The sequence below is a fragment of the Cyanobium sp. BA5m-10 genome (genome assembly GCF_024346255.1).
GTDB lineage: Bacteria > Cyanobacteriota > Cyanobacteriia > PCC-6307 > Cyanobiaceae > Cyanobium_A > Cyanobium_A usitatum.
On sequence record NZ_JAGQCP010000016.1, the window covers coordinates 1 to 50681 of the forward strand.

At 63.1% G+C, this 50681-nt stretch carries 48 protein-coding genes and 2 pseudogenes; 23 read left to right on the forward strand and 27 right to left on the reverse strand.

The window, feature by feature from the left end; translation table 11 throughout:
• The 4 genes from KBY85_RS07600 to rpoD all read right to left on the reverse strand — a co-directional run.
• Positions 1–1832 (reverse strand): chloride channel protein (locus tag KBY85_RS07600; protein ID WP_254960924.1); only part of this gene is annotated, 1832 nt, incomplete at its 3' end.
• Positions 1807–2757: a hydroxymethylbilane synthase gene (gene hemC / locus KBY85_RS07605; protein ID WP_254960925.1), complete on the reverse strand. Its 951-nt coding sequence runs from the start codon at positions 2755–2757 to the stop codon at positions 1807–1809. The genes KBY85_RS07600 and hemC, both read right to left, overlap by 26 nt.
• 25 nt (positions 2758–2782) lie before the next feature.
• Positions 2783–3181, reverse strand: coding sequence for a DUF1824 family protein (locus KBY85_RS07610; protein WP_254960927.1), 399 nt, complete (start codon positions 3179–3181; stop codon positions 2783–2785).
• Positions 3178–4575: an RNA polymerase sigma factor RpoD gene (gene rpoD / locus KBY85_RS07615; protein WP_254960928.1), complete on the reverse strand. Its 1398-nt coding sequence runs from the start codon at positions 4573–4575 to the stop codon at positions 3178–3180. The genes KBY85_RS07610 and rpoD overlap by 4 nt, the downstream gene beginning before the upstream one ends.
• 417 nt (positions 4576–4992) lie before the next feature.
• Here rpoD and priA point away from each other — a divergent pair, with 417 nt between their 5' ends.
• Positions 4993–7209, forward strand: coding sequence for a primosomal protein N' (gene priA / locus KBY85_RS07620; RefSeq protein WP_254960929.1), 2217 nt, complete (start codon positions 4993–4995; stop codon positions 7207–7209).
• Between the two features lie 9 nt (positions 7210–7218).
• Here the strand turns inward: priA and KBY85_RS07625 are convergent, their stop codons facing one another.
• From KBY85_RS07625 to KBY85_RS07635, 3 genes are read right to left on the reverse strand one after another with little or no spacing between them, the layout of a single operon-like run.
• Positions 7219–8337, reverse strand: a complete 1119-nt coding sequence (locus KBY85_RS07625; RefSeq protein WP_254960930.1) for a DUF3153 domain-containing protein — start codon at positions 8335–8337, stop codon at positions 7219–7221.
• Positions 8330–9208: an acetylglutamate kinase gene (argB, locus tag KBY85_RS07630; protein ID WP_254960958.1), complete on the reverse strand. Its 879-nt coding sequence runs from the start codon at positions 9206–9208 to the stop codon at positions 8330–8332. Before argB ends, KBY85_RS07625 begins: the two co-directional genes overlap by 8 nt.
• Before the next feature lie 41 nt (positions 9209–9249).
• Positions 9250–9798 (reverse strand): DUF2854 domain-containing protein, encoded by a 549-nt coding sequence (locus tag KBY85_RS07635; RefSeq protein WP_254960931.1) that lies wholly within the window; start codon positions 9796–9798, stop codon positions 9250–9252.
• A 22-nt stretch (positions 9799–9820) separates the two neighbouring features.
• Between KBY85_RS07635 and KBY85_RS07640 the strand changes: the two genes are divergently transcribed.
• Positions 9821–10024: a hypothetical protein gene (locus KBY85_RS07640; protein ID WP_254960932.1), complete on the forward strand. Its 204-nt coding sequence runs from the start codon at positions 9821–9823 to the stop codon at positions 10022–10024.
• A 23-nt stretch (positions 10025–10047) separates the two neighbouring features.
• Here KBY85_RS07640 and KBY85_RS07645 read toward each other — a convergent pair whose 3' ends face one another.
• A complete protein-coding gene (locus tag KBY85_RS07645) occupies positions 10048–10536 on the reverse strand; it encodes a single-stranded DNA-binding protein (protein ID WP_254960933.1) in 489 nt (162 codons plus the stop codon).
• 31 nt (positions 10537–10567) lie between these two features.
• Between KBY85_RS07645 and KBY85_RS07650 the strand changes: the two genes are divergently transcribed.
• A complete protein-coding gene (locus KBY85_RS07650; RefSeq protein WP_254960934.1) occupies positions 10568–11359 on the forward strand; it encodes a precorrin-6A/cobalt-precorrin-6A reductase in 792 nt (263 codons plus the stop codon).
• 3 nt (positions 11360–11362) lie between these two features.
• Here the strand turns inward: KBY85_RS07650 and KBY85_RS07655 are convergent, their stop codons facing one another.
• The 4 genes from KBY85_RS07655 to KBY85_RS07670 all read right to left on the reverse strand — a co-directional run bounded on the left by KBY85_RS07655 (position 11363) and on the right by KBY85_RS07670 (position 16077).
• Positions 11363–12361 (reverse strand): adenosine kinase, encoded by a 999-nt coding sequence (locus tag KBY85_RS07655; RefSeq protein WP_254960935.1) that lies wholly within the window; start codon positions 12359–12361, stop codon positions 11363–11365.
• Positions 12361–13680 carry an adenylosuccinate synthase gene (locus tag KBY85_RS07660; protein ID WP_193486180.1) on the reverse strand — a complete coding sequence of 440 codons (1320 nt, stop codon included), beginning with the start codon at positions 13678–13680 and terminating at the stop codon, positions 12361–12363. Before KBY85_RS07660 ends, KBY85_RS07655 begins: the two co-directional genes overlap by 1 nt.
• 88 nt (positions 13681–13768) lie before the next feature.
• A complete protein-coding gene (psb27, locus tag KBY85_RS07665) occupies positions 13769–14203 on the reverse strand; it encodes a photosystem II protein Psb27 (protein WP_106502435.1) in 435 nt (144 codons plus the stop codon).
• 47 nt (positions 14204–14250) lie between these two features.
• A complete protein-coding gene (locus KBY85_RS07670; RefSeq protein ID WP_254960936.1) occupies positions 14251–16077 on the reverse strand; it encodes a proline--tRNA ligase in 1827 nt (608 codons plus the stop codon).
• A 140-nt stretch (positions 16078–16217) separates the two neighbouring features.
• Here KBY85_RS07670 and KBY85_RS07675 point away from each other — a divergent pair, with 140 nt between their 5' ends.
• Positions 16218–16706 carry a hypothetical protein gene (locus tag KBY85_RS07675; protein WP_241518203.1) on the forward strand — a complete coding sequence of 163 codons (489 nt, stop codon included), beginning with the start codon at positions 16218–16220 and terminating at the stop codon, positions 16704–16706.
• Between the two features lie 399 nt (positions 16707–17105).
• On the opposite strand, the gene KBY85_RS07680 is transcribed toward KBY85_RS07675, so the two are convergent.
• Positions 17106–17804 carry a class I SAM-dependent methyltransferase gene (locus KBY85_RS07680; RefSeq protein ID WP_254960937.1) on the reverse strand — a complete coding sequence of 233 codons (699 nt, stop codon included), beginning with the start codon at positions 17802–17804 and terminating at the stop codon, positions 17106–17108.
• Between the two features lie 82 nt (positions 17805–17886).
• On the opposite strand from KBY85_RS07680, the gene KBY85_RS07685 reads away from it, so the two are divergent.
• Positions 17887–18249, forward strand: a complete 363-nt coding sequence (locus KBY85_RS07685) for a 2Fe-2S iron-sulfur cluster-binding protein (protein ID WP_106502554.1) — start codon at positions 17887–17889, stop codon at positions 18247–18249.
• A gap of 29 nt (positions 18250–18278) precedes the next feature.
• Complete coding sequence (locus KBY85_RS07690; RefSeq protein WP_254960938.1) at positions 18279–18623, forward strand: Spx/MgsR family RNA polymerase-binding regulatory protein; 345 nt, start codon at positions 18279–18281, stop codon at positions 18621–18623.
• On the opposite strand, the gene KBY85_RS07695 is transcribed toward KBY85_RS07690, so the two are convergent.
• Entirely contained in the window at positions 18589–20130 is a 1542-nt protein-coding gene (locus KBY85_RS07695; protein ID WP_254960939.1) for a hypothetical protein, read from the reverse strand. The genes KBY85_RS07690 and KBY85_RS07695 overlap by 35 nt on opposite strands.
• A gap of 77 nt (positions 20131–20207) precedes the next feature.
• Between KBY85_RS07695 and lepB the strand changes: the two genes are divergently transcribed.
• On the forward strand, positions 20208–20975 hold the full coding sequence (gene lepB, locus KBY85_RS07700; RefSeq protein WP_396121828.1) for a signal peptidase I: 768 nt from the start codon (positions 20208–20210) through the stop codon (positions 20973–20975).
• Here lepB and KBY85_RS07705 read toward each other — a convergent pair.
• On the reverse strand, positions 20938–22218 hold the full coding sequence (locus KBY85_RS07705; protein WP_254960940.1) for a dihydroorotase: 1281 nt from the start codon (positions 22216–22218) through the stop codon (positions 20938–20940). The genes lepB and KBY85_RS07705 overlap by 38 nt on opposite strands.
• A gap of 3 nt (positions 22219–22221) precedes the next feature.
• Positions 22222–23556, reverse strand: a complete 1335-nt coding sequence (locus KBY85_RS07710) for a histidine phosphatase family protein (RefSeq protein ID WP_254960941.1) — start codon at positions 23554–23556, stop codon at positions 22222–22224.
• A gap of 83 nt (positions 23557–23639) precedes the next feature.
• Between KBY85_RS07710 and KBY85_RS07715 the strand changes: the two genes are divergently transcribed.
• The 5 genes and pseudogenes from KBY85_RS07715 to KBY85_RS07735 all read left to right on the forward strand — a co-directional run bounded on the left by KBY85_RS07715 (position 23640) and on the right by KBY85_RS07735 (position 28981).
• Entirely contained in the window at positions 23640–25055 is a 1416-nt protein-coding gene (locus KBY85_RS07715) for a CPBP family intramembrane glutamic endopeptidase (protein ID WP_254960942.1), read from the forward strand.
• Positions 25056–25121: 66 nt separating this feature from the next.
• Entirely contained in the window at positions 25122–25595 is a 474-nt protein-coding gene (locus KBY85_RS07720; RefSeq protein WP_254960943.1) for a hypothetical protein, read from the forward strand.
• A gap of 13 nt (positions 25596–25608) precedes the next feature.
• The gene (locus KBY85_RS07725; RefSeq protein ID WP_254960944.1) at positions 25609–27426 is read left to right on the forward strand and encodes a penicillin-binding protein 2; all 1818 of its coding nucleotides are present in this window, start codon (positions 25609–25611) and stop codon (positions 27424–27426) included.
• A 116-nt stretch (positions 27427–27542) separates the two neighbouring features.
• Positions 27543–28529, forward strand: a pseudogene (locus KBY85_RS07730) (transaldolase); the annotation flags it as partial.
• 74 nt (positions 28530–28603) lie between these two features.
• A complete protein-coding gene (locus KBY85_RS07735) occupies positions 28604–28981 on the forward strand; it encodes a Crp/Fnr family transcriptional regulator (protein WP_254960945.1) in 378 nt (125 codons plus the stop codon).
• A gap of 8 nt (positions 28982–28989) precedes the next feature.
• Here KBY85_RS07735 and KBY85_RS07740 read toward each other — a convergent pair whose 3' ends face one another.
• The 5 genes from KBY85_RS07740 to KBY85_RS07760 form a co-directional block, all read right to left on the reverse strand.
• On the reverse strand, positions 28990–30156 hold the full coding sequence (locus KBY85_RS07740; RefSeq protein ID WP_254960946.1) for an NAD(P)/FAD-dependent oxidoreductase: 1167 nt from the start codon (positions 30154–30156) through the stop codon (positions 28990–28992).
• Positions 30153–30692 carry a ribosome recycling factor gene (gene frr, locus KBY85_RS07745; RefSeq protein WP_254960947.1) on the reverse strand — a complete coding sequence of 180 codons (540 nt, stop codon included), beginning with the start codon at positions 30690–30692 and terminating at the stop codon, positions 30153–30155. Before frr ends, KBY85_RS07740 begins: the two co-directional genes overlap by 4 nt.
• An 8-nt stretch (positions 30693–30700) precedes the next feature.
• Complete coding sequence (gene pyrH / locus KBY85_RS07750) at positions 30701–31408, reverse strand: UMP kinase (protein ID WP_106502448.1); 708 nt, start codon at positions 31406–31408, stop codon at positions 30701–30703.
• Positions 31409–31473: 65 nt separating this feature from the next.
• Entirely contained in the window at positions 31474–32157 is a 684-nt protein-coding gene (gene cobO, locus KBY85_RS07755) for a cob(I)yrinic acid a,c-diamide adenosyltransferase (RefSeq protein ID WP_254941151.1), read from the reverse strand.
• Positions 32154–33446, reverse strand: a complete 1293-nt coding sequence (locus tag KBY85_RS07760) for a site-specific integrase (protein ID WP_254960948.1) — start codon at positions 33444–33446, stop codon at positions 32154–32156. The genes cobO and KBY85_RS07760 overlap by 4 nt, the downstream gene beginning before the upstream one ends.
• A 122-nt stretch (positions 33447–33568) precedes the next feature.
• Here KBY85_RS07760 and hemH point away from each other — a divergent pair, with 122 nt between their 5' ends.
• From hemH to KBY85_RS07785, 5 genes are all read left to right on the forward strand, one after another.
• On the forward strand, positions 33569–34744 hold the full coding sequence (gene hemH, locus KBY85_RS07765; protein ID WP_254930964.1) for a ferrochelatase: 1176 nt from the start codon (positions 33569–33571) through the stop codon (positions 34742–34744).
• A gap of 10 nt (positions 34745–34754) precedes the next feature.
• Complete coding sequence (locus KBY85_RS07770) at positions 34755–35363, forward strand: M23 family metallopeptidase (RefSeq protein ID WP_254960949.1); 609 nt, start codon at positions 34755–34757, stop codon at positions 35361–35363.
• A gap of 142 nt (positions 35364–35505) precedes the next feature.
• Positions 35506–37278: a biosynthetic-type acetolactate synthase large subunit gene (ilvB, locus tag KBY85_RS07775; RefSeq protein ID WP_396121829.1), complete on the forward strand. Its 1773-nt coding sequence runs from the start codon at positions 35506–35508 to the stop codon at positions 37276–37278.
• A gap of 14 nt (positions 37279–37292) precedes the next feature.
• Complete coding sequence (locus KBY85_RS07780; RefSeq protein WP_254960951.1) at positions 37293–37664, forward strand: hypothetical protein; 372 nt, start codon at positions 37293–37295, stop codon at positions 37662–37664.
• A 20-nt stretch (positions 37665–37684) separates the two neighbouring features.
• Entirely contained in the window at positions 37685–37891 is a 207-nt protein-coding gene (locus KBY85_RS07785) for a GIVxVP protein (RefSeq protein WP_254930967.1), read from the forward strand.
• 23 nt (positions 37892–37914) lie between these two features.
• Here the strand turns inward: KBY85_RS07785 and KBY85_RS07790 are convergent, their stop codons facing one another.
• Positions 37915–38355: a hypothetical protein gene (locus KBY85_RS07790; protein WP_254930968.1), complete on the reverse strand. Its 441-nt coding sequence runs from the start codon at positions 38353–38355 to the stop codon at positions 37915–37917.
• Positions 38356–38502: 147 nt separating this feature from the next.
• Here KBY85_RS07790 and ppsA point away from each other — a divergent pair, with 147 nt between their 5' ends.
• Positions 38503–40923 (forward strand): phosphoenolpyruvate synthase, encoded by a 2421-nt coding sequence (gene ppsA, locus KBY85_RS07795; protein WP_254960952.1) that lies wholly within the window; start codon positions 38503–38505, stop codon positions 40921–40923.
• 17 nt (positions 40924–40940) lie between these two features.
• Here the strand turns inward: ppsA and KBY85_RS07800 are convergent, their stop codons facing one another.
• Positions 40941–42053, reverse strand: coding sequence for a metallophosphoesterase (locus KBY85_RS07800; RefSeq protein ID WP_254930970.1), 1113 nt, complete (start codon positions 42051–42053; stop codon positions 40941–40943).
• A gap of 244 nt (positions 42054–42297) precedes the next feature.
• On the opposite strand from KBY85_RS07800, the gene KBY85_RS07805 reads away from it, so the two are divergent.
• The gene (locus KBY85_RS07805; RefSeq protein WP_254960959.1) at positions 42298–44001 is read left to right on the forward strand and encodes an NAD(P)/FAD-dependent oxidoreductase; all 1704 of its coding nucleotides are present in this window, start codon (positions 42298–42300) and stop codon (positions 43999–44001) included.
• Here KBY85_RS07805 and KBY85_RS07810 read toward each other — a convergent pair.
• From KBY85_RS07810 to KBY85_RS07825, 4 genes are all read right to left on the reverse strand, one after another.
• A complete protein-coding gene (locus tag KBY85_RS07810) occupies positions 43940–44302 on the reverse strand; it encodes an AbrB family transcriptional regulator (RefSeq protein ID WP_254930971.1) in 363 nt (120 codons plus the stop codon). The two genes, KBY85_RS07805 and KBY85_RS07810, sit on opposite strands and share 62 nt — an antisense overlap.
• Positions 44303–44406: 104 nt before the next feature.
• Entirely contained in the window at positions 44407–45222 is an 816-nt protein-coding gene (gene pgeF / locus KBY85_RS07815) for a peptidoglycan editing factor PgeF (RefSeq protein ID WP_254960953.1), read from the reverse strand.
• Positions 45223–45231: 9 nt separating this feature from the next.
• The gene (locus KBY85_RS07820) at positions 45232–46116 is read right to left on the reverse strand and encodes a Tab2/Atab2 family RNA-binding protein (protein WP_254960954.1); all 885 of its coding nucleotides are present in this window, start codon (positions 46114–46116) and stop codon (positions 45232–45234) included.
• Positions 46113–47396: a S1 RNA-binding domain-containing protein gene (locus KBY85_RS07825; protein ID WP_254930974.1), complete on the reverse strand. Its 1284-nt coding sequence runs from the start codon at positions 47394–47396 to the stop codon at positions 46113–46115. The genes KBY85_RS07820 and KBY85_RS07825 overlap by 4 nt, the downstream gene beginning before the upstream one ends.
• A gap of 49 nt (positions 47397–47445) precedes the next feature.
• Between KBY85_RS07825 and KBY85_RS07830 the strand changes: the two genes are divergently transcribed.
• The 4 genes and pseudogenes from KBY85_RS07830 to KBY85_RS07845 all read left to right on the forward strand — a co-directional run.
• Positions 47446–48249 carry a creatininase family protein gene (locus KBY85_RS07830; protein WP_254960955.1) on the forward strand — a complete coding sequence of 268 codons (804 nt, stop codon included), beginning with the start codon at positions 47446–47448 and terminating at the stop codon, positions 48247–48249.
• A 44-nt stretch (positions 48250–48293) separates the two neighbouring features.
• Positions 48294–49037, forward strand: a complete 744-nt coding sequence (locus KBY85_RS07835; protein ID WP_254960956.1) for an aldehyde oxygenase (deformylating) — start codon at positions 48294–48296, stop codon at positions 49035–49037.
• Between the two features lie 61 nt (positions 49038–49098).
• The gene (locus KBY85_RS07840) at positions 49099–50151 is read left to right on the forward strand and encodes a long-chain acyl-[acyl-carrier-protein] reductase (RefSeq protein ID WP_254960957.1); all 1053 of its coding nucleotides are present in this window, start codon (positions 49099–49101) and stop codon (positions 50149–50151) included.
• Positions 50152–50181: 30 nt separating this feature from the next.
• A pseudogene (locus KBY85_RS07845) lies at positions 50182–50681 on the forward strand (acetyl-CoA carboxylase carboxyl transferase subunit alpha); the annotation flags it as partial.

A 50681-nucleotide genomic window follows, 5' to 3' on the forward strand; every position in this document is an offset into this window, starting at 1 on the left:
AGCTGGTCTTCCAGCTGAGCAAGCTGGGCAGACATCGGCAGCCACACCAAGTCACTGCGGCGACAGGAGAGCAAGGTGGGCACCGGTGAAGACCCGTCGTCATTGAACTCCCGCTCGGCACTTAGGGCCCGCTGCAGATCAGCCAGGGTGACCAGCCCCACCACCCAAGCCCCATCAGCCACCACCAGACAGTGGCCGTGGGCCTCCACCAGCTGAAGCAAGGCCTTTTTGGCTGGTAACTCAGCTGCCAGCACCAGGGGTGGCTCGGGCTCGAAAGCCTCAGCCACCTGCAGGGCGGCCAACTGGCGGCGGCGATGCTCCTCTTGGGGGTCAGGCCCAAGTAAGCCCGGATCAGCCAGGCCCTGCCAGCGCTCCACCAAGGCAGCACTGAGGCCGGCGGCGGCCATTAGCGGCAGCACAATTCGAATATCGCGGGTGAGCTCAAACAGCAGCAACAGGGCCGTAAGAGGAGCCCTGGCACTACCGGCCAGCACAGCTGCCATGCCCACCATGGCGTAAGCGGGTGGCTCAGCCACCGGCAGGTGCAGGCCACTATCACCAAGCAGCTGGCCGTAGCAGTTGCCGAGCACCGCTCCCAGGAACAGGGATGGGGCAAAACCACCGCCAACAAAGCCGGTGGCATTGCTGATACCAGTTGCTAATAGCTTGACGCCCAGCAATACCAGCAAGGTGAGCAGGGGCACGCCACCCTCGCTGCCAAGCAGGGCTTCAATCGTGTCGTAGCCGACACCAAGCACCTGGGGAAAACCCAGAGCCATCACACCCACAGAGGCACCCCCTAGGGCGGTGGGCAGGCCTGGCGGCAGCTGGCCCAGCCAGGCCTGAAGCCGCTCGCTGCGGCCTGCAGCCAGCAGGCTCACCAAGGCCCAGGACATCAAGCTTGCCACCAGGCCTAAGCCCAGATAAAGGGGCAACTCCAGCGGTGAGCGCACCTCATAAGCAGGCAAGCGCAAAATCGGTGTGTCCCCGAGCAGCAATTGGGTGACCAGCGAGGAAGCCACCGCCGCCACCAGCACCGCCCGCAAGCTGGGCCGGCCCTGAACGGCACTGAAGCTTCCTTCAAAAGCAAAAAACACCCCGGCGATGGGTGCCTTGAATCCCGCCGCCAGACCTGCGGCCACTCCCGCGGCCACCAGGGCTTTCTGACTCTGGGGAGAGAGCCCGCCGCGCAGGGCCACCCACAGACCGATATTGCCGCCACTCTCAACGCTGGGCCCCTCCGGGCCGAGGGAGGCACCACTGCCCAGGCTGAGGGATGCACCCAGCAGGCGCTGAAAGGGCAAGCGGGGCCGAGCGCTTACGGCGCCATCGGCCATCGCCATCAGGCTGGGTAGGCCAGGGCCCAGGTCACCGCCATAGCGGCGCAAAAGACCAACGGCCCAGCCCCCCAGGGTGGGCACCACAACCACCGGCCAAAGACTTATCCAATCGGGCAGGGAGGAAACCGGCAGGGGCAGCGGCTCAGGAACGGCCGGGGGCGGTGGCAGGAAGCCAAGCCCGCCGAGACCCACCTGGAGCAGGGCCCGCAGAGGTGTGCCCGTATCAGGAGCAGCCGCTAGCGGCAATTCGATTGCTAACTCCGGCGGCTGGCTACGACCAACCGTTAGAAGCCCCTCCACAAAAGGTCCAAACAGCCCGTTATTGATGAAGCCCAGCAATTCGTGGAAGGCCACCACTGCCAGTCCCGTGAGCACCCCAATCAGGGCAGCCCAGGCCAGCAGATTCCATTGATAGGGAAGGGCGCGTGCCTCGGCTTCAACGGGGCTGGCCGCCGCTGGCGCTGGTTCAGGCTTCGGGCCGGACAGTTGCAAAAATCTCCTCCAGGATCTCGCCTGCGCCCTGGGCCTTCAAAGCATGGGCAAGGGCGATCCCAATGGCCTCAGGGTCGCTCTGGGGACCGCAAGCCTGATCGCGAATCAGGCGCAGGCCGTCGATGCTTGCAACCATTCCTGTTAATACAAGCGTATCCCCGTCAAAGCGGCTGTTAACGCCGATGGGCACCTGACAGCCACCCTCCAGCTCACGCAAAAAGGCTCGCTCAGCCAGACAGCGACGGGCGGTGGGCTGGTGCTCCAACACCTTGATCTGCTCGAGTACGGCGGCATCGCCCTCTCGACACTCAATACCCAAGGCACCCTGGCCAACGGCGTGGAGGGAAATGGACGGGTCGATCAGTTCGTGGATGCGATCCCCCAAACCAAGCCGTCCCAAGCCAGCGGCCGCCAGGATCAGGCAGTCGTACTCACCAGCATCAAGTTTCTCCAAGCGGGTGATTACGTTGCCGCGCACATCCTTAAAGCTGAGGTGCGGGAAGTGGTGGCGCAGCTGGGCTAGACGGCGCAGGGAACTGGTGCCTACCACGGCGCCTGCGGGCAGGGTTGCCAGGCTCTTATCCCGGTGTTGTTCATGCACCACCAAGGCATCCGCGGGATCTTCCCGCTCGGTGATGCAGCCAAGCATCAGCCCCTCGGGCAGGTTGGTTGGCAGATCCTTGAGGCTATGGACGGCGATATCAGCCTTTCCAACAAGCATCTGAGCCTCTAACTCCTTGGTAAAAAGGCCTTTGTCGCCGATCTTGGCGAGGGCCACATCGAGAATCTTGTCCCCTTGGGTGGCCATCGCTTCAATCGTGATCTCCAGGCCGTTGTGGGCCTGGATCAGTTCATCGCGCACCCAGTTGGTTTGCACCATGGCCAGCTGGCTGCGGCGGGAGGCTATGCGCAGGGGGTTGGCCATCAGGGGCAGATAACAGCCACTCAGATTAAGGGCCGAAGAAATCAAGGGGCAATGGACCCCAGGTGTCTTCCGCAGCCGTATCTGCTGAACAGTGACCGCTGATCAATAGTCCCTCTCCTAGACCGGTTTCAGCGCGCACCTGAAAGCGACCGCTGTTCTGGTTGGCCTTGAGGAAGACCGGACCCTCGATCGAATCGAGGGCAACACCGGCGGGATCTAGCTGCAATTGCGACCAGCCCAGAGCCATCTCAACCTGACGCAGACAGGTCACCGCAGCCGCTGCAGAGGCTGCCATCACTCCCGCCGTGAACCAGTCGCAGCGAGCCAGCAGCGGCTCAAGCTCTGCCCGCAGCTCCGAGAGCGCTGCGGGGTCGAGCGACGGAGCAGTGCGCAGCCCCCGCAGGGATGCCAGGCCCTGACTCACTTGATGTACTCCTTGAGCACGCCGTTGCGGTTGGGGTGGCGCAGCTTGCGCAGGGCCTTGGCTTCAATTTGACGAATGCGCTCCCTGGTGACATCAAAAATCTGGCCGATCTCCTCAAGGGTCTTCATGCGGCCGTCATCTAGGCCGTAGCGCAGACGCAGCACGTCACGCTCCCTGGGGCTGAGGGTGGCCAGCACGCCCTCGAGGTCCTCTCGCAGCAGGTTCTTGGCCACATCCTGCTCAGGGTTTTCAATATCGGCCTCGATGAAGTCACCGAGCCGGGAATCCTCCTCTTTGCCGATCGGCGTCTCCAGGGAGATGGGCAGCTGGGCGCTTTTGGCGATGAAACGCAGCTTCTCGATGGTCATTTCCATCGATTCGGCAATTTCCTCTTCGGTGGGCTTGCGGCCGAATTCCTGGGAGAGGGTCTTAGTGGTCTTCTTGATCCGGGAAATGGTTTCGTATAGGTGCACCGGAAGGCGGATAGTGCGTGACTGATCAGCGATAGCGCGGGTGATCGCCTGACGAATCCACCAGGTGGCGTAGGTGGAAAATTTATATCCCTTTTCGTGGTCGAATTTTTCGGCAGCCCGGATCAAGCCGAGGGAACCCTCCTGAATCAGGTCCTGGAAGCTCAGGCCCCGGTTCATATATTTCTTTGCGATCGAAACCACCAGGCGCAGGTTTGACTGCACCATCTTTTCCTTGGCTCGGCGGCCAAGCATCAGGCGCCGGCGGAACTTGATGGAGGGCATCTCCACCAATGCCGCCCATTCCTTGTTGTCGGGCTGGCGGCCGTGATCGGCCTCAAACTGAGCGGCGATCTCCTCGAGCTGGAGCAGATCGGCGATCTTGCGGGCCAGCTCGATCTCCTCATCGGGCCGGAGTAGGCGGATACGGCCGATCTCCTGGAGGTAAACCCGAATGGAGTCTTCGGTGTAGACACCTTTAGGCCCCACCTTGATGCTGGCGAGGGCCTTGGCGGCCTTCTCGTCCTTCTCGGCAGAGCTGCCGGATGGGCCTAGATCATCGGAATCGTCTAGCTCAGCGGTATCGACTGGAGCCTCAGTTTTGGCCTTGGCCGCTGGGGGTTTAGGCGCTGAGGATTTGCTCGCGGCCGGCTTTGCCTTGGTAGCAGCCTTTGCCTTGGTAGCAGCAGTTGCTTTAGAAGCAGACGGGGCTTTGGTGGCAGTCTTTGCTTTGGGAGCAGCCGTTCCCTTGGAAGCAGCCGGGGTCTTGGCAGCAGCCGGGGCTTTGGCAGCGGCTTTTGCTTTTGGCGCAGCCTTTGACTTAGGTGCAGCCTTCTTGGGCGTTACTTGCACCTCTTCACCGGCCGCCGTGGCCACCATCAAGATTTCAGGGGATGCTTTCGGCTGGGCAGCAGCAGGGCTCATAGGTAACAAAAACGAAACAACAAAACAAATGGGCGGAAACGCATCGCCTGAAATCGGGTCTAGAGATCTTCTGCCTGCAATCGGCAGAAATTGTTTCAGCTACGCCGGGATTAGCCGTAGGAGCTGGTGCAAGACCACGAAAACGGGAACGAAACCTCTGAACGGTGGTAGTCGGCAAAGAAAGTCGAGCGACCCGGCAAAAAGCAAGGGGTCGGTGGCCGAGGCCTGGACAGGTTGGCCGAGGCCTGGACAGGGCTGACAGGGGTGGTCGCAGACCGGGAGGCCGAATGGTGGGAGGCTGGCTCCCGGGGTCTCACTTCAGGTCTTCCCGCTGGACGGAAATCTGCTTAGTTCCGACGGCAGTCCTTGAACTGCCCAACATCCACATCCTAAGAATGGGTTGTGACCTTTGCAAGCTTGTCGACCCCCTGGCTGCAGATCTGGCTCGAAGCCGGGCGCGAAGGCCAGGTATTCACCTACGCCAACTCGCCAGAAACCCCAGCCGGGATTGGGGATTTGGTGCGGGTGAGGCTGCAGGGACGCCCGCACACCGGCTTGGTGGTGGGCTGGCTTGATCAATTACCCGGCAGTCTCAGCAGCAAGCGAATACAGCCGATCCTGGAGATTTGGCAGCGGGCTGCCGTAGATCCCGATTGGCAAAACTTAATGACAAGCGTGGCGGCGGAGTGCCACACGAGCCTCTTCAAAACTCTGAAAAGTGCCCTGCCACCGGGCTGGCTTGGCCAGCGCAACCAGGGGCCAAGCAGGCCAAGCCGCGCAATCTGGCTGGTGGAGCGCTCCGATGCAGCACTCCTCAGCCAGCCCCTCACCGAGCGGCAGCAACAACTGCTTGAGCACCTTGGGCGCCATAGCGGGCCAGTGCCCCTGAGGGATCTTTGTGGTGAGGCTGGCTTCAGTCGCGCCGTCCTCAAGGGCCTGGAGGCTCGGGGCCTGGTGCAGCGCCTTCAGGCTCCCCCCGAGGGCAGTGGAGCTGGCCTGGCACCGGCTCACTGGCCTGCCCTGACGGAGGCCCAGGCCGCTGCAGTCGAGGCCCTTTCCGGTGCCCCAGCGGGCGCGGAATTTTTGCTCTGGGGTGTAACAGGCGCCGGCAAAACTGAGGTGTATCTGCGAGCGGCAGCTCAAGCTCTGGAGCTGGGGCAGGCCATCCTCTTACTCACCCCGGAGATTGGCCTAATTCCCCAGTTGCTCGACCGGGCACGGGAACGCTTCGGCTGCCGGGTGGTCGAGTTCCACAGCGGCCTTTCCGATGGAGCCCGGGTGGCGGCCTGGCGTCGCTGCCTGGAACCAGAAGCGGTGGTCGTGGTGGGTACCCGCTCAGCGATCTTTCTGCCCATGCCCAGGCTGGGCCTGATCGTGCTCGATGAGGAACACGACAGCTCCTACAAGCAGGACAGCCCGATGCCCTGCTACCACGCCCGCGACGTAGCCCGCCTAAGGGCCCGGCACAGCGGGGCGCGGCTGGTGCTCGGCAGTGCCACCCCCTCCCTCGAGAGTTGGCTGAGCTGTCAATCCCCCCAACCAGCCAGCCGCCTCCTACGACTGCCGGAGCGGATTGGTTCGCGGCCCCTGCCTGCCGTACGGGTGATCGACATGCGCCACGAGCTCGCGGACGGCCACCGTCGCTTGATCAGCCGGGCCCTGATGGGGCGCTTAGAGCAGCTGCAGGAGAAGGGCGAACAGGCAGTGGTGCTGGTGCCCCGACGGGGCTATCGAGCATTCCTGAGCTGTCGCAGCTGCGGCGAAGCGGTGCTCTGCCCCCACTGCGATGTATCCCTAACCGTGCACCGCTCCAAAGGGGGCCAGGAATGGCTGCGCTGCCACTGGTGCGACCACCGCGCCGAGATGGGCAATCGCTGCGGCCACTGTGGCTCCACGGCCTTCAAGCCCTTTGGCGCGGGCACCCAGCGGGTGATGGAACAGCTGGCAACCGAGCTTGAAGGGTTGCGCCTGCTGCGCTTTGACCGTGACACCACCCGGGGCCGCGACGGCCACCGCCGCCTGCTCGATCGCTTCGCCCAAGGGGAAGCCGACGTATTGGTAGGCACCCAGATGCTGGCCAAAGGCATGGACCTACCCCGGGTCACGCTCGCGGCGGTTTTGGCGGCAGACGGTCTGTTGCATCGCCCCGATCTGCGCTCCTCCGAGCAGTGCCTGCAATTGCTGTTGCAATTAGCGGGCCGGGCGGGACGCGGCGAAAAACCGGGCGAGGTGCTGGTGCAGACCTACAGCCCCGAACACCCGGTGATTCGCCACCTGGTGGATGGGCGCTACGAGCTGTTTTTGGCCGAGGAGAGCCAGTTGCGCCGCCAGGGTGGCCTGGTGCCCTTCAGCCGGGCCTGCCTCCTGCGTCTGAGCGGACCAAGCGCCAGCTGCACGGCAACCGCAGCCGCTGCCTTGGCCGAGAGAATCCGCAGCCAAGTGGCGGCAGCCGGCTGGCTGTTGATTGGTCCCGCCCCGGCCCCGGTAGCCCGGGTAGCGGGCAAGAGTCGCTGGCAGCTGTTGCTGCATGGTCCCGCCGCCCAGCCCCTGCCCTTGCCGACTGAAAGCCTGCTGCGGGAGGGGCTGCCTGCGGGGGTGGGTCTGGCGATCGACCCCGACCCCCTCTGCCTTTGAGCACCGCTCTCAAGCCGGTAGTTCCGGCAGGCCGAAGCCCAGCAGTCGCCGCAGGCGCTCCAGGGCCAGCACCAGCACTAGGGCAAGGGCAATCAGGGCGCCGCCAATACCAAGACCACTCCAGCGCCAGCAGCTGAGCTGCAGGGTGTTGCTGGCGCCAAATCGCAGGGGCCAGTGCAGGGCAGCTCGTCCAGAAATCGTCGCAGCGGGCTCGGGACTGGCCAGGCGGACAGCCGCAGGGGTCACAGGGGCCAGGTCGATGGCGGCGCTGAAACCCGGCAGAGCGGTGAGCCCACGCAGGTCCACAGTCAGTTCAAGGCTTTGGCGCACCCCCAGCAGCCAATTGCGCTCCCGCAGCTGGAAGTGGGGCGGCTGCAGGGCCACACCGGCCAGATCCGCTGCCGCGCTGAGGTTTGCTGCCAGCAGGGCAAGGGCCTCGGGCGCTGGCAGCACCGGGCTCTCCAGTCGCTGGTGAAAGCCGTCAGCGCCAGCAGATGGCTTGGGCTGCTTGGCCGGGTGAAATCCCTGGGTCAGCAGGGTGCGGCCAAACTGACGGGCCCAGGGCTCGGGTTGGGTGCCGGGGCTCGATAGGCCATGGGCGATCTGCAGCCGGCCCGGCCCCTTGAAGGTCAACTCGCTGCGCACCTCGGTGCAGCCGCCGAGCAGCAGCGTCAGCAGCAACAGCAAAACTGCCAGCACAGCGAAGCCCACTGGAGCCCTGGTTGGCCCCACCGGTGGCGGTGGCGGCGGTGGTGGTTTGTTGGAGCGGCGGCCGCGGGCAAGCTGCTGCATCTGGCCGCCCATGGCCTCTGCTGTGCCCAGATCGGGCAGGGTGATCGACCAATCGCGGGGGCGCTCGAGGGCCGGTGCCTCCAGCACGGTGAGTAGGTCTATGGCCTGAGCCCGCAGGCTGGCATCACGGCAGCGCTTGATCAGCCGGCAACACAGGATCGCCCGGCCGTTGTCGCCCCGCCCCATCCAGGCGGTGGCGAGCAGCAGCTGAATCTCAGCTCCGGTGGCGGTAGCAGCAGGATGCTCTCTGGTGAGGGGATCCAATAGGCGTACAACCTGGCCGTAATCGCCCCGCTCGAGGGCTGCACGGGCTGCAGCCAGCAGGTCTTCAGCCATGGCCGCCGCGCTGGCTGCCCACCACCATGGTGCCAATCCCCGAATCGGTGAAAACCTCCAGCAACAGGGCGTGGGGCACCCGGCCATCAACGATGTGGGCCGCCGCCACTCCCTGGGCCAGGGCCCGGATGCAGCATTCGGTCTTCGGGGTCATGCCGCCTGCCACCACACCCTCATGGATTAATTGGCGTGCGTCCGCCAGGGTCAGCTGACGAATTAGGGAGTCAGGATCGTGGCGATCCTTCAAAACCCCTGCCGTGTCTGTGAGCAGGATTAGTTTCTCGGCCTGTAAAGCCGCGGCCAGTTCACCGGCCACGGTATCGGCATTGATGTTGTGGGCCTGGCCCTCAGCGTCGGCGGCCACGCTTGAGATCACCGGGATGTAGCCGGCATCGAGCAGGGGAAAAAGCACTGCCGGATCTACTGCCGCCACCTCTCCCACCAGCCCATTAACCCCATCGGCGTAGGTGCGGGCTCGCACCAAGGAGCCATCACTGCCGCAAAGTCCCACGGCCCGGCCACCCACCTGATTGAGGCCGTTAACGATGTTTTTGTTGACCCGGCCCACCAGCACCATCTCCACAACGTCCATGGTTTCCGGAGTGGTGACCCGCAAACCGTCACGGAATTCGGGCTCTATTTGAAGGCGATTCAGCCAGTCATTGATCTCCGGACCGCCGCCATGAACCACCACTGGCTGCACCCCCACCGAGGCCAGCAGCACCACATCGCGGTAGACAGCGTCGCGAAGCTCCGCTTGCACCATCGCCGCGCCGCCGTACTTGACCACCACCCTGCGGCCCGCAAAGCGTTGGATGTATGGAAGGGCCTCACTTAGGACCGACACCCTCAGGGTGTCCTGGCTGCTGATCAAGGTTTCGCTTGCCGATGGGGCAGATGGATTAAGCGGTCTTAGCTAGCGCTGGGCTCGGGCACCAGAGCGAGGCTGAATTCATCGCGGCGCTCTGGCTTGATGTCGGCAATCAAACCGGTGCCAAAGAAGCGGCCAAGCCGATCAGCGCGGGCCTGCCAGCGATCTAGGGGCACCCCTTCGCAGCGAAAGCGCAGGCGCAAGCCATAGCGGCCATCGCAGTCGAGCTCCTCAACACTCAGCAGCTGGGGCGGAGCGTCCTCGTCCCAGAGCTTGAGCACCTCCAGAGAGCTCTCCAGATGGGCTTTCTGTCCGTAGCGCCAGCGATCTACATCGGCCAGCAGCTTGCGCAGGGGCTCGCTCTCCGGCAGGTCCCGCAATTGCTTGAAACGGGAGGCCGGCGTTAGTCGCTTAGGTGGAGGCAGCTCAGAGGATTTCAAGGCCAACCCACCCAACAGGATCGGAATGCCGTAGAAAATCGTGGGCAGGCTGAGATTGGGGATATCGGTGGCGTAGGCGATCGTGCCGATCACCGTGAGCACAGCCCCCGCGATGGTCACGAGGCTGCCTGGTGAGAGAAGTGCTTGCATACAGCCATCTTCCTTTATGCCCATGGCGGATGCGACCACCAGCCGGCCCAGCGAAACCGGCACCGCCGAACTGATCAGCAACCTCAAGAGCGACCGGCTTTGGTTATTGCGCCAAATTGATGCGGGTCGTTGGCCCCAATGGCGCCTGGATCTAGCAGCCTTGGAGCGGGAGCTGGGCCAGCTGCTCGATCAGTTGAGCGACTCCGATTCCAGCGCCGACGCCTAGCTCTAAACGGGATCAATCCCGCATCAAAAAGGGATGTCGTCGTCGTCAGGGAGATCAGGCACCAGCGGGGAGGTATTCCAGGTTGGGGGCTGGGCACCCGCCGGCGCGGCTGGAGCCGGGGTGGAAGGGGGAGCCGCTGTTGGGGCACGGCGCTGGGGCGCAGGCGCAGTAGCGGCAGCTGGATTGACAGCAGGACTGCTGGTGGCGCCAGGACCCATGCCGTGCAGCCGGGCCAGGGTGAATTCAGCGCGCTTTTCCTTGACGCCGTCCTGACGGGTGACGGTATTCATACGCAGCCGGCCCTCGAGCATCAGCCGCTGGCCAACCTGCACCCGGTTCTGGAGCTCTTGGGCCAAATTGCCCCAGCCGACCACCTTCAATTGACCCGGGGGATCATCAGGACGCAGGCCGTCTATCTGGACCGCCATCTCCGCCACCGGCGTCTGATTGTCCTGGGTGTATCGCACCTGGGGCGCTTCCAGCACCTCAACCTCGAGCAGACAGTGATTCACTCCCCGGCAACCATTGGTGGCCCCCATCCTGATGCACGGACCTGAGATTCAGCAGACCTCGCCCCGTCTGTGGCTGATCGGCGGCACCGGCGAAGGCCCCGTAGTGGCGGAGCGGCTGCTGCAGCGCGGCTGGCACCTAACCGTGAGCGTTGTTGGTGCAACAGCGGCCCTGGCCTATCGCCCCCATCCGGGGCTAACCCTGCGCGTCGGCGCCATCGATGGCGAGCAGGGGGTATGGGCAGAACTGGCCGCCGCCGAATCGGTGGGTTGGCCCTATGCGGTGGTGGTGGATGCCAGCCATCCCTTCGCCTGTCTGGTGAGTCGCCAGCTGGCCGCCGTGTGCAAGCAGCGCCGCCAACGGCTGATACGGCTGCTGCGCCCCACCCTGCCTGGAGCGGCAACGATCTTGCCGAGCCTGGAGACGCTGCGTAGTCGCTCGCTGCAGGGCCACCGCCTCCTATTGGCAATAGGTGCCCGCCAACTAAAACAGGCGCTGGCCTGCAGCCCCGGCGCCCGTCACTTCGCCCGGCTGCTGCCCAGCCCAAGGGCCCTACAGCTGGCCATGGCGGCTGGCTTGGCGGCCGATCAGGTCGCCTGCCTCCGCCCAGGCTCGGAGCTGGAGGTAGAGCGATCCCTGATTCGCCGCTGGCGCATCACCATGGTGTTGGCACGCCAGTCGGGCGGAGCTACCGAACAGCTCTGGAGGCAGCTCTGCGCTGGCCCCGGCCCCGAATTGTTGCTGATCGGCAGGCCAGCAGAGCCAGCCGGAGTAGAAGCCTTAAGCCAAACTTGCCTATTGGAGGCACTGGTGCTGCCGCAGTGAGGCTCAGCCCAGGTGCTCGGCTACTAGCTGCTTGAGCGAGCCCTGGGGCCGGGGCCCCAGCTGGGTCACGACCTGACCAGCGCAGAGGGAACCCAGCCGTCCACATTCGTCGACGGGCTGGCCCTGGGTGTAGGCGTGCAGGAAGCCAGCGGCGTAGAGATCACCCGCCCCTGTGGTGTCCAGCAAGGGACCGAGCTGGAAGGGGGCGACGCTGTGGGTGCCGGCGCCATTGAGGATTACCGATCCCTGCTCGCTGCGGGTGAGGGCTGCCAGCTTGCAGCGGCCCCGCACCTGGTCGGCAGCCTCTTCAAAACTATTGGCCTTGTAGAGGGCCGTGATCTCCATTTCGTTGGCAAACAGGATGTCGACGTGGCCGTCCACTAGCTCCTGGAAGCTTTCGCGGTGACGCTCGACGCAAAAAGCATCCGACAGGCTCAAAGCCACCTCGCCCCCATGGGCGCGGGCCACCTCGGCCGCAGTGATGAAAGCCGCCTTGGCCTCGTCGCTGTCCCAGAGGTAACCCTCTAGGTAGAGCACCTTGGCTTGGGCAACCATGTCAAGGTCGAGGTCGGCTGGATCCAGCCCCACCGAAGCGCCCAAGTATGTGCACATGGTGCGCTGGGCATCCGGAGTCACCAGGATCAGGCAACGGGCCGTGGAGGGCCCCTCCGTGGCCGCAGGGGTATCAAAGCGAGCACCAACCGAACGGATGTCGTGGGTAAAGATCCCCCCCAGCTGATCGTTGCGCACCCGACCGATAAAGCCCGCCCTGCCGCCCAGTTGGGCAACCCCGGCCAGGGTGTTGGCAGCGGAGCCACCAGAGGTTTCAAGGCCCGGTCCAACGCTGGCGTAGAGGCGCTCGGCTTGGGCTTCGTCCACTAGGGCCATGGTGCCCTTGGTGAGTTCGAAGTTGTCGATCAGGTCGTCGTTGGCTTGCACCAGCACGTCAACGATGGCGTTGCCAATGCCGACGACGTCGTAGGTCTTTTCCATGGGATCCATTAGGTACTCAGCAGGGCCCGCTTGGGACCGTGAATGGGGTCTTCCACAACGATCGTCTGATCGCGGTTAGCGCCAAGGGAAACTATGGCGATTGGTACCTCCATTAGATCGGCAAGAAAGCGCAAATAGCTCATCGCCGTTGGAGGTAATTCCTCCAGGCTGCGGCAATCTGCAGTAGAGGTTTGCCAACCCGGCAAGGTTTCAAAAATCGGCTGGCAGCGGGCGAAATCCTCAGAACTGCTGGGGAAATATTCGATGCGCTCGCCGTCGAGTTCGTAGGCAACACACACCTGGATTTCATCGAGCTCATCAAGCACATCGAGCTTGGTGATGGCCAGACAATCGAGGCCGTTCACCTCCACCGCATAGCGACCGATCACCCCGTCAAACCAACCGCAACGGCGGCGGCGGCCTGTGGTGGTACCAAACTCACCGCCCCGATCACAGAGGTGATCGTTGAGGCTGCCCTGGAGCTCGGTGGGGAAGGGACCCTCTCCTACCCGGGTCGTGTATGCCTTGGCTACCCCGATCACCCGATCGATCAAGGTGGGGCCCACCCCTGCTCCGATGCAGGCACCGCCACTTACCGGGTTTGAAGAGGTGACATAGGGATAGGTGCCGTGGTCAAGATCCAGCAGGGTGCCCTGGGCTCCCTCAAACAGGATGTTTTGGCGGGCCCGCGCAGCGCTGTGGATAGTGCGGGTGCAATCGACCACATGGGGCGCTAGCCGCTTGCCATAGCCGACGTATTCGGCCACAACCGTCTCGAAATCCAACGGCTCAAGGCCGTAGAGCTTCTCGAGGATTTCGTTCTTTTCGGCAAGGGGGCCCGCGAGGCGATCCCGTAACCGATCCCCGTCAAGAATGTCCAGGATTCGGATGCCATTGCGCTCCGATTTATCTGCGTAGGTGGGACCGATGCCCCGGCCAGTGGTGCCGATGCGGCGATCGCCGCGGCGCTGTTCCATCGCCTGATCCAACAGGCGGTGGTAAGGCATGGTGACGTGGGCCGTAGAAGCCAGCTTCAAGCCACTGATGTCGATGCTGTAGGTGGCGAGCATGTCGAGCTCCCCCAGCATCACCTTGGGGTCGACCACCGTGCCGGAGCCGATCAAGCAAATCGTGTCGGGGTAAAGGATCCCGGAGGGGATCAGGTGCAGTTTCAGCACCTTGTCGTCCACGACGATGGTGTGGCCGGCGTTCACCCCGCCTTGATACCGCACCACAACGTCGGCTGAGCGGCTGAGAAGATCCGTGATCTTGCCCTTCCCCTCGTCACCCCACTGCGCACCGATGACGACAACGTTGGCCAAGGACACAGCGGCCCGGAGCCGCTTCTGAGCACAATCCGAGAGCTTCTCAGATCGTGGGGTCTTTCGTCAAAGATGGTTGGCTTGGATCAGGGCCTTAGGCGCCGCGAGTCGCGTTGGTTTCAGCCTTCTTGAGTTCCTTGGCGATCCGCTCCTTAAGCGCCTCCGGCAGCGGGCGATTGGGATAATTGGTGTAGTGGCCAGCCATGGAGTTGATCGCCGTCTGCATGGTAGTGAAAGAGCCCAAGCCGTTCACCGAGCTGCGGGGGCGGTAGCGGGCCACGTAGCCATTGCTCAGGCTGCGAGCTTCGATCTCGGCCTCAGCGCGGGCAGGATCGTCGGCCCCTAGGGCGATGGTGCTCAGCAGGCTGTCGGCCACCGCCACAGTGTCCTCGATGTAATTACCAGAAAGACCGGTATTTGCAGAGCTACAGGCAGTTAGAGCAAGGCTGAGGCAGAGCACTAGGGCTACGGCCAAGCGTGAAAAAAGCTGCTTCAGCCGCTGGCGGAAGGAGGGAAGCACAGCGGCCATGGGAGAAATGCGAATCCCCCCATCCTAGAAGCCGCCTCAGGGGCCCTTTACGCAGGCAGGCCCATGCGCTGGCTTACCAAGCAGGGCAGCAGGGTCTCAAGCAGCTCAATGGCCGGCAGATCGCGCTTGCTGCAGCTGGAGCGCTCCACCAACTCCACCAGACCATCAGCCGCTCCGCGACCCACCACTACCCGCCAGGGAATACCAATCAGATCGGCATCCTTAAACTTCACTCCAGCCCGCTCACTGCGGTCATCCAGCAATACATCTACACCTGCTTCCTGGAGACGCAGATAGAGCTGCTCAGCCAAGCCGCTCTGCTTGGCTTCGGCCCAATTGGCCGCCACCACGATCACTTCGAAGGGCGCAATCGATACGGGCCAGCAGATGCCATTGCCATCGTGATGTTGCTCAACAGCCGCCTGGGCCAACCGGGAGACACCGATGCCGTAACAGCCCATCCACAGGGCTTCTTCCGAGCCAGCCTCATTGGTGAAACGGGCCTCAAGGGCCTCTGAATACTTGCGGCCCAGCTGGAAAATGTGTCCCACCTCAATGCCCCGACTGGCCTGGAGCTGCTGGGAGGGGTCGTGTTGGCAGCGATCACCTGGTTGGGCGGCCCGCAGATCAAGGCTCTCAGGGCAGGGGCAGAGGGAGCCCCAAGCCGCGCCTACTAGGTGGATATCGGTGCTGTTGGCACCACACACAAAGGAACTGAGCTCAGCAGCTGTTCTGTCAGCTAGTCGCAAGAAGTGCTTGCTCCAGTGACTGGAATTGCTCAGCAGCCCATCGGCTAAGTGGGGACCCATAAAGCCAAAGGGCAAGGGCAGCAGCCCTTCGCTGGCCGCGGCCTCCCTAGTAATTGGGGAAATGTCCAATAGCGCTCCATGCTCCGCTGAGCAGCGGGCCGTTACTGCATTGGCCAGCTTGACTTCGTTGAGTTGTTGATCGCCCCGCAGGCTCACCAGCAGGGGCTGGCCGCTTTGATCTTCAAAGCGGGCTAGCAACATCAACACCTTTACGGTCTGACAGGGCTCAATGCCATGGCCGGCGCAGAGATCTTCGATGCTGCTTTGTCCAGGGGTGGCAAAAGGTTCACCCTTACCGCCAGCCCGCGGTCCCCCCGGTAGGGAAATTGGGTCAGCGGCTAACGAAACAGCCCGCTCCTGGTTGGCGGCGTAGGCCCCATCGGAACTGGCCAAAATCAAATCCTCACCTGCCTCAGCCGTAACCATGAATTCCTGGCTGGCCGAGCCACCAATCGCACCGCTGTCTGCCTCCACCGCGACAGCTCGCAAACCACAACGGGCAAAGATGCGTCTGTAGGCGCCATCCATAGCGGCGTAGGTTTGCCGCAAGGACTCCTCATTGGCATGGAAGGAGTAAGCATCTTTCATGATGAATTCGCGACCACGCATTAAGCCGAAGCGGGGACGAATCTCATCGCGAAATTTGCTCTGTATCTGATATAAATTGACGGGCAACTGCCTGTAAGAACGCAACAGATCGGTGGCCAGATATGTGATCACCTCCTCATGGGTAGGCCCCAGCCCCAACTCACGCCCCTGGCGATCCTCCAGGTGGAACATGATTCCCTCCCCTGCGGTGTAGCCGGCCCAACGGCCGCTGCGCTGCCACAACTCCGCCGGCTGAAGTTGGGGCAACAGGGTTTCGAGGGCTCCGGTGCCGTCCATCTCCTCACGCACCACCCGGGAAACCTTCTGGAGCACCCGCCACATCAAGGGGAGATAGGCGTAGATGCCCGAGGCAACCCGGCGGATGTAGCCGGCGCGAAGCAGCAGCTTGTGAGAGGGAATCTCAGCCTCCGACGGATCGTCGCGGAGCGTCACCAGCATCAGGCGGGAGACGCGCATGGCAGGAGCTTTCGATGAGGGCGGAACCTATCACCGACACCCTGCCAGGGGAGCCGGTATGGGGGTGACCACCGCTGCTGATTACCTGCAAAACCCCTGCTATGGTCTCGATCTGATCCCGTTAGTCCAAAAGCCGTCTCATGCCACCCCAGCCCAGTTCTGCAAATGGATTGGGGGCAATCGGGCTACCTGCTGGACTTGTTGTCCAGGCCGAACCCGCAGATGCTGGATCCGCCGAGATCGCTGAAGGCCTAATCGGTATTGATGAGGTCCAAAGGGCTCTCAACCGTTCTCGGGCGTCTGTATACCGCTATACAAATACTGATCCCCGCAACCTCAATCCGCCTTTCAACCCGCGCAAGTTGAATCCGGAATACCGCAGCGATCAAAAGGATCCGCTGATGTTCCACCCCAACGAGGTGGCCCGTTTTGCCCGCGACGTGCTGCGGATCAAGGAAGTAACGGTTGAGGTACTCAACTCACCCTCCACTGCCACCCAACAATTGTTGGGTTCGATCCTCGAAGAACTGCGATCCATCCGATTGCGCTTAGACCATCTCGATGGTCGCCCTACAGACCTGAGTGCCCGCCGTGATCAACACGATCAAGGCTCCCGCCCTGCCGCCTAAAATATTTGCCTTACTAGTTGACCGGTCTTGCAAGTTGCACGGTTCAGTCTTGCTAGTTGCACGAGTCAATAATTGTTCAATCCCCAATTTCTGAGCCACAGTGCCAGAATTGAAGAAGTCCCTTTGATTTTCTGAGTGGAATCGGTGCCTTATGCGCCCTTTCCCATTGCTATGGATTCAGTTCCCCGAGATTCCCAACCCTCTTCCATCCCCTATCTAGCCGAAGCGACCGCGCCAGAACGCGATCTTGATGAGCAGGGTGAAGATCCATTCAGTACGGGCCCCCAAGCCCTTTCAGGCCTGCTGGGAAGCCTGATCGCCCTGGCCACGGCGGTGGTGCCGCTAGCCATGGTTGTCGCTGGAAGACCCTTCAGCTATTCGGCCCCGAGCTTCGAGGGCTCAGGGGCGGCGCTGCAGCAGAAAGCCCTCATAGCCGAGAGCCTGAAAAATCCTGGCCGGATCTCCAAAGCCAGCCGCGTTGACGAGAGCCGTTAGCCGCGCTTCCCCAATCGGGTGGAGGCCTTGGGTAAGAGGAGCGAGATCGTGAGGATCAGCGTTGAGGCCACTAGCCCGTTGGAAACCCATCCAGGCTGCCTCCACCTGGCTTTGCAGGGTTGATCGCTCCGGCGCCATCAAATCAACCAGCACGAGTTGGCCACCAGGCTCAAGGCTGCGGGCAAGGGCCGTAAGGAATGCAAGCTTGCTGCCATCGTCTGGCAAGGACTGCAAAACCAGCACGGAAAGGGCGCCAGCAAAACATCCGTCGGCGTTGAGGTCCTCGACCGTGGTTTGACGCCAGCTGATCGACTCGACACCCAGTCGCTGTTGGGAAGCGGCGAGCATCTCAGCGGAGGGATCGATTGCGGTGAGCTGCCAGTCCGGGCGCTGGGCCCTTGCCTCCACCAGCTCTGCTCCGGTGCCGCAGCCCGCCACCAACACAGCTGCACCAGAGCTGCTGGCCCGGGGCGAGGCAGCGAGCAAAGCAACCGCCAGGCGAGCCAGGCTGGCGTATCCCGGAATCAGCTGCTGGACTATCAGGTCATAACCAAGAGGCAGGTCATAACCAAGAGGCAGGTCGTAACCGAGGGGCGTTGACACAACTCGCTCGCGAAGGTTCCGATGCTAGGCATTGGGACGGGCGTGACCTAAGTTGGGCGGCGCCCATTCCCCCAGCCCGACCGTGCCCACCATCCGTTTTGAACAGGAAGGCCAGACGGTCGGTTGCATCGAAGGTGCCAACCTCCGCAAGGCAGCCCTGGATGCGGGCATCAACCCTTACAAAGGGCTCAACAACGTCAACAACTGCGGTGGCATAGGCCAGTGCGGCACCTGCGTTATGGAGGTGATCGAGGGCATGCAAAACCTTTCCCCCCGCAGCGATGTCGAGGAGGTTTACCTCTCTGATCGCCCAGCCAATTTCCGCCTCAGCTGCCGCACCAGCGTCAACGGCGACGTCACCGTGCGCACCAAACCGACCAACGCCGTTGGCCAGGGTTCAAATAGCCTGGTGGGCGCCCTCAAGTCCCTAATCGGCATCAAATAAGCGGCCGGTACCCCAATCCGTAGCTCCGGATGAAGCTTTATAGCTATCCCCGTTGCAGTACCTGCCGCAAGGCAATCGCCTGGCTGACAGCCCGTCACCTAGCTGCCGAAACGCTGGACATCACCGAGCAGCCGCCCAGCCTCGCCGAACTTGAGCAGGCCTTGGCCCAGCTTGGCAGGCAGCGCCTGTTCAATACCAGCGGGCAGAGCTACCGGGCCTTGGGAGCCGCTGCGGTCCAGGCCATGGACGATCAGGCGGCTCTAGCAGCGCTGGCCGCGGACGGCAAATTGATAAAGCGGCCTTTTCTGGTCGCAAACGACGGACGCATCCTCACCGGCTTCAAGGAGCCGGAGTGGCTGGATCTTCTTGGCTAGCGGGGCCAGGGGCGGTCATCAACTGGTCGAGCTCCTGGATCAGGGCTTCGATTCCGGCCCTGTTGATCTGGCTGAGATAGGTGCCCTTGGCACCGTCTATCAAGGTGCACAGCAGCTCCTGGGAGCGCTCCAGGGCCGAGCCGCTCTCGAGTGCCGCGGCCAGCTCCTCCCAGAACCTGTCGATGAACCGCTGCAGCAAATCGAGCTGAACGTCATCGCGGCGGGAAAGCTGGTTGCCAGTGCTGCGGGAAAGCTCAAGGAGGCTGTCGACCATGCCGCTAGCTAGTTGGCGACTGATGCCGGTCTCGACCTGGAGCAGCGGTTGCAACTGGCGTAGCGGTGCTGGCACCACGGTGCGCTCGAGGCTCTGACGCAGGCTGTATCCCAGCAAACCCTGCAGCTCCGGCGCAAGCTTCGGTGCCACCCGGCTCAGCAGCAGCGGCGCCCAGATCCTCACCAGCTCCACCAGCGCCCGCTCGTCGCTGCTGCTGGCCACGCTCTGATGGCTGCGCAGGGCTCGCAACCGCTGGGGCCAGCGCCGAGAACGAATCAAACCCTGGGTACCATCGAGGATCTGCAGCGACAGCACTTCAAACAGCTCCACCGCCAGTAGCGCCACCACCCCCCGGCTCACCACGGCCCGCAGCGGCTCAAAATTGACCAAGCCGGAGGTCTGCAGGCGCTCAAGCACCGGTACCAGCCGCAGCCAGCGCCAGAAGGGCAGCAGCAGGGGCAGGTCGCTCCAACGGCGCAACAGGGCATCACCCCAGCTGAGGCCCGGTAGCCGGCGCCGCAGCCGGATCAGCCGCAACAAGATGTCTAAAACAAAGACGCTCTGAAACAGCAGCAGGTCGATGCGCCAGAAGTGGTCTGTGGGTCGGCCGTTTTCATCGATCGATCGCCAGTAGTTGGTGGCCACCAGCGGCAGCACCTGGTCGTTCCAGAAGCGCCGCTCCTGGCTCCAGCCGCTGGTCCGTATCCGCTCTGGATTCAGCAACAGGCTGGAGGCCTGTCGAGCGGAATCCCGGTCTGCCCGCTGCCGCAAGCGATTTTTGATTTTCTCCAGGGTTCCCGAGGCCTCAGAAGCGAGAAATGGATTGCTATCGATCAGCTGGGCCGTGAGTTGGGCCTGACGATTCAGCAGGAGCACCTGGCGGGGCTGCGGTGCCTGGCCGGCCGGCAGGGTTAGCAGGGCCGCATCGAGTTGGCGAAATTGCTCCAGGTAGGCCTGGGTCTCCCGGTGGGGCTCAATCCCCTTGATCGGATCCACCAGGGGGGTGACATCCGGGATCACGGTGAGGGGCACCACTAGGGGCACCGAGGGGATCGGGTAGAGGTTGCGCTGCAGCCAGAAGGTGCGCAGCGGCACGTAGGTGATGTCGAACGCCACCCACAGCAGGTTGACGCTGGCCCACACCGCCACAAAGCGGTCCCAACCCAGCATCCAGCGGCCTACAGGCTCAGCCGCTGCCGACTTGGTGCGATCTTGCCAGCGAGGGGACGCCATGGGCTTTGGCGGGGTGGTTGTTGTGCCTAATCTGCCCTGTCTGGTTCGGTGAACCTGTACAAAGGAGATATGCTGTCTTGAGCCCTTCCAACAATCCAGAGAGTGGTCAGGTTGTCAATGAGGAGGGCGGCAGTCCCAGCCCCTCCCTGATCCAGCCCGAACAGGCACCCCAAGAGAGCCCCTGGGCCTTCTGGCGCAGCGTCCTGATCACCTTGGCTGTGGCTCTAGGTATTCGCCAGTTTCTGGTGGAAGCCCGCTACATCCCCTCGGGTTCGATGCTGCCAGGGCTGCAGCTTCAGGACCGCCTACTTGTGGAAAAGCTGAGCTATCGCCAGCGCTCGCCGCGGCGCGGTGAGATTGTCGTATTCCATTCGCCCCACCGCTTTGACCCGGTGCTGGCAGCTGGATCAAGCTCCAATCCCCTGCGTTGCCTGCTGGTGAATCTGCCGCTCCTGGGCAGCCTGCCCGGGGTTGCCAACCCTGCCTGCGACGCCTACATCAAGAGAGTTGTAGCCCTGCCCGGTGAGAGGGTTGTGGTGGATCCAAGGGGACACGTATTCATCGATGGCCAGCGGCTGGCCGAGCCCTACGTTCAAGGCGATTGCCCCGTAGATAGCCAGGGCATGGGTCCATGCCGAACCTTGAATGCCGTCGTTCCAGCTGGCCACGTGCTCACCCTGGGCGACAATCGGGCCAATAGCTGGGATGGCCGCTTCTGGCCTGGGGGAGCGTTCCTGCCCGAAAGCGAAATCATCGGTCGGGCCTTCTGGCGCTTTTACCCCTTCAACCAAACCGGTGCCCTTGGAGTCACAAGCTCCAGTGATCTGCCGGCTGCAGGCCAGTAGCCCGCACAGCTCCGCATACCGACTGGCCCAAGCGAGGCTGGTTGGCTGCCATCGACAAGGATTCACCCCGCTCCCAGCTCCAGGGGTGCTGGGGGTCAAACAGCAGCCAGCGGCGAGTTCCCTGGCTTAATTGCTCGGGGGGCAGTCCCAGCAACTCGGAGCCTCCCCAGCTCAGGGCCTGCCAGAGCAGCTCCACGCTCCAGCCGCGGCCCTCCACCAGCTCTTGCCACAAGAGCGGCAACACAAGCCCATGGCGGGCGCCATGGCCGGCCACTCCGGCCCGCCGTTGATCCAGGGGGAGCAGCTGCTCTTCCGCATCAAGCGGCAGATGGTGCACGGCCACGGCGGTAAGCAGTCGCTGCTCTAGGCCAGCGAGCAAGCCCAGGCGATCAGCGGGAGTTCCCAAACTGGGCCGCAGCCGCCAGCCCTCCTCGGTGGGGTGGAGATTGCCGCTATCAGCTAGTAGGTGCCACCAGCTGACGCTGGCCAGGGGCCGAGTGGGCGCCTGGGCCAATAGATCCACCCCAGCGGCTGTGGATAGGTTCATCAGCCGCATAGCCACAGGCGAACGAGCCTGAGCAAGGCTGAGCAGGCTCTGCAGCGGCAGGGTTTCGCTGAGCTCCGGATCAAGGGGCCAGCCCGCCCTCAGAGCATCAACCCCCTCGCGCACGAAGCCACCGCAGCTAAGGCCGGCATCGCGCGGGGCCACCAGCACGGGCCGGCTGCCCATCTCCCCCAGCAGCAGGCCCCGCTCCAGCAAAGCCAACGGTGGCTGCTGTTCAGCGCAGGCCAAACCAATGGCACCGGCAGCGATTTGATCGGCATGGGGGGCCAGCTCCTGATCGGCACCATCCAGGCTGAAACTGCCCCACAGCAGTAATTGCATCGGCTCAGCCCACCCCAGGCCAAGCCGCTCCGGTCGATCGCGCCAGGGAGTAGCCCAGGGCAGCAGGGCCACGGTGCCGTAGCCGCCAGCAGCAGCGGCGGCCGCCAAGCTGGCCAGATCTTCCGCTCGCCCGCCGCAAGGTTGCTCCAGCACGCTGTGGGGGTCAACCAGCACTGGGGCCAGTAGCCAGGAACGGGCGTCGGTGGGGCTGAGGCCAAGGGCCTGGGCCCGCTGGCTAGCGCCTTCGCCCCAGAGGAGCAGCTCGCCACCGCTATCGATCAGGGCATCTGAGCTAGTGATCGGCTGACCAGGACCGGTGAGTAGCTGAACCTGGTGAAGCCAGAGGGGGAGCGTCAAAACTCAGAGAGCACCGGCGGCGGTGCGATCCAACACGCCTCCAAGATGCGAGGTGAGGTTCATGGCGGCTACCACAGGACGGCCAGCTGGACCCTCGGGGTAATCAATCACCGTGACACCGCCATTGCCCTGCTTGATGGCCCAGATGTCGGCGGGTTGCAGGCCCAGCAGCCCGCACAGGATGGTCTTGTTGACCGCGTCGTGGGCCACCACAAGGGCCGTTTCATCGGTGCGGAGGCTGGCAGCTATGCGAGCCCAGGTCATTAAAGAGCGGTCCCAAACCTCCTGGAGAGTCTCCCCCTCAGGCATCTGAACTGTGTGTGGTGCCCGCTTCCAATCGGCCAGCAGCTCGGGCCAACCTGCGGCGATCTCCTGCTCCAAGCGGCCCTCCCAGAGGCCGTGGCCGATCTCCACCAGGCCAGTGCTGCTGGTGAGGGGCACACCAGGATGGCTAGAGAGGATTGCCTCGGCGGTCTGGCGCGGCCTGGCCATGCAGCTGGTGTAAGCGCGATCGATGCTCACCGGGGCGAGAAAGTTGCCAGCGGCCTCGGCCTGGGAGCGTCCGTTGGCATTGAGGGGAATGTCGATCTGGCCCTGAAAGCGACCCTCTCGGTTCCAGTCGGTTTCGCCGTGACGCACCAACAGCAGTCGGGCGCCTGAAGCTTTAGGGGGCAGGGGCTCACCAAGGTGGGCCACCCCATTGAGCGACTCCACCTGGACGCCGCCCTTGCTGACATTGAGCACAGAGATGGAACAGTTATCGACCCGCAGCCGGCGGAAGCCGCTGAGGGGCAGCTCCAGCAGGGCTAGTAATAGGCAACGCAAGATGGCGTTATGGGCCACCACGAGCACGGTCTGGGGAGGGGCCTGATCGTCAGCTAGCGCGGCGGCATGGCGATCAAACAGCAAATGGCGGAACTGCTGGGCCTGGGCCATCAGCTCCGGCAAAGGCAGGTAAGAGCTGCCATCAGGGCGCTGCAGCTCAAGCAACTCAGGGGCCTGGCGCCATTGTTGCTCCTGCTCGGGGTAGCGCTCCCGCAACTCCTCTCGCAGCAGACCGCTCCAGGGGGCCAGATCAATTTCCAGCAGCCCTTCCGCCTGTTCGGCAACCAGGTCCTGGCCCTGCTCGGCTAGGAGCAGACGGGCGGTTTCAGCGGCCCGCCGCAAAGGGGAGCAGTAGGCAGCGGCGCAGGTCAAATCACGCAGGGCCGCTCCTGTGGCACAGGCCTGGCTTTGGCCAGTTGCCGTCAGGCTCGACAGGTCGTCGCGGCCCTGGATCCGATGCTCCACATTGAAGCTGCTCAGCCCATGGCGCACCAGCACAATCCGAAGGGGCACGGGCTCGTCGCTGCTTAGATCCCATCGTATGGGAGGGGTGCGGTCCAGAATCCCGAAACCGGTGCGCCCTGGAGGGCCTGCGTTTGAACGCCAGTCCCCCCCCGCAACCCCGCCAGAACGCTGGATGGACCACTGGACTTGCCCTGCTGAGCCTGGTGCTCAGTGGCCTGCTTTGGATCACTGGCCTGGTGGACAGCCTGCAACGCCCATCTGTGGGCAATTCCCTGGAGCTGCGCCAACTGGAGCTGACCGCCCTGGCAGCACCAGCACTGCCGGCTGGCCTGCGCCAAGCCCTCACCGGCGCCAACCCCCTCGAGGCCCTGCGCCTTGATCTGCAGAAACAGTTGGATGGCAATCCCGTGCCGCCAGCACCGCAGCAAGAGCTGCAACTAGCCCTACTGGAGCTTCAGGCCGGCCAGGGAAGTGCGGCACGCCAGCGGTTGCAAGAGCTAAACCAGCAGGTGCCACCTGAGCAGCGCCTGCTGCTCAAGGCCTTGGTCGAACCAGCATCCAGAGCCGCCAGCCGCGACCCAGAGCAAGCGGTACAGGACCAACTACTTAAGGGCTGGGGCCTGTCTCCCCTAAGCAGCCAACTGGTGTGCCAAGCCCTAAGCGATCCCCAAGTTGCTTGTGGAGATCGCGCCGCCCAGCAGGTAGCAGTGCTGCGCCTCCTCGGAACCGCCGTGGTGCCGGTGCTGCTGCTGCTGCTGGGCTCAGCCCTGCTGCTGCGCGAGCTGTGGCTGCGCTGGCGCGGCAAGGCAGCCCCGCCCGCCCCCCTGGTAGGGCCACCCCTCACCCTGGCGGAGGTGACCCTGCTGATCGCTGGCGGGTTCGTGGTGCTGGGCGAGCTGGTGATGCCCCTTGTGCTGGCGCCGCTGCTGCAGGGGCTGCTCAAACCGTTGTCCAGCCAGCCGGCACTGCAACAGGGATTGCTGGTGTTGGGTCTCTATAGCGGCCTGATGGCAGCGCCACTTGTTTTGTTGTGGAGCCAGCTGCGACCCCATGGACCCGGGCCCCAGGGGGGCTGGTTGCAGTGGCACTGGCGGCCGCTGGCCAGTGCGCTTAGCCGAGCTTTGCTGCAGGTGTTGCTGGTGTTGCCGCTGGTAGCCCTGGTGGGATGGCTGCTGGAGCGTTTGGTAGGCGATCCCGGTGGCAGCAATCCCCTGCTTGAGCTCGTGCTCAACAGCGCCAATCCCCTTGCCCTGCTTTGTTTCGCCATCACTGCCCTGGTGCTGGCACCCCTATTTGAAGAAACCCTTTTCCGGGGGGTGCTGCTGCCTGTGCTGGCCCAGCGCTGGGGGGGGCCTGTTGCAGTGGTGGTGAGCGCCCTGCTTTTCGGTATCGCCCACCTCAGCCTGGGAGAACTGCCACCTTTGTTCGTGTTGGGGCTAGGGCTGGGCTGGCTCCGGCTGCAGAGCGGACGGCTCGGGCCCAGTGTGCTTATGCACAGCCTCTGGAATGGCCTCACCTTTGCCAATTTGTTGTTACTTGCTGGCTAAGCGTCTGCCAGCTATTGCTGCCTGGCGCCAAGAATGGTTCAATCGCGCAGTGCATTGCCCTTTCCCTTGGTTGCCTCCCTTTCGCCCCGGCAGGCTCCAGAGAGCAGCGTGACTGCAGGGGCTAAATCAAGTCGCAAGCTGCAGCAACGCACGCTCAAGCTGATCCAGGGTTCTCTCTCAGCCCGCAAACTTGAACGCCGGGCACCTTGGATATCCAACCTGCACCGGGCTACCGATGGCACCCTGGCTGGTCTGGGAATCTGCATGCTTGCCCTCAGTGCCCTAACCCTGCACTGGCAAAACCAATGGGGTGTGAGCTACCAGCAGATGGAGTCGTCCCAAGTGCTGGAGCACAAGCTGCAGGAATCAGCCGCCCTGCTGGAGCAGCACCACCTCGGTGCCGTGAAGCGTCCCGGCTGGCTGGTACCCACCAGCAGCGAAAAACTCATTTACCTGCCGGCTCCGAGCGTGGCCTCAGGTGCATCTGGCTTGCCACTGCTGAGCAGCCTGCCCCTGCGCCAGATCCGGACGGGCTATTGATGGCAATAATTCAATGAACAGCAGCCGTCAGCGTGGTCCGGTTCGGGCTCCTCGCAGCTCCCAGCAACGGGTGGTAGCCATCCAACCAGTGCCCGCTGGACGCCTGCTCGCTGTTTACGGCTTGCTGTGTGCCGGCTTAGTTGGCCTGGCGGGTCGGCTGGCCTGGCTCCAGGTGGTGGATGCCACCAACCTGCAGACCCGGGCCCATGCCATCCAGACCCAAACCACCAAGCCCATCGGCAAGCGACGCACGATCGTCGATCGCAATGGGCGTCTAGTGGCTCTCGATGAGCAGCGCTTCACCCTCTGGGCCCATCCCCGTTATTTCAACTTCCCAGGCGACGACCCCCAGAAGATCCGCACGGCAGATGAGGTGGCCGGCAAGCTGGCTGCCGTTCTCGCCCAGCCCAAGCCAGCACTACTGCAAACCATGGCCGGCCGGCCTAGCGGCGTGAAGCTGCGCACCGACCTCGACCCCGAAACTGCAGAACGGGTAAGGCAACTGGGCATTAGTGGTCTCGATCTGGAGGCCTATCCACACCGCATCTATCCCCAGGGCTCCCTCTTCGCCAACGTGGTGGGCTTTCTCAACCTGGAACGCGTTCCCCAGGCTGGCCTGGAGCAAAGCCGCGACAGTGATCTCAAGCGCCAGGAGACTGCCCTGCAGATGCGCCGCGGCGCTGATGGCACCCCCTTACCAGCGGGCCTAACGGCCGGCTCCCTCTACGGCGACGACCTGCGCCTACAGCTAACCCTTGACGCCCGTTTGCAACAGGTAGCCCTTCAGGCCCTGGCAAAGCAGGTGAAGAAATGGAATGCCAAGCGCGGAGCGGCATTGGTAATGGATGTGCGCAATGGCGAAATGCTGGCGCTGGCTTCCACACCCACTTACGACCCCAATAAGTTCTGGGCTTTCAATCCAGGGCTGTTCCGCGAATGGTCTGTGCAAGACCTCTATGAACCGGGCTCCACCTTCAAGCCGATCAACCTGGCGGTGGCCTTGCAGGAAAAAGCCATTGAGGCAAATGGCCGCGTTGCCGACACCGGCCAACTCAGCATCGGCGGCTGGCCAATCTTCAACCACGACAAACGGGCTAACGGCTTAATCGATTTCCCTACCGTTTTGCAGGTGTCGAGCAACGTAGGCATGGTGAAGGCCATGGCCCAGGTGAAGCGCGATCGCTTCTGGCATTGGCTGCGCACTATGGGGATTGACGAAACCCCCGATACCGACCTGCCTGGGGCGGTGGCCGGCGAGCTTAAGACGCGCAAGGAGTTCACCGGCCATGCGATCGAACCTGCTGTTGCCGCCTTTGGCCAGGGGTTTTCCCTCACCCCGCTGAAGTTGCTGCAACTGCACGCCATGCTTGCCAACGGCGGCCGTCTGGTGAGTCCGCACATCACCCGCGGACTGCGCTCCGGTGATGCCCTAGCCAGCGCACCCGGAGGCAGTGGTCTCCAGTTGCTTGATCCAGGCGTCACCCGCACGGTGATGGCCTGGATGGAATCGGTGGTGGACAACAGCAGCGGCCTGGGTATGAAGATTCCCGGTTACCGCATCGGCGGCAAGACCGGCACCGCCCAGAAGGCTGAACGTGGCGTCTACATCCCAGGGGCCCTGATCACCAGCTTTGTGGGCCATCTGCCCATCGACGATCCCCGCTATGTGGTGCTGGTGGTGGTGGATGAGCCCAAGGGAGGCAATACCTTCGGTTCCACAGTGGCTGCGCCAGTAGCTCGCCAGATCATCGATGCCCTGCTGGTGCTGGAGCGGATCCCCCCTTCCCACCCAAAGGAGCTGCAGAAAGCAGTCGCTAAGCCCCGCGCCTGAGCGCCTGTGGCCGTTCCCTGAAGGAAGGGCATCGCCGCTGGGATAACCCGAAAACACTGGCTAGCGTGATTGCACACCGGGTCGATGCCCCGCCATCAGCCCCCCTCTTCCAGCCAATGGCCAACCTGCTCGATCAACTCGCCGCCATGACCGTGGTGGTGGCCGACACCGGTGACATCGACGCGATCAAGCAGTTCACGCCCCGCGACGCGACCACCAACCCCTCGCTGATCCTGGCGGCAGCCCAGATCCCCACCTACCAGAATCTGATCGATCTCTCCTTGCAGGAGTCGCGCCAGGTGATGGGTGCCGATGCCGGCTCCGATGCGGTGGTTCGCGAAGCCCTCGATGAAATCTGCATCACCTTCGGCAAGGAGATCCTCAAGATCGTGCCGGGGCGTGTTTCCACTGAAGTTGACGCCCGCCTCAGTTTCGACACCGAGGCAACGATCACCAAGGCCCGCAAACTCATAGGCCTTTACAACCAAGCCGGCATCAGCAACGACCGCGTACTTATCAAGGTGGCCTCCACCTGGGAAGGTATCTGCGCAGCTGAACAACTGGAACGGGAAGGTATCCACTGCAACCTCACACTCCTCTTCGGGTTTGCCCAGGCCGTCGCCTGCGCGGAGGCCGGCGTCACCCTGATCTCTCCATTCGTGGGGAGGATCCTCGATTGGTACAAAAAGAGCAGCGGCCGTGACGGCTATCCAGGTCCAGAAGATCCCGGTGTGATCTCCGTAACCCAAATCTTCAACTACTTCAAGACCTACGACTACAAAACGGAGGTGATGGGGGCCAGCTTCCGCAACATTGAAGAGATCATTGAACTGGCCGGTTGCGACCTTCTGACGATTTCGCCGGCGCTGCTTGATCAGCTGCGCCACACCGATGGCGAGCTAGAGCGCAAGCTCAACTCCTTCGACCCCGGCCCCACCGACGCTCAGATCCACCTCGACGAAGATAGTTTCCGTCAGATGCTGGCCGCCGATCCAATGGCCACCGAGAAACTCGATGAGGGCATCCGTGGTTTCTGCAAGGCCATCGAAACCCTCGAGGCCCAGCTAGCCCACCGCCTTGCCGAACTGGAAGGCGCTGCTGCCCTTGTGGGGACCGGCTTGACCCAGGCTTAACCGAGGCAGGCCACACTGGCCATTAAGTACAGAATATTGGCCTAGTGAACGCCCTCGACACCATGCGCGCCTTGGCCAGCAACGGTGAGGTTGTCAAGCTTGAGCCCGGAGAGCTGATTTTTAGCTCTGGAGATGCCGGCGACTGCATGTTTGGCCTACTTGAAGGATCGGTCCAGCTCAGCTGGAACGGCGACCAAGGCCACGAACAGATCAACGCCGGCGATGTATTCGGGGCAGGCGCACTGGTGACGAGTGATCACCGCCGCTATGGCAATGCCAAGGCCCTAACCGACTGCAAGGTGCTGGTGATGAACCGGGAAAAGTTTTTGTTTGCCGTGCAGGAATCGCCGATGTTTGCGATTGAGCTGCTGGGATCAATCGACCAGCGGCTGCGCCAACTCAAGGACTGCACCAAGATCTGAGCCGACCTTCAATTGCGCTGAAACAGCAGTCGCCGGATCACACGCTGGGCGATATCGCCATATCCCATCTCGCCGGAAAGGATCTGGGCGATCCGCTGGGGAGCCGTAGGCCGCTTTATGCCGAGTTGATAGCCAACCCGCGGCACCCGGTAGAACACCTGGGCGATGCGCTTGCCCCAGGCCATCGAGGCGCCCCACCCAGCCCGCATGCGATTGGTGTAGCCCACCAGGGCCTGACTATCACCGGCTAGCCAGGGAATCAGAGCTTCGGCGGCCCGGCAGCCGCTGATCAGGGCAGGCCGTAGCCCCTCGGCCAGGAAGGGGTCGCAGAGGGAGGCGGCATCGCCCACCACCACCAAACCGGCATTGGCACCCTGGCCATGCAAGGGGTGGTGGCCATCCCAGATGCGTAGTCGGCCAGGCTGGCGAACGCCTGCATGCGGCGGCAGGCCGAGGCTGGGCAGCAGCTGGCTGAGCACCGCCTCGGCATTAGCGGGGTCTCGGCCAATGAAGGTGCCCACGCCAATGCTGTAGCCACCCTTGCGGGGGAAGGTCCAGCAAAAACCGTGGCGCACCAGGCCAAATTCAAAGCGGGCGGTGCTCGGGTCTCTCACCTCGCAATCCACCTCCACCGACACTGTTTCGGCGTAGCGTGGCTGGCTTGGACCAAGGCCATGGCGAGCCGCCAACAGGGAGCCTGAACCATCGGCGATGACCACGGCCCGGGCCTTTAGCTGCAGCGCTTTCCCCTCCTGCCCGCGGGCCTGAAGCTGCCAGCAATCGCCTGCCCGCTGCAGGTTTTCCACCGCTACCCCAGTTAGGAAAGTAGCTCCAGCGGTCTGGGCCTGCTCCACCAAATAAGCATCGAGCACGGAGCGGCGCACGATCCAGAAGGGCGAATCACCGGGCAGGACCGCCGTAACCGGGTCGCCCAGGCACCAGGTGAAGCGCACCTGGTCAATCACCGAATCAACGGCAGGGCTGAGATCGAAGGGAAATAGCCCCTGCATCGAGGCCGCCATGCCACCGCCGCAGGGCTTGGATCGGGGGAAGCTGGCTCGCTCTAGCAGCAGCACCTCTAAACCGCCAGCGGCTAGGTGGAAGGCAGCAGCAGCTCCAGCCGCACCAGCGCCGACCACCGCCACATCAGCCACGCCAGCCGGCGAGCTGGTCACACCTTGAGGATGTCAGCTTCCTTAGTAACCAGAAGCTTCTCAAGCTCAGCGATGAATTTATCGGTGAGCTTCTGCACCTTCTCCTGTTCGTCGCGGCTCTGATCTTCGGAGAGATCGCCGTCTTTTTCCTGCTTCTTTACCCTGTCGATGGCGTCACGGCGCACGTTGCGCAGGGCAACCTTGCCCTCCTCGGCGTATTTGGCAGCCAGCTTGCAGAAATCCTTACGGCGCTCTTCAGTGAGGGGTGGGATGTTGATCCTGATCACCTTGCCGTCGTTGTTGCAGGTGAGACCCAGTTCACTCATGGAGATGGCCTTTTCGATCAGGCCCATCGAACCGCCATCAAAGGGCTGGATCTGAATCGTCTGGGAATCGGGGGTGGAGATGGTGGCGAGGGATTTCAGCGGCGTTTCAGCGCCGTAATACTCCACGGAAATCTTGTCGAGCAGGGAGGGGTTGGCTCGACCGGTACGGATGGTGTTGAAGGTGCGTTGGGTCGATTCCAACGACTTGCGCATGCTGGCTTCCAAATCCATGGCTGGCGTCAGGGGTGAATACGGGTACCAATCGGGTCTCCGGCCACGGCTCGGCCGATGTTGCCGGGGCCGAACAGGTCAAACACCACGATTGGGATGGAGTTGTCCTTGCAGAGGGCAATGGCTGTGCCGTCCATCACCTCCAGCTCGGAGCTGAGCACCTCCAGGAAGGAGAGACTCTCGAAGCGCACCGCATCGGCGTGCTTATTGGGGTCTTTGTTGTAGACCCCATCCACTTTGGTGGCCTTGAACACCACATCGGCGCCGATTTCAGCAGCCCGTAGGGCGGCGGTGGTGTCGGTGGTGAAAAAGGGATTGCCGGTGCCAGCAGCGAAGATCACCACCCGGCCCTTTTCCATGTGGCGGATCGCCTTACGGCGGATGTAGGGCTCGGCCACCTCCTGCATCGAGATGGCGCTCTGCACCCGGGTTGGCACACCGGCCCGCTCCAGGCCGTCCTGAAGGGTGATGGCATTCATCACCGTGGCCAGCATGCCGACGTAGTCCGCGGTGGCCCGATCCATGCCAGCGGCCGATCCCTTCAGGCCGCGGAAGATGTTGCCCCCGCCCACCACGATCGCCAACTGGGTGCCACCGGCAACGCAGGCAGCCACATCGGAAGCAATCGACTGCACGATCTCAGGATCGATGCCATAGCCCTGCTCACCCATCAGCGCTTCGCCGCTGAGCTTGAGGAGAACGCGCTTGAAGCCCATTGATACCCCTGATCTGCCGGAGCCTAGCAACGGCCTTGCGAATTAACCTGCCGCCGCGGCCAGGTTCAGAACTCAATTCCCCGTTGAGCCTTGACCCCTTGCTCCCTGAAGGGGTGGCGCACCAGCTTCATTTCGGTTACCAGGTCGGCCCGCTCCAGCAGCTGCGGCGGCGCGCCCCTGCCCGTCAGGGCAACGTGAGTGAGCTCTGGCCGCAGGTCCAGTCCGGCAAGCACCTGTTCAATCCCCAGGTAACCCAGCTTGAGGGCGACGTTTACCTCGTCGAGCACCACCAGCTTGCGACTGGCATCCGCGAGGTAGACCAACGACTGCTCCCAGGCCTGCTGCACCAGCTGCCGATCACGATCCCGGTCTTGGGTTTCCCAGGTGAAGCCTTCGCCCAGGGCGTGCCAGTGCAGTGCCTCCCCAAACAGCTCCAGGGCTTTTGCCTCCCCGGGCTGCCAGCCCCCTTTGATGAACTGCACCACCGCCACCTGGTCGCCATGACCCAGGGTGCGCAGCGCCAGGCCAAGGGCCGCCGTGGTTTTGCCCTTGCCATCGCCGGTGAACACCAGCACCAGGCCCTTTTCCAAGTTGCGCTCACCAACCCGTTGTTGCTGCACCTCCTTGCGACGGGCCATGCGGCGGCGATAGCCGTCCTGATCTGCTTCTGGCGCCAGATCACCGCCGGGACCCAGCTCCGCCGCTGCCGCATCAAGGCTTGAGGCTTGGTCGCTGGAGTGCTGATTCATGGGGTTAGCAAAGCGGTGACACCACTGTGGCGGTGACGGGCTAAGGCCGCATCCACCGCCTGCTGCTGGTCTCGCCGGGTGATCCAGTGGTGATAGGTGCGGGTATGAATAGCCACCGAGTGGCCCATCATCCGGGCCGCGACCGTGTCCGGCAGGCCGATATGAATGGTTCGCACCGCCCAGGCATGGCGCAGGTCGTAGGGGGTGATCGGCAACTCGTAGCGGCGAAACTGCTCAGCTACCCGGCGGCCCACCTGCTGCAGGGTCGTCTGGCGCAGGTCGGTTGCCACCTCTGGCAGGGGCGGCTGGGAACCCCCCAGCTGCTCCAAGCCGAAATGCTCCACCCAATCGGGCTGGAACGGCCACACCTGATGTTCACCGGTCTTGGAGGTGGGCAGCACCCGAATCACCCGGTCACCACCTGGGGCAAGGGCCGAAAGATCACAGAAGAACACCTCGTGATTGCGCAAGCCGTAGGTGGCCATCAAGCCGTAAGCCAGGCGCCAGGCAGGATTGGGGATCTGCTCGGCCCACAACAAAATCTGAGGATCACCCGGAAGCCGCCGGAACTGGGCCGCATGTAGGCCATAACCAGCAGCCCTCTCACTCCAGTTATCGGGCAGGTCGAGCTCAAAGTGGCGAGCCAGGGCGGCCAGGGCGGTGCCGCACTGCTGGCGGCTGCGACTGCTGGCGGCGTAGCTCTCTAGCGCCATTTCGAGTAGGGGCAGACCCAAGGGCAGGTCGCGCTCGGCCGCAACGGCCGCCAGGCGCCTCAGGTAGGGCAGGTAGGCGCTGCTCCAGGTGGTGCGACAACCGGCAGGGTTGCGGCGGCGGCGGGGATCGGCAAAAAATGCTGCCTCAAAAGCTGCCAACCCCAGCAAATCGTCCGCGGCGGGCTGAGTAGCTGCCGGCAACCATGAAGTTGAGGGTGAAGGTGAAGGTGGCTGAGCTTGTTGAACCCCCCAGGCACTCCATGCGAAGCGCCCTTGCTGCAGCTGACGCAACACCTCTTTAAGCCGCTCCCTAGCCAGCTCAAGACCAGCAGTATCGGCAGGCAGCCCGAGGCTGATGCGCTGCACAGGGTGGCGGCCCGAGCCCCGGCGACAGGGAAGGGGTCCGCGCAGCCCCAACCTTTGGCCGCGCAGCTCTATGCGCAAGGAGACTCCCGCTTGGGCTAGGGCTTGGTTTGCCTGGGCGAGACCGATCTGCAAGTTGGCCAAGGCTTCAGTGGAGACTGCTGAGCTGGCATCTGCCCTAGCCAGATCCACCTCCACCGCTGCTTTTGCCATGGGCCCAGCACAGAGGCTGACGTTGCAGCACACAACTTGACGTTATCGATCCTGCGCCTTGGTCGCTAGGGGAGGAGCGGCAGCGTTACGCTCTGATCCTCTGAGCCGCGTGGAACGAGAGCATGGCCAAAGTTGGCGTGCTGCTGCTGAACCTCGGTGGACCCGAGCGTATCCAGGACGTTGGCCCGTTTCTTTACAACCTGTTTTCCGATCCGGAAATCATTCGGTTGCCCAATCCAGCCCTACAAAAACCGTTGGCCTGGTTGATTAGTACCCTGCGGGCTGGTAAGTCCCAGGAGGCGTACCGCTCCATCGGTGGTGGTTCGCCGCTGCGGCGTATCACCGAGCAACAGGCCCGCGAACTGCAGAGCGAACTGCGCACTCGCGGCATCGAAGCCACCAGCTATGTGGCGATGCGCTACTGGCATCCCTTCACCGAGTCGGCTGTGGCCGACATCAAGGCCGACGGGGTTGAGGAGGTGGTGGTGCTGCCCCTCTATCCCCACTTTTCGATCAGCACCAGCGGTTCGAGTTTCCGCGAGCTGCAACGGTTGCGCCAGGCCGACAGTGGCTTTTCCCTGCTGCCGATCCGCTGCATTCGCAGCTACTACGACGACCCCGGCTACGTGGGTGCCATGGCTGGCTTGGTTGCCCGCGAAATCCAGGCTTGCCCCGAGCCCTCAAAAGCCCATGTGTTTTTTAGTGCCCATGGGGTGCCTAAGAGCTATGTGGAGGAGGCGGGCGACCCCTACCAAAAAGAGATCGAAGCCTGCGCCCAGCTGATCATGGAGCGACTTGATAGTGATCTGGGCTTCGCCAATCCCTTCACGCTCGCCTACCAGAGCCGGGTAGGTCCGGTGGAGTGGCTTAGGCCTTACACAGATGATGCCCTGCAGGATCTCGGCGCCGCTGGCATCAAAGATTTGGTGGTTGTGCCGATCAGTTTCGTCAGCGAGCACATTGAAACCCTCGAGGAGATCGATATCGAATACCGGGAGATAGCTACCGAGGCAGGCATCATCAATTTCCGGCGTGTGCCAGCCCTAGACACCACCCCGGCCTTCATCAACGGCTTGGCCGATCTGGTGCAGCAGGCCATGGCTGGGCCCGAGGTGAACCTCGACCAAGCCGCCGAATTGCCCAGCAAGGTGAAGCTCTACCCCCAGGACAAATGGGCCTGGGGTTGGAACAACAGCTCTGAAGTTTGGAATGGGCGCTTGGCGATGGTGGGATTTTCCGCTTTCCTGCTGGAGCTACTCAGTGGAAAGGGACCCCTGCATGTGCTGGGCCTGCTCTGAGCGCCCTCTAATGCAGAGCCGTCTAATGCAGGCCGGACTTACCGCGGCGGCGGTCTTGTTCAGCGGCAGCGCCTGCCTGCTGCTGTCCAGCTCTGCGGGGCTGGCCCAGAGTCGCTGGCAGATGGGAGTTTTCCCCGTCACCAGCTTCCTGGCTTACACCAGCCATTTCGGTACCCGCACCGGCCCCTGGGGTCGGGTAGAGCCCCATTACGGCCTTGATATCGCGGCGCCCATGGGATCGCCGATCCGCAACTGGTGGGCTGGCTCAGTGCAGGACGTGATCAACGACGGAGGCTGCGGCTTGGGGCTGGTGATTCGTTCGGGCGATTACGAGCACATCTACTGCCATTTGTCCGGCCGGGTTTCTGGCGGCACCTACAGCAGTGGTCAGGTGCTGCTGCGCCAGGGCCAGGGCGTACGCACGGGGCAACTAATCGGCCATGTGGGCATGAGCGGCCGCACTACTGGTCCACACCTGCATTGGGGCATGCGCCATGGCGGCCGCTGGCTAGACCCAGCCCAGATCCTGCGAGCTATGGCAGCCGGCAGGCGCCAGCAACCGGGGCGGGCAACGGCCCCGAAAGCGCCGCCGGCAACTAGGGTTGCCGTAATCCGTTAACCGCCAAGTTGATTGGCCTTCAGCAGCCGTGACGCTGACGCCCCTCGCCTCTGCGGCCCAGTCCGCTACCGCCACAACCAGTGGTGATGACACTGCTTCTGAAGCTTTTGCTCCTCAGCGAGTAAACGGCGGCTATGCCCTTATGGACGCCCTGCATCGCCATGGGGTGCGCCACATCTTTGGCTATCCCGGCGGCGCGATCCTGCCCATCTATGACGAACTGCACAAGGCAGAGTCCCGTGGCTGGTTGAAGCACATCCTGGTGCGCCATGAGCAGGGCGGCACCCATGCGGCCGATGCCTACGCGCGAGCCACCGGCGAAGTTGGCGTCTGCTTTGGAACTTCGGGGCCTGGCGCCACCAACCTGGTCACCGGCATCGCCACCGCCCAGATGGACTCGGTGCCGATGGTGGTGATCACCGGGCAGGTGCCGCGGGCCTCGATTGGCACCGACGCCTTCCAGGAAACCGACATCTTCGGCATAACCCTGCCGATCGTGAAGCACTCCTGGGTGGTGCGCGATCCCCGCGATATCGGCAGGATCGTGGCTGAAGCCTTTTTGATTGCAGCCAGTGGCAGGCCCGGCCCTGTGCTGATTGACGTGCCCAAGGACGTCGGTCTGGAGGAATTTGACTACACGCCGGTGGCTCCGGGCTCGGCGATCCCAGCTGGATTCAAGTTGCCACCCAGCCCCGACCCCGAGGCCGTTGCCGCGGCTCTGGCCTTGATCCGCCAAGCCCGTCGCCCCCTGCTCTACGTCGGTGGCGGAGCCATCAGCAGCGGGGCCCATGGCGCCGTGAAACAGCTGGCCGAACGCTTCCGCCTGCCTGTCACCACCACCTTGATGGGTAAGGGAGCCTTCGATGAGAAGCACCCTCAATCTGTGGGCATGCTCGGCATGCACGGCACCGCCTATGCCAATTTCGCAGTCACAGAGTGCGATCTGCTGATTGCCACCGGTGCCCGTTTCGATGACCGGGTCACAGGCCGGCTGGATGGCTTTGCGCCCCGGGCCCAGGTGATCCACATCGATATCGACGCGGCTGAGATGGGCAAAACTCGCCTACCCGATGTGGCCTTGGTGGCCGATGTCCAGGCCGCGCTAGCAGCCCTTCTGGCTGCCTCAGCCCAGGACAGCTCGGAGGGCCGCACCGAGGCCTGGTTGCAGCGCATCGACAGCTGGAAGCAGAACTATCCCCTGGTGGTGCCCGATCCGGAGGGAGACATCGCCCCCCAGGAAGTGATTGTCGCCCTGAGGGAGCTGGCACCGGATGCCTTTTACACCACAGATGTGGGCCAACACCAAATGTGGGCAGCCCAATTTCTACACAATGGCCCCCGGCGCTGGATCAGCTCGGCGGGCCTTGGCACGATGGGTTTCGGCATGCCCGCAGCCATGGGCGTGCAGACCGCCTTCCCCGATGAGCAGGTGATCTGTGTTGCCGGCGACGCCAGCATCCTGATGAACATTCAGGAACTGGGCACTCTCAGCCAATACAACCTGCCGGTGAAGGTGGTGGTAATTAACAACGGCTGGCAGGGCATGGTGCGCCAGTGGCAGGAGAGCTTCTACGGAGAGCGCTATTCGGCCTCGGAAATGACCAATGGCATGCCGAATTTCGCAGCTCTAGCGGAATCCTTCGGCGTTCGGGGCGTGCGCATCGATGAACGGGCCAACCTGCGCCAGCAACTGCAGGAGGCCCTTGACCATCCCGGTCCTGCCTTCATCGATGTCAAGGTGCGCCGCAACGAGAACTGCTATCCGATGGTTCCCCCCGGCGCCAGCAACGCCCAGATGGTGGGGCTGCCATCCCATCCGGAGCTTGCTATCGACACGAGCCGCCATTGCCACTCCTGCGGTAGCACCACCGAAAGTGCCCACCTGTTCTGCCCCAGCTGCGGCGCCAAGCTTTGAGATGGCTCGCCGCATTGCTGGCGCTTTTACTGGTGTGGCCTGGAGCCGCCTTGGCGGCAGAGGTGCTGCAGGTGCGGGGGGCAACCCTGCTGCAGCTAGGCGACCAAAACCGTAGCTACACGGTGCAGCTGGCCTGTGTGGAGGTGCCTGAAGCTCAGCAGGCTGAGGCAGTGGCCTGGCTTCGCCAAGCCGTTCCTCGCCACACCCGCGTCAATTTGCGGCCGATGGGCCAAAACCAGGGTGTCCTGTTGGCAAGGGTTCAGCCGCTTGCTCCCGTGCGTGGCAGCACAAACCAAGCAGCAGATCTGGGCAACGGATTAATCGCAGCTGGTCTGGCCCAAGCCGACTCGCTCGCCAGCGCCGACTGTGCCAACGTCGCAGCCTGAATGAGGCCACTTATCTGCCCATGAGTCTGAATCGCACCGCCAAGGGCATCGTGCTGGTGCCCTCCCTGCTGCTGGGGGGAGCCTTCCTGGCGGCGGGGGTATGGAGTGAGGGCCCCGCGGCGAGTAATAAAACCTTGGCCCTTAGCTTGGGCGGATTGCTGATGGCGGCTGGGCTACTCGCCCAACTCCTACCGGAGAGCAAGCCAGAGTCTTCCGACTCCGACTGATCTCCAGTCAAAGGGCAAGCTCTTTACTTCTTGGGCTGGGCTTTGGAGGCCTGGGCTGTGTACTGGGCGATCACTTCGTCCACAAATTTTTTGTCGTCGGCGGTGATCTTGGCGTAACAGCCCTGCTTAACCCGTCCCACAATCTGCACAATGCTGCCGTTGACAATCTGGGCGGCTTCAAGCTTGCCGCTGCCAGCTATCTGACCGCCATGGGCAGCGGTCACCACGTAGGTGATCGCCTTGGCATTGGAGATAACGGCGTTTTGCACGGCCAATTTCTGCTCTACCGCCAGCTCACAGACGTTGACGGCGGCGGCGAGAGCCAGATCGTTCATGGTCTCCAGGCTGACTGGCTTGGCCGCAGCGGCGGCGGCCCCAGGCGACTGGGCGAAGACAGGAGCTCCCAGCAGAGTGGTGGTACTTAGGGCGGAAGCAGCGATCCAGGCGAGGGAAAAGCGAGACACAGAAACTTGCGAGCAACGAAAAAGCTTCACCCCACTGTGCCACCTATTTCGAACCAGCGGCAGGGGGTGTGGGGCCTGCATCGCTGGCTTCCAGTTAAGACAACGCCCCAAGAAGGCGCCAGATTCATGGTGGCTGCCAACTTACCCATGCCAACTACCCGTGCCAACTGCCGCGAACTGCTCGTCGTGCCGTTCGCGGCAGTTGGCATCGGGGCGATCGCCGAGGTGGGCGGCAAAAACGCCTCCCTAGGCGAAATGATCCGCGAGCTCGCGGGCCAGGGTGTGCGGGTGCCTGGAGGCTTCGCCACCACAGCCGCCGCCTACAGCCACCTTCTGCGCAGCAACGACCTAAGAACTCCACTGCAGGATCTACTCCAAAACCTGGATGCTGATGATCTCGGTGCCCTGCAGGCCGCCGGCAAAGCCGCCCGGAACCTGCTGCTGAACACCACCTTGCCCGCCGACCTCAGCGAAGCGATCCTGGCCGCCTATCGAGAGCTGGCAACACTAGATGGCGTTTTGCCAGCGGTAGCAGTGCGCTCGAGCGCCACAGCCGAAGACCTGCCCGATGCCAGCTTTGCTGGCCAGCAGGAGACCTTCCTCAATATTCAGGGCGAAGCTGCCCTGCTGCAGGCCTGCCGGCGTTGCTACGCGTCGCTGTTCACCGACCGGGCCATCTCCTACCGCCAGCTCAATGGTTTTGATCACCTCGAGGTCGCCCTTTCGATCGGTGTGCAGCGCATGGTGCGCTCCGATCTGGCCTGCGCCGGGGTGATGTTCAGCATCGACACCGAGACAGGCTTCCGCGACGCGGTGCTGCTCACCGCCGCCTACGGCCTCGGTGAAAACGTTGTGCAGGGCGCCGTTAACCCCGATGAGGTGCTGATTTTTAAGCCAACGCTTGAGCAGGGCTTTGCGCCGATCCTCAGTAAGCGACTGGGCAGCAAGGCGATCCGGATGGTGTATGGGGAAGCGGGGATAACCGTGACAAACGAGCCCGTGCCGGAAGCCGAGTGCAACCGCTTCGCCCTCAGCGATGACGAGTGCCTCACCCTGGCCCGCTGGGCCTGCCAAATCGAGCGTCACTACAGCGCTAAGCGTGGCGCTCCCACGCCGATGGACATCGAGTGGGCAAAAGATGGCCTCACAGGCGAGCTGTTCATCCTCCAAGCCCGTCCGGAAACCGTGCAGTCGCGGCAGCAGCAGGCGGTGCTGCGCAGCTGGCACCTGGAGCCCCATCAGGCGCAAACCCTGGTGAGCGGCCGCGCCATCGGCGCCTCGGTGAGCAGCGGCGTAGCCCGGGTGATTAAGGATCCCGGCGAAATCAGCCGTTTTGAGGCTGGCGACCTACTGATCACCGAACGCACCGACCCCGACTGGGAACCAATCCTCAAACGAGCCAGCGGCGTGGTGACCGACCAGGGCGGCCGCACCTGCCATGCGGCGATCATTGCCCGCGAGATGGGCATTACGGCCATCGTCGGCACCGGCGATGGCACCCAGCGCATCCATGACGGCGACGCCATCACGATCAGCTGCTGCGAAGGCGATGTCGGCCGGGTGTACCGGGGCAACCTGCCGTTCAGCGTCACGGAGCAGGCCATTGGCGATCTGCCCGTCACCCGCACCCAGATCTTGATAAGTGTGGGCAATCCGGAGGAGGCCTTCAACCTTGCGGCCATTCCCTGCGACGGGGTGGGCCTGGCCAGGCTGGAGTTCATCATCGCCAATCACATCAAGGTGCACCCGTTGGCCCTGCTCCAGCCTGAGCGGGTTGCTGACGCCGAGCAGCGGCAGCAGATAGCCCGGTTAACGGCCGGCCACACCAGCCCCGCCGAGTACTACGTGGATCTACTGGCCCAGGGCATGGCCCGCATTGCAGCGGCTTTCTATCCCAGGCCGGTGATCCTGCGCTTTTCCGATTTCAAGAGCAATGAATACGCTCGCCTGCTTGGGGGAGCTGCGTTTGAACCCAACGAGGAGAACCCGATGCTCGGCTGGCGGGGCGCCTCCCGCTATTACGCCCCCGCCTTCCGCGCTGCTTTTGCCCTCGAATGCCAGGCCCTTAAACGGGTGCGCGATGCCATGGGACTCACCAATGTGATCCCGATGGTGCCTTTCTGCCGCACCCCCGAGGAGGGGGATCGGGTGTTGGCCGAAATGGCCCGCTCCGGCCTGGTGCGGGGTGAAAACGGGCTTGAGGTGTATGTGATGTGCGAGCTACCAAGCAACGTGATCGCGGCAGAGGCGTTTGCCGAGCGCTTCGATGGCTTCTCGATCGGCTCCAACGACCTCACCCAGCTCACCCTGGGGCTGGATCGCGATTCAGCCTTGGTGGCTGAGTTGTTTGACGAGCGCCATCCGGCCGTGAAGGCCATGATTCGCCTGGCAATCCAAAGCGCCAAACGCTGCGGCCGCAAGATCGGCATCTGCGGCCAAGCCCCCAGCGACTACCCCGATTTCGCTCGCTTCCTGGTGGAGGAGGGCATTGATTCGATCAGCCTCAACCCCGACGCCGTGATCGCCACCCGCCTGGAGGTGGCCAGGATCGAGGCCAGCTTGGCCTGAGCCGCCAACCGCATCTCTCAGCCGATCCGCCGCAGCGGCGGTCCCTGACTGGGTTGAATCTGGGCCGGTAGCTGCTGGCTGCTGATCGACTCCAGGGTGGTCATGTTGTAGCTGGTGTAGGTCGTGCGTCCCGCGCCATCACCCTGGGGCCAGAAGGCATCGATCACGGTGAGGGTCTGCACCGGAGCCGTGCTGTCCTGCAGCCGGCGGCGCGGACCGCTGCCCAGGGCACCGAGGTTGAGCAGGTCCAGTTGACCCACCCGGCCTGGGAAGAAGGCGTGATGGTGGCCGCTGATGTAGGCATGGGCGCCGGTGCGCTCCAGCAACTGGCGCAGGGACTCGCTCTGCTGCAACACTTCGCCAGGCCGGTCCCGGCCCTCTCCTACGGCCAGCAGCGGCAGGTGGCCAAGCACCAGCCGCAACCGGGCCGATTGGGCCTCGGGGCTGCGCAGCTGGCGCTCGGCCCAGGCCACCTGTTCGGCGGGCAGGGCGGCCGAGGAGGCATCCCACACCAGCAGGAAAAGGTCGTGCTGACGCACGCTGTAAGCGAAGGGAAAGCGGCTGGCATCAACAAACTTCAACCCCAAGGCATTCTGCTGGCCGCGCCAATAACGCTCGGCCTCCTGGCGATCGAGCTCAAATATGTAGTGGCCCCCAGAGCGGGCGGAAGAGGCGTCGTGGTTGCCCATGGTGATCGCCACCGGCAGCCCAGCCCGCTCCAGAGGTGCCAGCAGTTGGCGATGAAAGGAGGCCCACATGGCGCTGAGGTGTACCCGGCTGAGGCCCTGCTTTTGGCCCGCCACCATGTCGCCGCCGCAGAGCACCAGATCGGGTTTCCAGCTGGGGATCAGTTCAACGGCCCGCAGCACCTCCGGCAGGTAGCTGGTGGAGCCGTAGCTGCTGTTGAGATCGCTGATCGCCACCAGGCGCAGGTCGCCCCGGGGCGGCAGCAGCGGTTTGGCACCGCCTCTAGGGGCGGCAGTGGCCTCAGGGCTCAGGCCTGAGGCCGCAAGGGCGGCTACTCCCAAGCCAGCCAAGCTGAGGAAGCCACGTCGGGAGACGAACGCACCAGGCCAGGTGACCATCGGCCAGGTGAGGTTCTTCGGCGTGCTGCGCTGGAACATGCCCATGGTTTAGCGCCCCGCCTAGGCAGACAGACGCCAGAGCAAGGTGCCGTGGGCCGTGGCTCGCAGCACACAAAGGACCGCCAGGGCCATGCAAAGGGGGCAGTGGGTAATCGACAAAGAATCGACGCCGCATCGACCTCCAGCCTGGCAGCCCAATTCAATTTCAGGCGCAGTGGAGCCAAGACTGCTGAAATAACGCCATGAATCAGCGCCCGGCTCCCGTGCAGGCGCCCCCTTGGAGTCGGTAGTGCTGCGCCTGAGCGAATTGAAGCTGCCCCTCGACCACAGCGAGGCCGACCTGGCGGCGGCAGTGCTGAGGCGCCTGCGGCTCGCCCCCGATCAACTACTTGGGTTGCGGCTGGTTAAGCGCAGCGTTGATGCCCGCAAGAGCGCGGCGATCACCATCGTTTACAGCCTGGATTTGGATTTGGACCTTGATGCCCGTGCCGAGGCCCGGCTTCTAAAGCGCTTTGCCGGCGACCCCCATCTGCGGCCCTGCCCCGACACGACCTATCACCCCGTCGTAAGCGGAGCCAACGCTGGAAAGCTGCGACCAGTGGTGGTGGGAGCTGGTCCCTGCGGCTATTTCGCGGCCCTGCTGCTGGCCCAGATGGGGTTTCGTCCCCTACTGCTGGAGCGGGGCAAGGCGGTCAAGGAGCGCAGCGCCGACACCTTCGGCTTTTGGAAGGGGAGCGCTGACTTCAATCCCGAATCAAATGCCCAATTTGGCGAGGGTGGGGCTGGCACCTTCTCCGACGGCAAGCTTTACAGCCAGGTGAGCGAAGCCAAGCCCTACGTGCGCAAGGTGCTGGAGGAGCTAGTTGCCGCAGGCGCTAACCCTGACATCCTCACCCTGCACCACCCCCACATCGGCACCTACAAACTGGCCACGGTGGTGCGGGGGTTGCGGCAGCGAATCGAGGCCCTAGGGGGCGAGGTGCGCTTCGAGTGCCGGGTAGACGGCCTGGAGCTAAATCCCGTGGACCGCTCCATTCAGGGTCTGCAGCTCGATAGCGGCGAACGAATTGCCGCCACCCAGGTGGTGCTGGCCCTTGGCCACAGCGCCCGGGACAGCTTTGAGATGTTGAAAACCGCCGGCGTGGCGATGCAGCCCAAGCCTTTTGCCGCTGGTCTACGCATCGAACACCCCCAGAGCCTGATTGACAGGGCCCGCTGGGGGCAGGCCGCCGGCCACCCCCGCCTGGGCCCAGCTGAATACAAGCTGGTGCATCACTGCCGTGAGACAGCCAACTTGGGCCGCAGTGTCTACAGCTTTTGCATGTGCCCGGGGGGATTGGTGGTGGGGGCTACCTCGGAGCCAGGTCGAGTAGTTACCAATGGCATGAGCCAGCACACCCGCAATGAACGCAATGCCAACAGCGGCATCGTGGTGGGTATCGAGCTAGCCGATCTGACGCCCTATGGGGAAAGAGACGACGATCCCCTCGCCGGCGTTGCTTTTCAGCGCTATTGGGAGGGGCGCGCCTTTGTTACAGGCGGATCTAACTACCAAGCACCTGCCCAGCGGGTTGGAGATTTCCTCGCCAACCGCTCAAGTGAGGGCAGTGGCGGAGTGATTCCTTCATACCAACCAGGAGTTTGCTATGGAAATTTGGCTGGCTGCCTACCGGAGTTCGTGCTGACAGCTATCCGAGAGGCCCTGCCCGCCTTCGATCGCCGCATTCCAGGCTTCCTAATGGGCGATGCCCTGCTCACCGGTGTAGAGACCCGCACCTCGTCGCCCGTGCGGCTACCCAGAGACGAAATAACCCTGGAGTGTGGTAACACCCCAGGGTTATACCCAGCCGGCGAGGGAGCTGGTTATGCCGGCGGAATCCTCTCGGCAGCAATTGATGGCATCAAAGTGGCCGAACAGGTAGCCCTGTCGATCACTCTTCCTCGTCCTCAGCACCCAGTGGTACCAAGCGAATCTGTTTGCGACCCAACTTGATTTCGAACTCATCGCCAGGCTTGAGGTCAAGCATGCCCGTATAAGCCTTGCCGACCATCAAGTTGCCGTTGAACTGGACCTTGGTGTTGAAGCTGAGTTTTCGGCCGCCCTTCCCGGTTTTGGCTGCACTGCCAAAATCGACTCCCTTGGCATTTAAGAGAGCCTCGTAGAAGGCTGTGAAGTTCAGCCGTTCCGAACCATCTTTTTTGTGGGAGACATAGCCGCAAGCGCGAACCAAGTCAGACTTGCTCACATCCCCGAGTTCTTTGACCTTGGCGAGGAGGTCGACACCAGTGAGCATTGATCATAATTATGCAACTTCTGCATTATTGCGCAGAAACAGGCCCGAATGCAAGCTACGCGGCTTTGATTGAAGGCGAATCCAGCTCGAAACAGCGCCAAGATTCAAGCCTGAGAAACAATGCCGCTCCACTGCACCGCCTTCACCTGATCGCGCCGCCAGGAGTGAAAAAGCAGTGGTTCGCTGGCTGTGCAAAGAGGGCAGCGGCCAATTTGCGCCGTGGGCACCCCAAGTCGCTCCAGTTGGAGCTGGGCGGCAAGGCGAATATCAAGGCGGTCTTTCATAGGGTTTGGATCGGCCTGCAGAGCGCCGCACTGACGCAACTGCTCAAGCAGAATAGGCAGCAAAGACGCATCAGGGGCGGCGGCTAGAGACGCCGCAACCTGTTCAGACACCAGCCGCTGCACTTGGTAGGAGCCACCGCCGATCGCTGGTCCTAGGGCCACCAGCAGCTCGGCCGGCCGACTGCCTCCATCCACCAGCTGCTGCACGGCGCGCTCGAGGATGCCTCCAGCCACACCGCGCCAACCAGCGTGGCAAGCCGCCACCCGGCCAGTAGCGGGATCAGCAATCAGCACCGGGGTGCAGTCAGCGCCACAAGCCCAGAGGCTTTGGCCGCCGGCATCACTAATAAGACCATCGGCCTCGGGAAAGGGATCGGCGCTGGCCTGGCTGGCTGGCAAAACCAAGGCGCTGTGCACCTGACGCAGACGGTGCACACTCACCCCAGCGCTCAAATAAGCCGCCAGCACCTCAGGCCCCCGTCCCTGCCATTGACGTGTAAAGAAGCCATGCTCAAACGACTGGAGCAGGTCGCACTGGAGGTAGTAGCCGCCATAGGTACCTACCCAGGTCCAACCGGGCAAGGGATTGAAGTCCCGGTCGGGACGATCAAAGGGGGGATCAACCGCTTCGGCCATCGTGGGGAATCAAGCGTCGGGAAGATCGCGCAGCAACCAGAAGCCCTCAAAGCGCTGGTCCTGCTCGCTGGCTTGAACGGCAAGGAACTGAAGGCCACCGGCCTGCTCTCGGGCGGCAGCAAAAGCCGCAGTGGCCACCTCTGCCTCCTCAGCCGGCAAGTTGGTGAGCAGCCAGCGATCCTCAAGGCCTGCCTCAAGCACTAGCTGCGGGCCACTGATCTCAAGCCGCACGGGTTCGAGCCCAGCCAGCCAGCCGGCCAGGGCCAGGGCCCTGGTGGAGCTGAATAGGCGAATGCCCGGCACCGGCAGTTCGGCAGCCCCCGCCTCTGGTAGGGGTACGAGGCCCGCAAAGCCAACCTCCCACTCCGATGCAGCGGCTAGGACACCCAAGGGCAAGGTGGCCCAGGCCCAGCTGTCGCCCCGCGCCTCTTCCGGCAAGGGCACCGCAATCGGTCGCAAAGCCTGGGGGGGCGGTGCTAGCGGGCCCGCCATGTAGCCGGGCTCCTGGGGATACACCAGGCGCTCCCGCTCCTGCAGCCAGTTGACTAGGGCGTAGGTACGGCGGCTGGGCACCAGCTCCAATCCCAGCCCCTCAGCAGCCCGCTGCACCATGGTGCGCATCGAGCCACGCCAGCAGCGCAGCCGCCGAGGCGGCCCAAAACCCTGGGAGGCAGCACCAGCCAATGCTGCCTCCAGAGCCTCCCTCAGCCAGATCGAATTAACGCTGGTGGCAGGGCAGGCCTGGGCCCAGCGGAAGGATTCGCTCGCTACCTCCCCTGGTCCGGGCACCTCAGGGGTGGAACAAATCAGCAGCTCCCAGCGCTTTTTGCCATCTTCTTCAAAAATGGGACGGGAGTAGTAGTCGAGCTCCCAATCTGGAGCGGCCTGCTTCATCCGGCCCCTTGTTCTTGCTGGCGCAGCACGGAGCGGGCCCGGTTGGCCCGATCTGGAGCCTCAGCCATCACCTTGTCGCGATCGATCAGCAGTTCACCGGGCTGTCCCTCGAGAAGGGCGGTATTGAGGGCGATGCGGCCCCGGCCCGGATCCAGCTCGGTGATCAGGGCCTTGACCCGGTCTCCCTGGCCAAAAACCTCACGCAGGTCCCGCAGCTGACCACCACTAATTGCCGATTGATGCAACAAACCGCTCACACCGCCTAGATCGACAAACAAGCCATAGGGCTTAATTGCCACCACCTGGCCTTCGACCAGCTGACCCACCTCCAGGTTTTGGAACAGGGCTGCAGTGGCAGCTTTCTTCTCCGACAACACCAACTTGCGGGTCTCTGGATTGACCTCTAGGAAAGCGGCACCAAGGGTCTTACCCACCAAAGCCTCATGGTTTTCGCCCTCCTGCAGCTGGGAACGGGGGATGAAGCCGCGCAATCCCTCAAGTTCACAGGTGACACCACCTCGATTGAAGCCGTTCACTTTGACCTGCACCACCTTGCCCTCCTTCTCCAGGAGCCTCACCTTCTCCCAGCTCTGGCGCAGGGCCAAGGCACGGGCGCTGATGGTCACCATGCCATCGGCGTTTTGCTCACCGGTGACGAGCACATCCACCTCCAGCCCCTTCGGAAAGGTCTCCTTGAGGTTGGTGATCACCCCCAGGCCGCACTCTTTCTTGGGCATGAAACCCGGCGCCTTGCCGCCGATATCCACGTAAACGCCATCGCTTTCGACACCGATCACGGTGCCGCGCACCACCTCTCCAGTGGTGCCATGGGGCTCGTGGTCGTCGAGAGCCGCCAGAAAGGCTTCTTCGTCAAAGTCGAAATCGTCGACGCTCCGCGCCGCGGGCTTGGTGCTGGGCTCTCCGGCAACAGCAGCCTTGGGAGCCCGCTTCTGACTCGGGTCAGGGCCCAGCAGGTCGGCCATGGTGAGGCCCTCCATGGACCCCAGGTCAAACAGGTCGTCGTCGTTTCGGACAGGAGTGCTGGCAGGTGCTGCAACCCGGTTAACGGGAGCGAGCTGAGCGGGAGCCTGGGGAGCTGCGGCAAGCGCAGGTTCAGTCGCAGACGACTGCGGGGCTGGCTCGTCCTTGCGGATCATCAACACCTGGGGCGGCTTACGCAGGGGCGCCAGAGGCTGGGGGCGTGCAGGCACTGGGCGCGCAGGACCAGGGGGCACGGGCCGGGATGAGGATGAGGGCGGTTGACTGCCGGTACCGGCCATCTCCACTAAGGGCTGAGAGCCCCACACTGTAGTGATCAGTCCTCAAAAAATGCCCCAGCAGCGCCACCTTGAGCAGCTGGCCTGGCCGCAGGTTCAGGAGCTTGCAGCCCAGCCAGGAAGCACGGTTGTCTGGCCCTGGGGGGCGGTCGAGCAACACGGCCCCCAACTGCCGCTCGGAACGGATGGCCTGTTTGCTGAGCGAGTGCTGGACGCAGTTTTGGCAGCGCTGGAGCCAAGCCTGCCCATCTTGCGGCTGCCGCTGCAGAGCATTGGCTTCTCCCCAGAGCACCGTGGTTTCAGTGGCACCATCAGCCTCCCCCCCCAGGTCCTGATCGAGCAACTGGTGGCCGTAGGCCATGAACTTGCCGGCACAGGTTTTCAGCGGCTGGTGTTGTTTAACGGACACGGAGGCCAAATATCACTGCTTCAGACCGCCGCGCGCCAGCTGCGGGCGGAGCGGCCCGCGCTAGCCGTGCTGCCCTGCTTTTTATGGAGTGGTCCCGAGGGGATCGCCGAGCTCATCCCCGAGCCGGAGCGCTCCGACGGGCTGCACGCGGGCCTGGCGGAAACCAGCCTGATGCTGCACCTCGCCCCCCAGCTGGTGGGCGAGCAGCGCCCCTGCGACGGCAAGCGAGGCGAGGTCATCCCCGCGGGCTGGAGCCTGGAAGGGGCCGCCCCGCTTGCCTGGCTCAGCCAGGAACTCAGCCTCACCGGAGTGGTTGGCGACGCCCGCGGCGCTTCTGCAGCCCTGGGAGCCCAACTTTTTGACCGGTTGGTCGCAGGTTGGCAGCACCGCTTCGAAACCCTGCTGGCCAGCCCCTGGCCAGGCCAAGGGACGGTCAGAGTTCGGTAGGGGGTGGTTACAGTCAGATGATCAGATCCAACAGCGCGGCTGCCATGGCAACTCTTGCTCCTACCAATGTCACTGACAATGTGACTGAGAATGTCACTGAGGCGTTCCCATCCGACCAACTGCCCGACTTCAGCACAGACACCTACAAGGACGCCTACAGCCGCATCAACGCGATCGTGATTGAAGGTGAGCAGGAAGCTCACGACAATTACATCTCTATCGGTGGGCTTCTCCCCGACCAAGCTGAGGAGCTCACAAAATTGGCCCGCATGGAGCTGAAGCACATGAAGGGCTTCACAGCTTGCGCCAACAACCTCGGCGTCACTGCTGACATGCCGTTTGCTAAGGAGTTCTTCTCGCCTCTGCACAACAACTTTCAGAAGGCTTTAGCTGAAGGTAAGGTCACAACCTGTCTTTTGATTCAGGCCATTCTGATCGAGGCCTTTGCCATTTCGGCTTATCACATCTATATCCCTGTAGCCGATCCATTTGCGCGTAAGATCACCGAAGGTGTAGTCAAAGATGAGTACACACACCTTAATTACGGTCAGGAATGGCTGAAAGCCAACCTTGAAACGGTGCGAGGGGAGCTGGAGCAGGCAAACCGTGAGAATCTGCCCCTGGTGCGCAAGATGCTCCAGCAGGTCGCTGGCGACGCGGCTGTTCTGCAAATGGACCAGGAGGATTTGATGGCCGATTTCCTCACCTCCTACCAAGAGGCTCTGCTCGAAGTTGGCTTCACTTCCAGGGAGATTGCCAAAATGGCAGCTGCTGCATTGATCGGCTGAAGCCTCCTGCCAGGGGTGTCGTGGCAAGATGTAGCGTCCGCGACATCCCCTGGGGTTGCCCATGTTCGGCCTGATCGGTCACTCCACAAGCTTCGAGGCTGCCCGTGAAAAGGCTCGCACTCTTGGCTTTGAAGAGTTTGCCGAAGGTGACCTCGACGTTTGGTGTAGTGCCCCGCCCCAATTGGTGGAGCATCTTCAGGTCACCAGCGCCACAGGCAAGACCATAGAAGGGGCATACATCGACTCCTGCTTCGTGCCAGAAATGCTGAGTCGGTTTAAAACCGCTCGCCGCAAGGTGCTCAGCGCCATGGAGCTGGCCCAAAAAAATGGTATCGATATCACCGCTTTAGGCGGGTTTACCTCGATCATTTTTGAAAATTTCAACCTGCTCAAGGAGCAGCAAATCCGTTCCACCACCTTGGAATGGGAGCGATTCACTACCGGAAATACCCACACCGCCTGGGTGATTTGTCGCCAGGTGGAAACCAATGCCCCCAAGCTCGGTATTGATCTGAGCCAGGCCCGGGTCGCAGTCATTGGGGCTACCGGTGATATCGGCAGCGCTGTATGCCGCTGGCTGAGTCAGCGCACTGGAGTCAAGGAGCTCTTACTGGTCGCCCGCCAGCCCCAACCCTTGCTGGACTTACAGCAGGAGCTTGGCGGCGGCCGGATCCTCAAGCTGGAGGAGGCCCTACCGGAAGCCGATGTAGTGGTGTGGGTGGCCAGCTTGCCCCAAACGCTGAGCATTGATGCGGCCAGTCTTAAGTCGCCCTGCCTGATGATCGACGGCGGCTACCCGAAAAACCTAGACACCAAGGCCAGTGGCAACGGCATCCATGTATTGAAGGGCGGCATCGTTGAGTTTTTCAGCGACATCACCTGGCAAATGATGGAAATGGCTGAAATGGACAACCCCAAACGTCAGATGTTTGCCTGTTTCGCCGAGGCCATTCTGCTGGAGTTCGAAGGTATCCACACCAACTTCAGCTGGGGGCGCAACAACATCAGCCTCGACAAGATGGATCTGATCGGTGCCGCCTCCCTGAGCCATGGCTTCGAGGCCCTGGGGCTGTCTGCCCAGATCGATCCCACCCCGGCCCTGACTACTGCCTGAATACCTTTACTCCCCTTGCCCATCCCCGCCATGGCCCGCCGCGCCTTGCTGGAGTTCGAAAAACCCCTCGTTGAGCTCGAAGAGCAGATCGAGCAGATCCGCCAGTTGGCACGCGACTCGGAGGTGGATGTGAGTCAGCAGCTGCTGCAGCTCGAGACCCTGGCCACCAGACGTCGCAAAGACATCTTCGATGCCCTGACGCCCTCCCAGAAGATCCAGGTGGCCCGCCACCCCCAGCGGCCCAGCACCCTGGACTACATCCAGGTGATTACTGATGAGTGGCTGGAGCTGCATGGCGACCGCCGTGGCAGTGACGACCGGGCCCTAGTGGGTGGGGTTGGCAGGATCGGTGAGCAGGGTGTGGTGCTGCTCGGACATCAAAAAGGCCGCGACACCAAGGAGAATGTCGCCCGCAACTTCGGCATGGCATCCCCAGGGGGCTATCGCAAGGCGATGCGGCTGATGGAGCATGCCGATCGCTTTCGCCTGCCGATCTTGAGTTTCATCGATACGCCGGGGGCCTACGCGGG

Excerpts from the sequence above, each read along its gene's own strand:
- hemC (WP_254960925.1), bottom strand. The coding sequence starts at position 2,757 with ATGGCCAACCCCCTGCGCATAGCCTCCCGCCGCAGCCAGCTGGCCATG.
- rpoD (WP_254960928.1), bottom strand. The coding sequence starts at position 4,575 with ATGAGCCCTGCTGCTGCCCAGCCGAAAGCATCCCCTGAAATCTTGATG.
- KBY85_RS07625 (WP_254960930.1), bottom strand. The coding sequence starts at position 8,337 with ATGGCTGAAGACCTGCTGGCTGCAGCCCGTGCAGCCCTCGAGCGGGGC.
- KBY85_RS07635 (WP_254960931.1), bottom strand. The coding sequence starts at position 9,798 with ATGCAAGCACTTCTCTCACCAGGCAGCCTCGTGACCATCGCGGGGGCT.
- KBY85_RS07640 (WP_254960932.1), top strand. The coding sequence starts at position 9,821 with ATGGCGGATGCGACCACCAGCCGGCCCAGCGAAACCGGCACCGCCGAA.
- KBY85_RS07650 (WP_254960934.1), top strand. The coding sequence starts at position 10,568 with ATGCACGGACCTGAGATTCAGCAGACCTCGCCCCGTCTGTGGCTGATC.
- KBY85_RS07655 (WP_254960935.1), bottom strand. The coding sequence starts at position 12,361 with ATGGATCCCATGGAAAAGACCTACGACGTCGTCGGCATTGGCAACGCC.
- psb27 (WP_106502435.1), bottom strand. The coding sequence starts at position 14,203 with ATGGCCGCTGTGCTTCCCTCCTTCCGCCAGCGGCTGAAGCAGCTTTTT.
- KBY85_RS07670 (WP_254960936.1), bottom strand. The coding sequence starts at position 16,077 with ATGCGCGTCTCCCGCCTGATGCTGGTGACGCTCCGCGACGATCCGTCG.
- KBY85_RS07675 (WP_241518203.1), top strand. The coding sequence starts at position 16,218 with ATGCCACCCCAGCCCAGTTCTGCAAATGGATTGGGGGCAATCGGGCTA.
- KBY85_RS07690 (WP_254960938.1), top strand. The coding sequence starts at position 18,279 with ATGAAGCTTTATAGCTATCCCCGTTGCAGTACCTGCCGCAAGGCAATC.
- KBY85_RS07695 (WP_254960939.1), bottom strand. The coding sequence starts at position 20,130 with ATGGCGTCCCCTCGCTGGCAAGATCGCACCAAGTCGGCAGCGGCTGAG.
- KBY85_RS07725 (WP_254960944.1), top strand. The coding sequence starts at position 25,609 with ATGAACAGCAGCCGTCAGCGTGGTCCGGTTCGGGCTCCTCGCAGCTCC.
- frr (WP_254960947.1), bottom strand. The coding sequence starts at position 30,692 with ATGGATTTGGAAGCCAGCATGCGCAAGTCGTTGGAATCGACCCAACGC.
- pyrH (WP_106502448.1), bottom strand. The coding sequence starts at position 31,408 with ATGGGCTTCAAGCGCGTTCTCCTCAAGCTCAGCGGCGAAGCGCTGATG.
- cobO (WP_254941151.1), bottom strand. The coding sequence starts at position 32,157 with ATGAATCAGCACTCCAGCGACCAAGCCTCAAGCCTTGATGCGGCAGCG.
- KBY85_RS07760 (WP_254960948.1), bottom strand. The coding sequence starts at position 33,446 with ATGGCAAAAGCAGCGGTGGAGGTGGATCTGGCTAGGGCAGATGCCAGC.
- hemH (WP_254930964.1), top strand. The coding sequence starts at position 33,569 with ATGGCCAAAGTTGGCGTGCTGCTGCTGAACCTCGGTGGACCCGAGCGT.
- KBY85_RS07770 (WP_254960949.1), top strand. The coding sequence starts at position 34,755 with ATGCAGAGCCGTCTAATGCAGGCCGGACTTACCGCGGCGGCGGTCTTG.
- ilvB (WP_396121829.1), top strand. The coding sequence starts at position 35,506 with ATGGACGCCCTGCATCGCCATGGGGTGCGCCACATCTTTGGCTATCCC.
- KBY85_RS07785 (WP_254930967.1), top strand. The coding sequence starts at position 37,685 with ATGAGTCTGAATCGCACCGCCAAGGGCATCGTGCTGGTGCCCTCCCTG.
- ppsA (WP_254960952.1), top strand. The coding sequence starts at position 38,503 with ATGCCAACTACCCGTGCCAACTGCCGCGAACTGCTCGTCGTGCCGTTC.
- KBY85_RS07800 (WP_254930970.1), bottom strand. The coding sequence starts at position 42,053 with ATGGGCATGTTCCAGCGCAGCACGCCGAAGAACCTCACCTGGCCGATG.
- KBY85_RS07810 (WP_254930971.1), bottom strand. The coding sequence starts at position 44,302 with ATGCTCACTGGTGTCGACCTCCTCGCCAAGGTCAAAGAACTCGGGGAT.
- pgeF (WP_254960953.1), bottom strand. The coding sequence starts at position 45,222 with ATGGCCGAAGCGGTTGATCCCCCCTTTGATCGTCCCGACCGGGACTTC.
- KBY85_RS07820 (WP_254960954.1), bottom strand. The coding sequence starts at position 46,116 with ATGAAGCAGGCCGCTCCAGATTGGGAGCTCGACTACTACTCCCGTCCC.
- KBY85_RS07825 (WP_254930974.1), bottom strand. The coding sequence starts at position 47,396 with ATGGCCGGTACCGGCAGTCAACCGCCCTCATCCTCATCCCGGCCCGTG.
- KBY85_RS07830 (WP_254960955.1), top strand. The coding sequence starts at position 47,446 with ATGCCCCAGCAGCGCCACCTTGAGCAGCTGGCCTGGCCGCAGGTTCAG.
- KBY85_RS07835 (WP_254960956.1), top strand. The coding sequence starts at position 48,294 with ATGGCAACTCTTGCTCCTACCAATGTCACTGACAATGTGACTGAGAAT.
- KBY85_RS07840 (WP_254960957.1), top strand. The coding sequence starts at position 49,099 with ATGTTCGGCCTGATCGGTCACTCCACAAGCTTCGAGGCTGCCCGTGAA.